This is a genomic window from Oceaniglobus sp. K40-3, assembly GCF_055808395.1.
Genome location: NZ_CM147868.1, coordinates 56,628 through 113,330, shown reverse-complemented (window position 1 = coordinate 113,330; position 56,703 = coordinate 56,628). Strand labels below are relative to the sequence as shown.

Below are 56,703 nucleotides of genomic sequence, written 5' to 3'. Positions count from 1 at the left end.
CCAAGAGAAAGCATACGGTCGTGAAATTCGGAGATCTCGGGCATCGGAAATTCCTTGTGTGATGGCAATGAGCGATGCCTAGAGGGCGTAATGTGTGACACCGGGTCTGGCAAGGCGCGTTAGCGCAAACCGTTAAGATCCGACCGGGATGCCGCAATCACACAACCATAATAGGCAAAGCGCGACCTGTCCTCACATGCCGCATCGGTCTGTGCGGCGGCGACATTGGCCGTGCGCAGAAAGGTTTCCAGCGCGCCGCGTTGCGCCCGGCGGGCCTGTTCGCGGCCAAATCCGCTGTCGATGCCGTCGCCAGCTTTGATCGCCGCGCGGCGTCGGGTCAATGACCGGCGGGCATAGTCCAACGCCGCCTGCACGGCGTCGGTGCGGCTGAGGTGGCGGGCCATATCGCCCAGAATCCCCGTTTCATCCAGATTCCCGGTGGCCCGTGCATGGGCCAAAGCGGCCTCGCCAGCCGCAATCAGGGGCGCGGGGTCGGCGCTGTTGTCCGTCAGCAGGGCCGCGAACAATGCAACCTGTGCTGCATAGAAATCGGCCATCACCACGGTGGCGGTTTCGCCTTCGGCCCTGGCGCGGGCGCGGCTGTCGGCGATGATGTCCAGCGCGCGGTCGGTGTTGCCATCGCGACCGGCCAGCACGGCCTGATACAGCATCCCGGTGATTTGCGCGTCCGGGGTGCGCGCGAACGGCGTTGATTGCTTCAGCGCGGCAGTGGCCAGATCGGTGGCGCCCGCCTCGATCGCCAGGCCGGCAAGCCGGTGAAACGCGGTGGCCAGCAGGGCGGCGCCTGTGGGTTCATCCGCTTCGGGCCACCATTCGGGCGCCACGCCGGGCTGCCAGGGCCCGTGGGCCAGTTGTGAAATCGCGCGAACATAGGCGTTGGCCGCATCGTTCCGCCGCCCCAGGGCGCGCAGACTGTCGGCAATCAGCAGTTCGGCCTCGGCGTTGATCGCCCGCACATGGCCAGGTGACAGGCCCCCGCCTTCGGCCAGAATCGCCGCACCCGCCAGTGAAATCGCCTGTCCGTGGGCGCCCAGTGCCGCCTGTTCGCCGGCCTTGGACAGGGCATCCCGGGCCAGATCAAGGGCCGATGTGTTGAATGCGCTCAATTCCCCCTTGGCCCAAAGATCGACATAGCCCTGCAATTCGTCGGCATCCGCATCCCCGAAACTGGCCCGAAACACCGGCAGCGCCAACCGCGCCCGTGCCACCGCCTCGTCCATGCGGCCCAGATCGGCAAGGGCATAGGCCCCGCTGACCCGCAGGGCGGCCGCGAAATCGGCTTGCGACGGATCACCGGCGATCAGCGCCAGCCCCTCTTCGGTAAGGGCCAGCGCAAAGGCCGGGTTGCCCCGTTGATTGCGTACGAAATCAGCCGCCATGGCAAAAAAGATTGACCAGTCCGGGGTCAGCCGCCCTTCGGCGCGGGCCGTGCGGATGGCACGGTTCAGCACCACAAAGGGCGCGTCAGAATCGCCCGATTGCAGCGCCACGCCGACCGCATCCATCACCGCGTCAAAATCCCGCGGGATGTTATCTGTCTGGGCCGCCGCAGGTGTCAGCGCCAGCATCAGCGCGATGACCAGAAGAAACCGGCGCATCACCATCCCCCTTCACCGACCAGAACAAAGGGCGCCCATGCCGCCGGGTGCGCCAGACTTGGATCGCTTTCATCGTCCAGCATCGCCTGCATGGCCCCTTGCAATGCCTCGGCGCGGCGGTGTGCGCGCCCGTCGGCCAGACGCGCGAAACTGTCGGTGGTCAGGCGGGCGGCGGCATCGTCGCGCACCGGCCAGTGCGACACGATCAGGCTGCGCGCCCCGGCAAACAGAAACGCCCGCGCCAACCCCGAAAGCCCCTCGGCATCGGGGCGGCCATCGCTGCCCGCTGTGTTGCAGGCTGACAGGATCACCCATTCTGCCGGAATATCCAGCGCGGCAATTTCCGAGGCCGTCAACAGCCCGTCATCGCCGGGCTGTGCCGCATCGGGCGGGGTCAGCACCAAAGCCGGTTCCCCAAGGCCGCGCAGATCACCCGACAACAGGCCATGGGTGGCAAAGGCGATCACATCGGTGCTGGCCAGTGGCGCGGCGCGCACGGCGGTTTCCGTGGCCTCGGCCCCCAGCAGCACCCGATCGCGCGGTGCCCCAAGGGTGCGGGCCAGGGCGCGCAATTCAGCGCGGGTGTTGGGCAGGGGGGCAAGGGCGCGAATATCCTCGGCGCCGCCGCCTTCGCGATAGAATGTCACCTCGGTGGGGCTGTCGATGGCACCGCCCAGCTTCGGGTCGCCAAACCCCAGAAAGCTCAGCCGCGCCCCCGGTTCCGCGTGGGGCCGGTTGCGCAACACCTGCAACGCCTCGACACTGGGCAGGGTGGTGAGCGCGTGGCGCTGAAAGAACCACCCGGTGCGGCGCAATTGGGCCGGGTCGTTGTCGGCGCCGGGCAGGCGTTTGTCGGTGATCAGGATTGACAGGGGCAGTGCCGTCAGCGGGCCATCAGTGATGGTGAACAGATGGCGCACGTCTTTCAGGATCGGTTCGAACGGGGCAAGCAGTTCGAAATAAAGCAGTGACGCAGTGGTACGGTCAAACGCGGCCCCACGGGGCGCGGTGGCCGGGCGCAGGCGCGCACCGCTGCGCAGGGTATTGGCCTGAATAAGCGAGGCGCGCAGGCTGGCGACCGCTTGTTCCAGATCACCGCGCGCCGTGCTGATGCGCCGCCAGGCGACCTTTTGCGGGGTGATCGCCCAGGTGAAGGTGTCTTCCTCGCCCACAAAGAACAGCAACAGCCCTTCGTCAGGCTCCAGCAGATCCTGCACCTCGGGGATGGTCAGGGGGCGCTGTTCAGCGGCGGCATCGGGGGTGATCGCGGCAATGGATTTATCAAGTGCGGCCAGTTCCACCCCCAGCGCATCAATCCGGCCCGACAGTTCAATCGCCCCAGCACGCGCAGTGGCCGGCAGCGCGGCAAGATCGCCCTCGGCCCGGGCGCGCCGCTGTGCGGTGATCTGGCGCTGGCGCATCAGCGCGGCAAGGGCGGGGTTGTCTGCCGCCTGCCGTTGGGCCATCTGGTGCATGGCCGCGCCCGCCGACGACAAAAGCGCCCATTGCGCCGCCTCGAAACTTTCAGCGATCAGCGCCGCAGGTTGCGGGGCGGTGTTCCCGGCGCGGATGACGCCGGGACAGCCCAGAAAACAGCACAGGATCAGAACAAATCGCATGGGGAATGGAACCCCCGACCGCCGCACAGGTCAAGTGACAAGCACTGTCAGGCAGGTTCAGACCGCCTCGATCCGCAGGGCCACGGGATCGCCCACCAGAACACCGGTATCGGCCATGGCGGCAATTGCCACATCCAGATCGGCGCGCGTGGTCTTGTGGGTGACGATCAGCACCGGCGCTGTGGTGTCGGCATGGTTGTATTGCCGCATCCGGTGAATCGAAATGCCCGCCCCGCCCAGTGCCGTGGCGATCTTGGCCAAAGCGCCGGGTTTGTCCTGCAAGGTCATGCGCAGGTAATAGGGCGCGGGGGTCGAGGCCACGGCGGGTTGTGCGGTGGTCAGGGTGGCGACAGGCTGGCCAAAGGTTGAAATCCGGCTGCCGCGCGCAATGTCGATCACATCGGACATCACCGCGCTGGCGGTCGGCCCTTCACCGGCCCCCGCGCCGCGCAGCACCGTCTGGCCCACGCTGTCGCCCTCAAGAACCACCATGTTCATGCCGCCCTCAAGCTGCCCAAGGGGCGATTGCGCCGGCACAAGGCAGGGCGTCATCCGCTGTTCCAGCCCCCGGGCCGTCATCTGCGCCACCCCCAAAAGTTTGATCCGATATCCCATGTCAGCCGCCTGACGAATATCGTCGATGGTGATCCGTTCGATCCCCTCAAGAACGACCGAGTTGAAATCAACCTTGACGCCAAAGGCGATGGCGGCCAGCAGCGCCAGCTTGTGCCCCGCGTCGATCCCGCCCACATCAAGGTTGGGGTCGGCTTCGAGATAGCCCAGATCGGCCGCCTCGGCAAAAACGGCGTTATAGCCCAGGCCGTCTTCCTCCATCCGGGTCAGGATGTAATTGCAGGTGCCGTTCATCACCCCCATCACCCGGGTCATTTCATTGCCTGCCAGACCTTCGGTCAGGGCCTTGACCACGGGAATACCCCCGGCAACCGCCGCCTCGAACCGGATCAGGGCGCCCGCCGCCTCGGCAACCTCGGCCAGGGAATGGCCGTGGTGGGCCAGCATCGCCTTGTTTGCCGTGACCACATCCTTGCCCGCCGCAATGGCGGCGCGGGTCGCTGCCAGCGCGGGGCCGCTGTCGCCGCCCATCAGTTCGACAAACACATCCACATCAGGACGGGCGGCCAGTGCAACAGGGTCATCCTCCCATGCGTAATCGCCCAGACGCACGCCGCGATCCTTGTTGCGGTTGCGCGCGCTGATGGCGGTGATCACGATGTCGCGCCCGCTGCGTGCGGCCAAAAGGGCGGCGTGGCGCTGCACAATACGCAGAACACCGACACCGACGGTGCCAAGGCCCGCAATGCCAAGGCGAAGAGGAGTGGTCATGGGCGTGCTCCGTGGCTGAGAATATCCGAGCGGGGCTTAGCCTGTTTGGCCAGCGGCATCAACGTATTGCAGCAGCATTCCCGGGCGATTGCACCCGGTGGCGCACCCGCGCTGGCCCTTTATCCCGAATGGCGCGCCACGGCGGCACGCATCCGGGCGCGATCTTCTGGCGTGACGGCACTGCGGCGCATGGCGGCGGCCCTTGCCCGCAACCGGGTGGCACGGGCCGACAGATCGCGCGACAGGGTCGGGTCGCTCAACTGTCCGGTTTGCGCATTGGCCAACAGCGCGGTGAGCGGAATCAGCCGGGGATAATCGCCCTGCGCCCCCCGCCGCGCGCTGTGGCCCCAGATCGGGATAGCCTGCGCAGCCGGTCAGGACCAACCCCAGCGCGAAAACCGCCGACAATGAAAAACGCACCATGCCTTGCTCCACCTTGCGCGGCCACATTAACGCCATGGCGCACCGGGCGACAAGGCCGGTCAAACCGCCCGCCAGAACACGCGTAATTCCAAAGCACGCCACGCCAGAGATTGATCCCGACGCCATGGCAGTGCATTGACGGGGAAGATTGCCCAGACGAGGAACGCTCAACAATGAAACATCAAGGCCCGATCCAGATCGCCTTTGTGAAATGGGGCACCAAATACGGCCCGGAATATGTGAACGGCCTTGTCGACAATATTCGCAAACACACGAGTGCGGCCGTCGATTTCGTCTGTTTCACCGACGACGCGACCGATCTTTCGCCCCATGTTCAGGTCAAACCCTTTCCCGATTTCGGCGTTCCGGTCACCACGATGACGGGGCGTGGCGGGTCGCTCCTCAAGATGTCGATGTTCCTCAAGGGGCAGCTCAGGACGGGGGTGCCGACGCTTTACATTGATCTCGACAGTTCGGTGGCAGACGACGTGACCCGGCTTGTTGACTGCCTTGAGCAACACCGCGGCGTCTATATGTTGCAGCGCCACGCGATCCCGCACTGGCGGTTTCGCGCGCTGGTGCGGGCCATCGCGCCCGGGCGTTATTATCTGGCCAATACGGCCGTCATGGCCTTTTATGTCGAAGACTGGCACGGGATTGCCGAACGTTTCATGGTCGATTTTCCACAATTTCTGGCAGACCCCGACGCCATGATCCCGGCCACACGGCGCCTTTACGTCGAAGGCAACGAACGGATTATCTCTCACGCCACGCGCGATGTCTCGCGGGTGTTTCCATCGGATGTCGCGATCAAGTTCACGCAGGAATATATGTCGCCCCTGCTGGCCATCGCGTCTCTCAAGGATCGGCTGCCCTGGGTGAAGGCCCGCCGCAAACGCCAGGTGATCGTGTCATATCAGGGCGAATCCCTGAAACCCGCGGAACTTGTCCACGCCAAACCCGGCGATCTGATCCTCTACAAATACTATAAAACCCGCTGGTCCTATCCAGACCTGAGCCAGTACTGGCAACAGGTTCTGGGGGTTTCAAAGAAATGAATTTTTCTGCCATGCCCCCCTTGCGGTCCCCGAGGCTTTGACTTAGACAACCGGAACTTGGCGCGGGATGGAGCAGCCCGGTAGCTCGTCAGGCTCATAACCTGAAGGTCGTAGGTTCAAATCCTACTCCCGCAACCAAAAACCGGCGTAAGATCAACGACTTGCGCCGGTTACCCAAAACACCCAAAAATTAAATCGCATTCCAGTCACGACCCAGTCACGGTCAGAACTCAAAGTGCGAAGGCCCAGCGCGTCGCGCCGCCGGTCAGACGATTTCGAATGATAAATCCTGCACCCGAAGGATGCTTTGATTCGAAAGGTCGTAGAGACCGTCGCCCGCAGCGTTTTGATCGGTCAGGTAGTGGAAAATCTGGCCATCCGTGTCAGACGCCCCGGTTAAATTCAGGCGGAATTTCGCCCACCACCAATCAGGATATGCTGGATTTTCTTGCACCCACGCATCCGACACATGGGATGACGCGCCCGACAGGCGGCTGCCCGGCGGTGTCGAATCAGGCGTCAGATCCAGCGTGAAGTCATAAAGCGGGTCAAAAAACGCCTGACCGGTGGTCAGATACAGCTTCGATGGCCCCAAGGTGTCGACCGTGTACTGGAACCGGACGATCAATTCATTTGCCGCCAGCGGATCATAATGGGCAAGGCGAACCTCCTCCCGGCCCGAACCACTGGACGTGCGCCACAGGCACGCTTTGTCTGACCCATTCCACCCGACGCGCTTTGACCAGAAATCACAGTTGGTGGTCGAGTTTCCAGACGTCGATCCATCAGCCCAGCGCGAAAACGCGAGAGTGCCCGTGGGCGCATCGAACGGATCGGCCCAAGGCCCAGATCCGCCGCCGCCCGCGTTGTCGAGTTTGAATCGCGCCGCGTTGTAATGCGCAGGAAGGATAAGTCTCATGCCACATCCCCAACCGCACCGATCAATAACCAGGCGTCGGTGGCATATTTTCGCACGACCGCGCCTTGCCACTGCGCCGCGATATCCGCGCTGCCCCCAGTTACGCCATTCACATCCACACCCGCCGCACCGGTGATCGACATCACACCCGCGCCCAGCGCGACGACCTCGATCTCGGTCCCGATGGCAAATGCGACCGAGGCGTTCGCAGGCAGGGTAAAGGTGGACGCCGCCGCACCAGTCATGTGAACCGCCGCGCCCTCATCACCGAGGACGGCCGTATAGGATGCCGCCTGGGAATTGATGCTGCGTCGCGCCAAAACCACCGGCCCGGCCCCCAGCGTGCCATAAGCAGACAGATCGGCCTTTTCAGCGACCAGATCCCAACTTGCCGCCCAGGTCGCACCAACACCCGGCTCGGATGCAGCCGCCGCCGTGTGATCAGCGGTGCAGATATAACTCGACCCGGCATGGCCGACAGTGTCGTTCACCAGATAGGACGTTGTCGCGGCCCAGGCACCACGCCAGACAAAGGAGACACCATCCGCCCCGGCATCCCCCTTTGCCCCATCCGCGCCATCCGCCCCCGTATCACCTTTGGCACCGGCTGGGCCTCCAGGCCCAGCCGCGCCCACAAGGGAGGCGAGGAACGCCGTCTCGTCACCGACCCCGCCACCGGTCACCCAGATATCATAGGCGCTGGCCCCGTCGGCACCATCCGCTCCCGCCGGGCCTTCGATTGGCCCTACATTGTTCCAAACCGACCCGTCCCAAACGTGCAGATCACCGGAAATTATGTATCCATCACCTAGGGTATTGCCCGAACTCGGCAGGCTACCGGCGCCCGGCAAAGTGCCCAGGATCGTCACAGACGTGCCATCGGCCCCGTCCGTACCATCAACGCCGTCTAAACCGTCCGCGCCATCCGCACCCACCAGAGAGGCCAGAAACGCCGCCTCATCACCAACCCCGCCGCCGGTCACCCAGATATCGTAGGCGCTGTCACCATCCGCCCCAGACGTGCCGCCGGTGCCACCCAGATCCCCCCAGGCCGCACCATCCCAGCACAGCAGCGCGCCCTCATCCTCAACCCAAGCCCGCCAACCCGTGCGTTTCGGCAGCCGAACCCAGACACCATCCGCCCACAACGTCACATCCTGATCCCATCCCGCCCAGGCGCCGGTGGCAGAATTTCCAACGATGTATCGTTCCCCCTCCGACGGGCCCCTAGGCGGTGCCGTCAGATCCCGGTCGACAACCGACAACTGCACAAGGCCATCCAGAAGGCGCAAAGCCTCGTTGTGGGTGACATGCTTTTGCGCCTGCGCCGCCAACATGAACGGCAACAGGAGATTGGTAGATTGGTCAGACATGAAGCCCTCAAATGGTCAGAATTACAGATTTTGCAGCGCCGCGCCCCACCAGGTCGGATAGCTGAAAGATGCGGATCCAAAGGGTATCACCGGCCACCAGAACAGCGCCGAAATCAGCAATCTGCGCCGCTGCCGGGTAAACCACGTTGGTGGTGAATGACGCCAAGGTACGCACCACCGATGCGCCATCGAGGATATCCACCTCATAGGCTTCGCCAGCCTCGACCAGAGGCACCTCCAACCCGGCCCAATTATCCGCCGCCAACGAGCGTGACCGCCGCACCCACCGGATCGCCAGATCATCACCAGCACGCGGATGGAGATAGGGTTGACGCACATGGCACACCGAAAATGGTCGAAGCCCAGCGCCTTGCGCCGTGAACGCACCGCCGATGAAACTGTCGTCATTGGCCGGTCGGCTCGCAGGCCCGATCCGCCAATTGTACGGGATGCCCAGATCAGCCTCGGCGATGGGCAAGGCAAACACCCGATCATCCAAAACTACGACCCGCGCACCAACCGGCGTCGGATCGCCCATCGCGCCCTCGGTGCCGCGCTGGCCGCGCAACAACCGCGTGACCCGATACCGGCGCGCACCGATCAGCTCGACCGCGCCGCCTTGCAGGATTTCCCAAACGCCCGGCGCAGTTTCAATGGCGAGCATATTTGCACCACCAAACAGCGCAAGATCGGTGACGCTTTGCAGGGCACCCGAATACATATCCACGATCAGCGCATTCGCATGATCAAACCGCGAGGTGACACCCGGCGCGAATTCCGCTGCCACCGCGCCCATTTGCGCACGATTGCCAAACTCGGTGACGGGTTCAAACCCCACATCGGTTGGGCTGCGGAAAACCGCAATCGAACCGGGCCAAGGTGACAAATGCGCGCCAACGAACGGCATGTGGGCAGGCTGCACATCATAAAGCTGCGGCAGATCCATGAGAACCGCGATAGGCGAGCCAAACACCACAGGCCGCGTCGGCACCGCGCCGCGAACCGCCCCTGCAGGCGCATCATAAATCTGTTGGTCCCGCTGAACGGCCTGAACCGACCGCGAATCCGTATCCGCGATTGGCCCAAGATGCAGCGTCATGCCACGGCCATCATGCAGCAACTCGACCACATCCGCCGGATCGAGCGCCAACCGAGATGGTGGCAAGCGGAAAGCAAGCCGTTCACGCCCAACCCACTCTTCGGAAAGGGCGCGCTGACACCGCCGCTCGGCTTCTTCAAGGGACACTGCGAACGGAAAGGATTCCAGATTTACCCGGTGCGACCCGGTGCCAATGCGCCGCGCCTCAACCTGGGCCGGATCATAATCACCATCCGACCGGACCACCTGCCATTTCAGCGCCTGCGAAAGCTCGGTTTCCTGGGCGCGCGTCAGCTCCAACAGATCCCCATCACCCGCTGCAACCAGATCGCCATGATCCAACTGCACCGAAACCGCGCGATTACGCATGACAAACCGGATCACGCCCTCGCTCTCGATGGCATCAAAGCCGAAATGCCGCGCCAAACCAGTGATCGAGCCGCGCGGAGATTCCAATGCGCCAATCACCATCCCCTCAACCGAGCCGGTCAGCCCGCTGACATCAACCAGGCTCTCATCAAGCCCGGCGCGCGTGCAAAGCTCGGCGATCAGCGCAGGAAGCGCGCAAGACCCCAGCCGCCCGGTGATCCAATGCCCGGTCTGCCAATTGGCACTATCGGGCCATTCACCAGGCAGATCAGGGAAATGGGGATAGGGCCGCGCATCCCAGGCCCAGACCGAACTATTCGCAAGGTCGACCATGCCCGCCGGGTTTTTGGCGTCATCACCCCAAAACTGCAAGGATGCCTCAAGATAGGTGCGCTGCATCGTATCATCCCGCCAGCCGCGCGAGAAATGAGGTGTGGCACTATCTGAGGATTTAGGATCGACTACCGCGCCCGGCTGGTTGGTGCCCCGGTCAATGGCGGGACAGCCCAGCGCCGTGAACCGAATAGTTTTGGACCCCGCGATCCAGCCGGTCGGCGTGCCGCTTTCAGTACCGCCGGACCGGTTGAAATGCGAATTACCCCACCAAGACTGAATATCCTTATCCCGGTACACCCACGGTTTGCCCCCAGGATCAGTGATGGCCGTGCGGATCTGCGCCGTCCGATCCGAAGGCGAGGCATAGCGCCAATCAAAACCCTCGCCACCGGCCAGATTCGATTTCAGATAGGCCCGATCATAAATGCTGGACCAACCCGCCTGCGCGTCCAGGTGATCGACGCCATCGCGCCAATCCGACACCGGCATGAAATTCTCAACACCAACAAAATCGACAGCCGCGTCCGACCATAGCGGATCGAGATGGAAGAACACATCACCGCTCAGATCATCCGGCCGATGCCCAGCGTATTCCGACCAATCCGCCGAATAGCTGATATCAACTTCGGCGCCCAGAATGCCGCGCACCTCCGCGACCAAATCCACAAGCTCACTCACCGCCGGATAAGACGACAGCCAACCCCGAACCGTGGTCAGGCCCGCCAACTGCGACCCGATCAAGAAGGTATCGACACCCCCCGCCGCCGCGCAAAGATGCGCATAGTGGAGGATCATCCGGCGATACCCCCATTCACCCGCCGCGCCAGTCCAACTCACCTCTTCGCCGGTCACCGAAAAATCAGACGGATCAGCCATGCCGAAAAAGTTAGAAACCTGGGCCGCTGCTGTGCCGGTTTTATCCGCTGACCCGGCAAAGCCTGCCGCTGGTGAACACGTGATCCGCGACCGGCAAGGGAACGCACCCTGACCAGATCCGCCCGCTGAATCGGAATAGGGATTGGGCAGGCTGTTGTCGGCCGGAATATCCATGACAAGCGACGGATAGAATCCGACCCGCAACCCGCGCGCCTTCAGCTCTTTGATCGCCTCAATCACCGCAAAATCTGCAGGCGTGCCGCCAAAGACCGGCATCCCGTCGTCATCCTGACTGACAACCGGCGCATCGGCCCGTTCAACCCCATTCACCGACCAGGCCACAGGCATGGCAAGCCGCGCTGCCGTTTCGACCGCAGGGCGAATCTGGCACTCACCGGCCCGAAGATCATCACCAAACCACGACACAACCAGATTGACCGCCTCGACGTTGGGCAGTGACGCCGCAAGGTTGTCCAGCGCGATCATGAAATCCGGCCGCTCGATACTGACGTGCAGGTTTTCCGTGACTTCGGAATCCGGCTGGATCGGTGAACGCTCGCCAATAGCAGGAACACCCGGCCGACCAAAAACCGCACCGGCAGCCGGAATTCCGCTGCGAGATCGCTGTGGTGGAATAGGCGAACTCACCAACACCCGGCGCGAGCGATACGCTGCGCACCAAGGTTTCAGCACCGCTTGCAACCGCCAGCGTGCGGAATACCTCAAACGAAAACTGCGGAATCCGGTTGCCGTGATCCTTCAGCGCCATCTCCTCAAAGACCACATAAGCGATGCCGCGATAGGCAGGCGTGGCGTCGGCGCCCATTTTCGATGCGATGAAAGGATCGGCGGTCTGGGTTTCAGATCCGGAATACCAGCGCAGCGTAATGCCAGAGGTGTCGAGCAATTTGCCATCTGCCCAAATGCGACCAAGACCGGTGATTTCACCCTCGCACAGCGCGACCGCAAAACTGGCGTAATACAGATATTCAGTGGAGTTGACCTTGCCACCGCCGCCCTTGCCGCCTTGGGTGGTGGTCTCGGTCTCTTCCCGAAAATCCGTGCCCCAGATCAGCATGCCGCCAAACCGCATCCGGCCGAACAGGCGCGGCACAACCGCCCCCTCGGTTGACGAGGTGATGCGCAGGGTCTCAAGGCGCGGCCCCTCGATCCGCTGATTGGGCTGCAGGGATGCGACAACCCAGGCGTCGATCCCGGACCCGATGGCCGAGCCAACGAACCCGCCAATGGTGACCGCACTGATCCCCAGAATACCACCACCGATACTGGCGCCCAAAGCAGAGCCGACAGCACCAAGAACAAGCGTTGCCATTGTTCAGCCCTTCGGATTTGGAAAGAGGAAGGCAAAGGCGATACGCCGCCGCCAGGATGGATTAAGAGGCTCCTCGATCACGCCGATCCGCTCGTAAGCGTGGATGAAGCGACCCGCGCCCGACAGGATGCCGATGTGCTTGGAAATGGCGCGTGGCATCATGCGAAACACCAACATCGCGCCCGGCCCGGCGTCCGACGGCTTGATCTCTGGCATCACGCCCCGCGCGCTTTCAGCGATGATTTCGCGCTGGCCCATTTCACCCCAATCGCGGCTGTAGGGCGGGATGGGAAACGGCTCATCCCCCACAACCTCACGCCAGACACCGCGCGCCAGACCAAGGCAATCCGTCCCGATGCCCCGCAAACTGGCCTGGTCATGATAGGGCGTTCCCAGCCATCCCCGCGTCGCAGCGATGACCAGATCAGGATCGGCAGCCCTCACAACACGCCCCCATCATGCCCGCCGCTTTTGGTGGCATAGCGGATCAGGCTGTCCTGACCTGGGATGTGCGGGAACCCCTGAAATTCGCCACATTCGAAAATTTGCCAGAACAGGTTGCCATGCGTTTGTTGCAACCGGCGCGGATCACGAACGCATCGCCATCCGCGACAGGGCGAACCGGTGCCGCGCGCAGGCCGATGAAAACACCACCACCCGACAAGCTATGGCTGACCACCTCGGCCAACCGCCCGGCATTGGCCCCGGCGGTCCATTGGATGGTGCCGAGCGAAAACCAGCCATCCTCAAACGCCCCCAGACCCGACGCTACAAAACCTCGATCCCCCGACAGAGATATCACACCACCGAATCCCCTATAGATCGGAAGGTCGGCATTGATACCGCAGCGCGCATCGCCAAAGTCGGCATCGCAACCCGATTGAAATGTGCGCCCGACGACTTGCCCCAAGGCGTGCGCCATTGAGCGAACCTCGGCCACGAATGCCATCCGCCCGCGCCGGATCTCCCCGATGGACCCGCGCCGCAACAGAACACGCTGAGAGGTATCGGCCCAGTTTACCCGCCAAACCTCGACATCTGCATTGTCCCAAAGCCCGTCCAGGATATCGGTCTCGGAAATGCGTTCTGAGCGCAGAACCCCCTCGGCATCCTGCAGATCCACTGACAGATCCGTGCCAGACCGGACCTCGGAGGCGGTCAAACCCGTCTCGGGATCAAAGAGCGTGCCATCAAAGGAAAGCCCCCGATCATGGTCGGTAAACCCAAAAACCACACCATCGGCGCGCGTCAGCCGCCAACACCAGGACAAGGTCGTGGTCCCGGCCAGAAGATGCGCCTCAAATTCAAGCGACAGCGCCTTCATCGGCAGGTACCAGTCATGCGATCATCCATCGACGCAACCCACTGCGCCCAAGGCGCCGGAACCGACGCGACCGTTTGTGCAGGCGGTATAGACAGACGCGCTTCCGAATAGCCGTGGCACCCCGCATCACCACCGCCCATCGTTGTCGCGCAGCCGGTCAGCAGGATCGCGGCCGCGACCATCCCGAACCGCATCACGCCCCGATTCCAACGCATCCAAAACCTGCCCATCAGCCTCGCCTTTCGATTTCAGGCGACCCGCAATCCGGCCGCGCCAATACGCCACAAAAAAGTGGCAGCCGCCAACGCGGCTGCCACCACAAATGCCTTCAGGCGGCCGATCATCACCGGTCCCCCTCCGCCCATTTTTTCAACCGCTCGCGCACGATCCAAAGCAGCGCCACGCCGCCCAAAATCACCGAACCAACCAGCATCAACTGCGCAAGCGGCGTGAGCGATCCGATCACCGAAACAAGACCGCCCGCACCCGCGAGCCGCTGCACCGCCCGCCGCCTGGAGTGTGGTGGATTGCGACCGGCGAACCCGGCCCATACGGCGCACTCCCAAAAGGGTATCGGCCGCATAGGACGTCTCGCTGACCTGATCACGTTGGTTGCCACCAACCACGAAAATCCGAGATCCCTCGCGCCGCACAAAAAACGCGACATGCCCTTGCCAGCCGTTCCTGCTCACACGCCAGAACACCACGACATCGCCCTGCTTGGCATTTTCCAAATCGACGGCCTTGCCCCAATCAAGGTAGGAGCGCGCGGTCAATTTTCCGGTGTGCGGCAGACCAGCCCGCTGCAGGATGGCGCCGACAAAGGCCGCGCACCAGGCCGTGTCATCGTCCAAGGTCGGGAACCCGATCTCGTCAAAATACTTGTCGATTTTCGGGTTGCTACCCTCTGCCCACTCAAACGTGCCGATATCGGCGCGCGCCAACTGATATGCCTTAAGCATTTGTTTCAACTCCCGGTGTTTAAGAAATGGCCCCTCAAATGAGGCCCAAGATCACTCGATCAGCGAAAACGGCTGACTGAGATGGGTGGTCTGGTCCGCGCCCCAATGCCAAGAGGCCAAAAGCCGGAATTCGCGGTCGCCATAATGCGCGCGCAGATATTCAAACGAGCAGGCCTCACTGCCGACCCAGATCGCCAACGGCACATCGAACGCGGCCCGGCCAACCATATATTGCCAGGCACCTTGCCCAGCGCAGCCGGGAACCGGGCGCCGTGATTTCTCAAACACGACCGCCGCATCCCACGCCGCATAGAAGAATTCATTCGACCCTTTGACAGTTCGGTCCTGAACCACGCAGCCTCGATAACTGCGCCCCTCCCAATAGCAGAGCTTATCCACGACAGAGAGTGAGTGGACCACGATGGGCGGTGGCGTGATTACCCGCTGGATATCGGGCAAATTGAACCCGACCATGGCGCTGAAGAACCCCGCGAGCAAAATGGATGGCGACACGACCTGCATTATAACCCCCAAGCAACAGGCGCATGGCGTACCCACTCGCCCCCATTGCAGCCCCAACACCGGAAGCCATGATCCACCAAATCAGTTTCTCTAACTTGTTTTCCGTCCGCTCCAGTCGCCGGAGTGCATCCTCTAGACCTGCCTGCAGCCGCCCGAATTCGATGGCCCGGTCAGGCCAGCGAACATCGTCATCATTGGTCATATGGCACTCCTAGCGTTCGCCGCCTGACACAAGATTCCCGATAGACACAGGGAATCGAACACTGGCCAAACATCCCTAAGTGAAATTATAAGATGACGGCTGGGAGCCCATACTGTCAGAGAACAAGATTTCTATGCAGCTGAACTCGACAGCTTCATCAGCACAATGCCCGCAACGATCAGACAAGCCGCGATCAAACGCATCGGCGTCACAGCTTCTCCAAGCAAGATGACACCCACGACGAACGCGCCAACGGCACCTATACCGGTCCAGACAGTGTATGCGGTGCCGAGTGGGAGCGACCGCATCGCGATAGAGAGCAAGAAGAAACTCGCGATCATGGTTACAATGGTGATCATGCTGGGCACCAGCAGTGTGAAGCCCACAGATTTCTTCATGAAAAACGCCCAAACGATTTCCAGGAATCCAGCAACGACGAGATAGATCCACGGCACGACACACCCCTCCAATTCAAGGTCGGGTCGTCCCGAAATAGATGTAAAAAGCGCGGGTCGTCCCACGCCACCTCACGGTTATCGGCGGATCAGCCGCCAGTCAATGTACGCGTGCTGATGCTGAATCCTCGAACGACAACAAAGTCCGCTTAATTGCCGTCAAAACCCTCGACCGAGCAACCGAGAGTGCACCAAATGCGAACGGGGAATCCTTTATCAGGCAGCGAACACTAGACTTGCGATTGAACCCGAACCCACGACACGGAAACATCGTCCGTCACGCGTCCTCCAAGGTGACAACCAGCGTACCGACCGAAACCTGGGCGCCAGCCCCCTGATCATGGATCACAGTGAGCGAACCCGAACCGCCGCTTTCCTGGCGCACCAGATATGGCGTACCGGCCGTCAACCCGGTGATCTTGGCCGACCCCGAAACATTGGTCACACCGCGCAATTCCAGGCCGCGCTCACCGCCGTCCTGCACGATATCGAGCGTCAGGTTGGTGACATCTTCGAACCAGAACCCGAATTGGTTATCGAGGGTTTCGGTATTCAAAAGCTGCACGTTCTCGACAACCACATCCTCGCAATCCAGAACCCGGATGTTGCGCTGCGATCCGTTCACGACCGACCCGACCCCCGAACTGCCAATGGTCCAGTTTTGCAACGTCAGCCCCCTGCAAACCAGCTTGGACCCCGAATGAGAAACCTCGACCGAGCGATCCGTGATCACGTCAGCAACCACATTGCGCACAATCAGATCCTCGATGAACAGATCAGGATGGCGCGAGTTTGCGCCAAGGTTCAAAATCCGATCCACATCGCTCACCACCAACCCATCGACAGTCACCCGGCGCGATCCGGGCACGATGCTGATCGCATTGCCCCGATAACCGGTGACCGTGTTGTCCAGCACCTGAATGTCCTCATCGAGGAAGAATTTGTTATTGCCGATCCGAATGGCATCGGTCCCACCTCCCACATCAGGCGATGAACCCGCGCCCGCGGTGCGAGACACCACATTGGTGCGGATGATCACGTCAACATTCCAGGAACCGTGGGTATCGATGGAGCTGGACGTATCCTCGGTGCAGACATTATCCTCGACGATGCAGCCACCAGAGGTGGACCACAGCTCGATGGAATGGCGGCATTCGGTGATTTCCGAGGTGCGGATAACGGTGTTGCGCTCACCACGGCGAAGCGAGATGCCATAGGCCTCGCCAGCCGCGATCCCCGCGCCCTTGCCAATATCCGCGTTTGAGATCAGATTCCCATCCCCGGTGTCCAGACGGATCGCCTGACCCATGCGCCGCTGGCTCAGCGAACGGCCAGCGTCGGTATCGGCCCGCAACCCGTCAATCGCGCAGCCCACCATATAGCGGCCCCAGATATACTGGTGTTCCCAAGGCTTCGCATCGGCATGGGCATCACCGCCCACCCAAACACCACCCCGCACGGTCGCACCCTCGATGGGTTCGACTTTGACCGCGCCCGCATTCCAGGCGGTCAGCTTGTTTTTGCCCAGCGTCCCTTTCAAGGTCAAGGTATTGCCAGACACGGCGATGATTTCATGGATTTCCTCGTTGCAGAGAATATCGCCAAAATCCTCCCCCGCATCGAGAGCCAACTCCTCAAGCCCGACCCCATCGGTAAACTGCATCCCTCCAGGCGTCGGCAGCTCGGACGTTGACAGATAGCACCAGTCGCCAGCCGCAAATCCGGCCGCACTAGCCAGCGTGATCGTATTGGCCCCCTTCGCGGCATCGACCGACAGCATGGACCCGGTCAACAGAGTGATCGTGGATGGATCGGACACCTCGCCAGGGTAATCGCCGGTCGGGTTGAATTCAGGAACCGCGATTTCAAGAGGCCGCGAAAAGGTGATGGTTCGCGTGGCAGGATTGACAGCCGAGATGAAAACCGTGGTCCGACTTTCCCATGGGTGATAATTAAGCGCGGTCGCGTTGGTGCGGATTTGGGCAATGGAACCCGCAATCGCCGAGGCAAAAAACGCCACAGTGTCGGCATCATCGCGCAGGGTTAAAGTAAACTCGCCAGCCGAGGCTGAAACCGCGACCGTGGGCGGTGACGCCACCTCATCGATGACCAACTCTCCCCACAACAAAAACGCGCCATGATAGGTGCCATCACGGCCCCGCTCGATAATTGTGTCTTTCAGATCCAGCGTCCAGTATTTCGCCACGGTGCGATCCGGAGGCTGCATCCGCCCCCGAAGATGCATGGTGCCAGTTGGACTGTCCAATTCGATAAGCGCGCCATCGGCCTGAAGGTCAGGCAGCACCGAGCGCATGAAGAATTCCAAAGGCACCTCGGCAGGCTGTTCTTCAGAGGTGCCCCAGCCGGTCCAATCCGCGCCGCCCTCGATCAGAGAATGATCGGCAAAAACATCAGCCCAGACGAACTTGGCCTCCGGCTCGACCGGCGGAATGATGGGCGGGATCACGATCAGGGCCGAGCGTTTGCGCAATTCAACAAGCGGGATCGAGGTGATCGAGCCCAGCCGCTCGATGGACAGGGTCACATCCAGCTCATCGGAATCAAAACGCACCGGCACATCGAACTCGAAACCGGCACTCACCGCGACACCAATGCCCGGCGCCGTTTCAAAGGTCAGCAGGCCGGTCACAGGATTGACCGCCCACTCCGACAAAACATCAAAGCTATCAAGTGCGACCAGGACCGAACCCGCCACCGGCTTTTCAATAACCCGGCCCCAGGATTGGTCACCCGATGAATACAGCTTAAGCAACTGAAACTCGGTCTCGACGCCATCACCGATACCCAGAAGCTGATCCGAAGCCCCGAGCGTTTGCGACGGCAGGCAGGATTTGTAATCGGCCCAATCCTTGAACCGGAACCCATAAAGCCGCCCGTTGCGCGCCTCAAAAAATGCCACGACCGCCGACAGATCATCGGCCCGCCGAATGCCATAGGCCACATCATACCGCCGCCGGGAATCTGCCCAACTGGCGTTGCGCTCCTCGGCACCGGAGGAAAGCTCGACAATCTGCGTGCGGCGCCGAGGCCCGCCCCGCGCGCCACGGCTGATATCGTCCGGAAACCGGATTTCGTGAAACGCCACTTACATATTTCTCCGGCCCAAAGACACAGCCCGCAAGATATCGGACGCGACCTGCGTGCGGCTTTGCCGGAAACTTTCGGCATCGCGGGTGTTGATATTTACGGTAACGCCCTGGCCATAGCCCCCGACCTCATCCCGCGACAAAACCCGCTCACCGCGCTGCAGGATCGCAGGAACCTCGTCGGATTTAAGACCGGCCCAACCGCCGCTGTGCATCCGTGGCGCATGTGCAAATGCAGCGGCAGGCACCATCCGACCAGGCGCGCGGCCGCCAACCATACCGCCCCTGTGGAAAATATCGGCGAACATGCCATCCAACCCGCCCAAAGCCCCCGAAAGCGCACCCGCCAAAGGCCCAAGGATGAACTTCTGCGCGCCGATCTTCGCCAGATCCGCGATGATCGAGGTGGCCAGGCTGGAAAAATCCAACTTGCCGGTTTTGACGAACTCACCGATTGCGTTTTCAGCACTGGTAAATGCGCCGACCAATGCACCGCCAATATTTTTCGCGGTATTTTTCGCAGCCGTCGCATACTCAGCGAGCGAATGAGAAACCGCGTCCCAACCCGTCTTTGCGACTTCTGCCGCCTGCTTGATTTTCTGCCCGGCGCCGCCCGCCGTTTTGCCAGCCTCATCCAACCCCTCGATCACCGCGTCGGTGGTGGTGACCACCTTGTCCAGATCGACATCCTCATCGGCGCTTGAAATCACCTCTTTCAACCGTTCCCAAGCCGCCATGGGCCGAGAGGCCGCGCGCTCCAATATCCGCGATGCCTCGGTATAACCGTCCGAGCGGCCGCGCGCCGCATCCGCCATGCCACCGAACATATCCGGCTTGCCGATGTATTCGGCATCCATAGCCTTCTTGATGGACTCCCCGATGATCGCGCCCGCCTCGGCAGCGGCCCCGGCGTAGGGGTTTGCAATCCCGCCCAAATCGACTGGATCAAGGGCGCCGATCTTCAGGCCATCCTCGCCCTTGGCCCAATCCGGCAGCAGATCCAACGCCGAATTCAAGGCCGTGATCAGCGAATTGACCCGGCGCACCACACCGTTGATCATGGATTCAACACCCTCGATCAAAGCGTTTGCAGCTTGATAGGCGAAATCGCCAATCGCGGTGGGCAAATTCCCCCAAACCGCCTTTACCGCATCATAGGCACCGACAAACGCACCGATTGTGGTGTTGGACCAGCGCACAACCGCCTCTGCCGAGCCCTGCAAGCCATCATAGATGGACGCCTGCATCGACGCCCACGACGCCTCGATGCGCGCCATGGCTGCCCCGGCTTTCAGAGAAATCCGGTCCCAAGCCTCGGCTCCGGCGTCTTTCAACAGCTTCATGGCAGCACCAAAACCACCGGCCGATTTCACCAATTTGCCAAATCGGTAAATCAGCTCGCCCGCGCCAACCACCAGAACGCCGAGGCCGGTGCGCAACAATGCACCGCGCAAAACCACCAACGCTCCCGAAAGGCGCGCGGTGCTCAGAACCGCCAATGCCATGCCCGCCACCCATTTGCCCGCCAAGAACGCGACAAAGGCAGCAGCCGTGGAAGCGACCCGTCCGAGGTTTTCAAAAAGGGTGGTGATCGCACGGCCAACCGGCCCGGTGGTGCGCGCCATTACGGCCATCGCGTCGGCCACTGCCTGAAGTGCCGGTGCAGCCGCGACTGCAAGCTGGTTGGACAGACCACGCCAGATCAGACCAAGGCGCGACAGCGCATCGTTCGTCACCTCAATCTGTTCGGCATCCGCCTCGGAAACCGCAACGCCAAAATCGCGCACATCGGCGGTCGCGGCTTTCAGCGTTGCGCTGTCCAGCCGCTGCATCGCGATGAAAGCCCGATCCCCGAACAACTGGCTGAACAGTGCAGCCTGCTCGGACGCCGAGGCGTTGTTGCGGATCGCCTGGGAAACCACATCGATCCGCTTATCAAGCGGCATATCCAACAGCTCTTTTGCGTTGAGATTGAGCCGCGCAATCGCCTTGGCAGCTGGCCCGCCGCCATTTTCAGCGAACAAAGACAGGCGCCGCGTCAGACGCGCCGCGCCGCCCTCGATAGCAGCAAAGCTCGATCCGCTCAGATCGGCAGCCCGGTCCAGAACCTGAATGCTCTCGACCGTGGTGTTCAAAGACTGGGCCAGCTTGGCCTGGGCATCAATGACCTGCAGACCATTGCGGATCATGGCGCCACCCGCCGCGACCGCCGCCAAAGCCGTCGCTTTTGCCACGGTTGCCGCGCGCCGCCCAAAAGCAGCAAGCCGCGCGTTTGCCAAATCCGCCGATTTCGAAACCCGCTTGAAACCCTTTTCGCCGCTGGCGCCGATCCCCTTCAGATCCGCCTCAACAGCTTTACCCCCTCGCGAGGCCAGCCGAACGAATACCCGCTTTTCAGTCATTCCGATTCCCAATCTGCTCGTTCACCTTGCGAACCATCACGGTCTCGATTTCCGGCAGCATTTCCATAACCACCAATGCATCGACGCCAAGCGCTGCGGCCATGGCCAGCGCCGCGCCCATATCCCAACCCAGAATGGTGGTTTGCGTGGCGCGCAACTGGCCCCCAATCCGCCCGACCAGATCCCAGACCTGAATGCCCTGGATGGTGAGCGGCGCATTCACCCTGGCCGGGCAATCAGGGCACGGCCCCACGCAGGCCGCGCAATAATTATCGCCCCCGCTGAAATGCCAGTCAGCAAGGGCGATCAGTCGTTTTTTCCTGTTCCAGGATCAGCGCATCGGAAACGTACCTTTCCTGAAACGCCTCAAAAACTGGCCACAGATCCATCAAGGCATCGATGGAGTCCGGCGACACCGGCAGGGTTTCACCGGCCTCGTCGCCAACCCCCTCCCATTCGACAATCGCGGCCCGGCCCAGCGCCTGGGCAAAGGCGATCCCGCGATCCTCGTTGGAAACATCCTCCGGCAGATCAGCAACCGCCGGATCGGCGCGCGCCTGAACCATCAGCGCGGTGGTCAGCGACCGCACCTTGATGCGAACGCCCGTGACAAGTTCAAGCCAGCGCGGCTCTTTCGACAGATTGAGTTTAAGCATCAGTAAATCTCCACATCATTTGAAAGGTCGACGGTACACATGACGCCCTCGCTGGCATCTTTCGCCGCCTGCCAATCAAAGGTCGCCTGAACGCCCTGCGGCCCGTTCACCTCGATCCGAGGACGAGGCACATAGACGGCATGAACCGTGAAGGTGAGGGTTTCGCCTGCGCCCATGGTGTAGACAAATTGCAACTCGCAAGGCTCTCCACCGACAGCCTGATCCAGGAGGGTGTTGTCAGCGAAGCGAACCTCCATGCTGCCAGACAGCGCCGCGAGCCGACGGATCGGCGCCGTCGATCATGCCATCGCCGCGAATGACCTCGATCCGGTCAAGGTTGTTATTGTAGGTGATGGAGGACGAAATCACGTTGCCCAGCTCAACCCCGTCCCGCTTGATCGACCCATTGAAATGACCGAACCGCGACAGCGCGACCTGATCCAACGTGCCAGCCTGCGAGGTGATCTCGATATTTTCGCCCTGCGCCACCAAACCGGCCGTCATGGTCAGCAGACCAGAGCGCTGCATTTGCCAGGACAGCTGATCAACCACGACCCCGGTATACATGGCGAAACGCGGGATTTCAGGCATGCCGACCTCAATCGACAGAGACGGCAAAACCCACCCCCCGATGTGAACGTGTGGACATAGGGCGCCGCCACACCCGCCACGGTTGCCTGACCGAACGCGCCTTTCAACCAAAAGCCCAACGCGCGAAGGTCGATAGGAATGACCACATCGCCATCCGCGTTGAAGGCATCCTTGACGGGCGCCAGCGGATCGCGGCCATAGCCCAAAAGCTCGGATGAGAGCAAAGGCTGCTCTGCACTGAGGGTTGAGCTGGCAAAGGGAATTTGCGTGAATCCGGTGATCGGCGCGGTGCCATAGACAGATTCAAAGGCGAGCGCCATTTGCGCCCGCGCACCTTGAGCGCGTGCCATATTCTAAGTTCCTTCAGGTTTCAGAGAAGTGGATCGGTGGTTTCGTAGTGAAGAACGACCGTGATGGTTGCCGCCTTGAGCCCCTCGGCCCCATCGATGGCCAGACTGATCGGCGCAGGCGATTCCGCCTCGCAGAAATCACACAGCCCACCGAACGTCGGATCCGCAGCGAGTGCCGCCGAAACCGACATTTTCAGATCATCAAATACGGCATCCCGCGCGGCCCCGACGCCCTCGACCACAAGGTCGATTTCAGCCCGGTGTTCATAGATATAGACGACCGGCGACATCAGAACCTCTGGCACGCCGGGATTGCCATCCCGCAGGATCAGTACACCTGCCGTGGGCACACGCTCGGGCAATACGGCATTGCGTTCCAACCGGGCACCGGCCGGTTTGGCAACCGCCAACGCCGCCTCAAGCGCAACCAGAACAAGGCTCGCTCTTGCTGGGCATTATGATCCCTCGTTCCAATTGGACACGATCAGCGCCGGGATTGACTCGGCGCGCGCATTTGCATCGCGCGCCAGATCCAACCGTTTGCGCAGATTGACCTGTGGCACCAAAATAAAGATCGGCACGGTTTGCAGGCCGCGCCCGGTTTTGGAGCGTGACGCAACCGCCCGCCCCGATTTTGCGACCCTGCTCTCGGCAACCAAAAGGCTGGGCTGGCCCCGGCGATAGATGAACCGCAGCTTCAGCCCGGTGCGCTTTTCCCAACCCGATGGCGTCACCCGCTGGTTGCCAGCGCCCCGAACACCCGCCGCCGGTGTCGGCACTGCCAGGAACATGCCCGCCTTGGCACGAATGAGCGCGCCTTGGCTGAACGCCTCCAAGATTTCAGGTGCGCGTGTCCAGACCATCGTCGCCGCATTTAGCGAATTGCGCCCCTTGGGATAAACTTCAAACCGAACCGTCCGCGCCAACCGGGTACCCAGACCAGAGGCAACGATTTGACCGCGCCAATCGTCTTTGAGGCCACCGCCTGCCGTTTTCATGGCGCGGGTGACCGCACGCTCCCCATCGCGCCCGACTTCGGCCATCTGCTCGGCCAACGAACCAACCACGGTCGCGTCGATTTTCACGACACCCGACCATCGACCGACCACACCAACCGCTCACGATCCCGCACAGGCTCCGACCGGACCTCATACGACACCCCGTCAATTTCCAGAGTATCGCCCAAGGCCAGGCCGGGCACCTCGGATATGCGCAGATCCAGGATCGTGGTATCGGTGACCAGGCGCCCCGCACCAAAAGAAACGATGTCGTCGGGCGCCTTTCGGATCACGCGCACCGTCGAACCAGCGCCCAAACCGCCGGCGCGATAGAGCGCATCAACCGCAATGTTCTGATCCGAAAACAAGACGTCGATCAGGGCGGCAAAAGCACTCATCCCGACGCCTTAAGCTGCGGTGCCGTTAAGGCGCACGCGCCCCAAAGTTTCGCCAGAGCCCGAGCCGACAGCCGCAGTGGCACATCCGATCAGAATGTTGTCGGTCGTGGTCGTGGTGCATTTGGCCTCGGATTCGTCCCAATAGATCGCAGCACCGACTGCCCAGGCCTCGCTGCCAGTTTTGGGCAGCTCAAAAACGCCAACCAACTGGATGTTGCCCTCGGCGCCGGAGGCGATATCGCCCGCTGCGACACCAAAGATCGACCCGGTCAGAACGCCCTGACCAGAGGTGAGCGTGGAAACAGCGGTGATGGCCAGCATATGGCCCGCAGAGATATAGTTTTTCATGGGAATCCTCGCACATGAAAGATTGAAAGAAAAAACCGGCACCAATGGGCGCCGGTTCGGGTTTCAGATCAGGAAGGCGCCAGGCCTGCGTTTTTCCACAAACCCCGGTGATCGATGGCTTTTGACGCGAAATCATGGCGTGCCTTGATTTCCATACCATCCTGTTCAAAGCCCATGCGCGTCTCGGTATAAACGCCCTCCTGGCCATCGAGATAAGCAAACTCAACGGTATCAATGCGCGCCGGATTGGCCGCGAGGAACCATGGGTCTTGCCCCGAAGAAGGAATCAACCGTGGCTCTTCAATGACCTGCATCCGGTTTGCATAGACATTGACCTCGGCGGTCGAGCCCGGTGTGGTTGCAGTCAATTGCTTGCGCGCCTCAACCGCCCGTGTGCCGGGTGGCACCAGGATTGAACTGGGCAGGATGGACAGCTTGCGCCCCTCAAGGCCGGTCTGCTCGGCAAACCCACGATAGGCCTCGGACAAAGCCGCCTCATCGATGATCGACGCAGTGCCAAGGTTGCCATGATCGCCGTGGAACAAAGCGGTGCCATCGCCCATCACCGGGTTATTCATCAGTATCGAATAGACGATATCCGATTCCAGATCCGCAGCCGAGGCACCGAAGGCAGACGGAACGCGGGTGAACGCGTCCATATCGTCATTGATCAAAGCCTGACGGGTGATCGCCATGATGCGCCCATAGGTGGCCAGCGCATAAACCTCTTTCGCCTCGCCGATGGTGCCATATTGGAATTCACCGGATTCCAGAACCTTCTCAAGATCAGGCGCACCACCAAGCTGTGTGCGTTGCACCGGCTTGAAATCGACAATGGTGGTGCGCCGGGCCCAGGCACCAAAAGTGCGCGGCGTCCGATCATAAGCGGCCCGCAAGGTGTTGTTGGCGACATTGGCAAGGATGGCCGGAAAATCAGAGGTGGAATGATACCCCGCCGCTGCCCGCGCCTGAAAGGCCAGGCCCGCGACCTCCATCCGCGACATGCCGCGCGTATTGCGACCGTTGCGATCCAGAACATGCCGCGCCATTTCCAAAAGGGACATGCCCCGAAAATCACGCGCCGCGTCTGGCAAAGCGTTGTTGCCAGGATCGTGACGATGCATCAGTGCCGATGAAACCGCATCGCGATAGGCGGAATCGTCGGCCCCCCGCACGGTGGCGTGTGACGGCTCTGGCGTGCGCCCGGCCGGATCACTCGCAACCAGCTCATCCAAGACACGCATGCGCGCTTCATTCAGCGACAACCCATCGCGGATCAGACCATCGCGGAAATTAGCCGTCAGCGAATGGCGCGAACACAACACGCCGATCTCAGAAACACGCATGCGCTCTTCTGCAATGGCCGAGCGGATTGCCGCGCCGGAATCGGCAGGCGCCAAGGTTGGTGCGCCGGTGGCAGTCGGCTCATCCCGCGTGGCCGTTTCGCCCGCGCCGATGCCAGCAACAGGCGCCACTTGCGGATTTGCCGGATCAGACCCAACCGCGCGGTCTTGAACGGCAGTGTTGCCATCTACGCCAGCGTTTTGATTTCTATTTGGCATACCTGCCTCCGTTTGAGTGGCCGCATTTGTGACCGGTTGAATGCGCCGCGTCACAGCACATGGAAAAACAATCTGACCATCGGGCTGACCCGACCGAATGACAGCGTCAGCATCAGCCGGGATCATCACGGCCGAAATTTCAAAAGGCTCCCAATCGACAGCCCGCCAGATTTCAGGCTCGTCGCGCCTTTCCGGTTTCGTGATTTCGTATTCATGAACCCGGTAACCGACCGAAACCTTGGTGATGGTGCCATCAAGAATGCGCTGAATTTTCGGCGAGGCATCCTCGGCCGTGGTGAGTTTCACCCGCGCGTAACCCTTGCCACCCTCAACACGAACCGAACCCGGCACCACGGCGCCCAAGGCATTCTGCACGCCGCCCCACGTTGAGTGGCTGTCCAGAAACACGCCGGAATCGTTCAGCCGGTTCAACCGGATCGCGCCCGGCTCCATGTCCAGGGATTCGTCGTACTCGATCCGTGTATCCCAGCCCTCCCAACGCGCCCGGCGAACAACAGCGCCCGCTGCCCAAACGACCTCGATGGTGCGATCCGCGTCGTTGTAAGAACTGGGAACAAGATCGGCATTCCGGCCAATGACCGGGATATTGATATTTTCAGGCATCGCTCGACTCCGTATTTTTCACATCAGCAGTGGCAGCATTCGGATCGAGCTGCTGGGCCAGCCCAGACTTTGCCACCTTGCGCGGATCAGCGTCCGAAACGAGGCCAAGCGCATCCATCTTGTCGGCAAACCCTGCGGTCTCACGCAGCACTTCCTCGGGATCAAAGCCGCGCCGCGCGATCTGCTGTGGCAGGGTGGAAAACCCGGCGCGCACCTCAAGAAGATCAGCCTGCGCATCCTGCAGCGGATTAACCGACTCAAACCGCGCCGGGCCCCATTCAACGAGGATGTCAGCATCGCGCGGCAAAAGGCCCGCGTCCTTGGACGCCTCGATAAACCAGTCCCAGATCCGCTCGCAGAGCATAGGAATGATGGTCAGCCATTGGACCTGCTCGACCATCCGGCGAAACTCATTCAAACCGGCCCGCGTGCTTGAAAAATTCGCCTGCGACATATCCCCGGTGATCAGCGCATAGGGCACGCGAAACCCCGAGGCGATCAGGTGCTGCTGACCGCGCAGCCATTCGGAAACCCCGCCGGTCGATGCGGGCTGGTTGAATTTGATGTCCTTGCCATTTCGCGCATAGGCGATCAGGCCCGGTTCAAACTGTTCGATGGTGTGGCCCTGGGAATCCTCGACCGACGGCGCGATGCCTTGATCTGCCTCTTCGGCCCCGAACACGATCCCGACCAGACAGGCCTCGGTCTTTTTGCGCACCAACTCGGCCCGCTGCCAATCGTCCAGATCACGGATATGGCGCATGGCAGGCGCCCCCCACGGAACACCGCGCGATTGGACCCGCTGCCGCTCAAACAAATGCGCGACCTGCGTCGCCGGAATGCGAACAGAGTCGAACCTGCGCCCAAAGGTGGTCGCGGTGCCCCCAGGATGATCAGGAAACAACCAGAAAGCCGACCGGCGTCCAGCGCGGTCATATTCGATACCCTGATCAATCCGAACACCATCTGCGCGATGATCCATCCGGCCCGCGTCCAGATGATCGGCCTCGCGCAACTCGATCTGCAACCCCGGCAGACCAGGCCGCATAGGGCGCGTCGGCCGGGCCAAGGCAAACACCTCGCCGCCCTCGATCATTTCACGAACCGCCAAAACCAGCAGACCATGAAAATCAGTATGACCGTGGCGGTCGCAGTGTTTCGCCCAACGCTTGAAAAGCGCGTCGGTTTTCTTGTTCAATTCCGGATCGCCAGACACAGCGCGTGGCCGAATGCCGGTGCCCACGAAATTGTTCACCAGAACCTGCACGCCCTGTGCCGCCATCGGGTTGTTGCGCACCAGATCACGCATCCGATCACGCACCGCAGGCCCAGCGCCAGCGATCTCGGTGTCGGCGGAATTGCCAGACGACCGCCACCCATCGGTGCCGCGCCCCTTCGATGCAGCGTCATATTCGCGAATGCGATCCATGGCCCCGCGCGCATAGACGCGCCGCAACGCCGCCTCGGGTGAAAATGCCGCAACAACCCGGTCGACGACCCCCATCCGAGGTGGCAGAGCTTTTGATTTGGCCATCACGATCTCCGAAATGTTGCAAAGCCCGCAACTGGGCGTTTCCGCCCTGCTTGGGCGGCCAGATCGGCCTCGATGGTGGCAATGATTTCTCGCATGGCATTGAGCGAGCGATAGGTGGTCGTCTTGCCATCATAGGACACGCTGGTAACACCGGTGGCATAGGCCGCACGGATCGCATCCAACTGCGATTGGGTATAAGCCATTTTTCTAGAACCACTTTCCGCCCCGCGCGCCCATCCATCTGGAGGCCCGTCGCGGCTGTTTCGTTGATGCCGGGCGGTTGGGCACACCGGCAACCGGCGGATCAACCTCACGAACGTTTAAAACCTGACTTTCCAGACGCTCCCACCGGGCCTCGTCCCATCGGTCGATGCCCATCAGCCAGGCAGCACCCCGCGCGTAAACACGGCAATCGAGCGCCTCGTTGCGGTCCCGCGTTTTCTTCCACTCCAGTTTCAAAAACCCGTTGCGCATCGGGATCGTCATGAGCTGTTCGCCGGTAAGCTGTTTGACCCATTCGGCAGGCGTGCCTTTTGGCACATGGACAAAACCAGATGGCCAAACCGCGCCTGCGTCGAACTCTTCATCGGTTGGCGGATTGAGGCGCAGAAACCGATAGGTCTCGGATTTGAACACCGCGCCCGCGATTTTCCAAAGCTGCACGCCGCGCCGCAACTTGCGCCCCGCCTCGGTGGTTTCAACATAGGTGGGACCATCAACCGGCGTGGTCCGGTCAAACCCACCAACCCCCTTGATCGCCAAGACCTGACCGCGCCCAACCTGACGTACCCAGCGATAGACCATAGCCGTCGTGACCCCATCGCCGGAATCGATGGCCATGCGCGCAAGGCTCATTTCAGCGCTGCTGGCATGTGGCCAGGTGGTGCCGAGGAACTCGGTCAACTCGGCCCAGACTTCCGGCCGCCCGGTATCGCCCTCAATGACCACATGATCGACCAGCCAGGATCGCAGATCACGGCCCCAACCCCACACGTCAATCTCGATTCGATCCCGCTGCACATCGGCCCCGGCGGTCAAAAGCAACACGCCATCCGGTGCATTGCCAAGCTGCCAGTCCTCGCGCCGATCATAAAGCCGCTGCCAATCGGGCGCCTCGCCCCGTTCCTGCCAGGTTTCGCCCAAAACCGTGTTTTTCAGGGTTTTCAGCGCCGCGTCGTTCCCCGCCGCTTGCTCCCATGAGCGCGCGATGTCCTCCCACGACAACCAGCCCAACGGCGAATAAAGGCCCGAAATGTGAAACCCCACAACCGCAGCCGATGCCGCTCGTTCGCTGACTTCAGGGTCAGCCGTGGCCAACCAGCACGCGCCATTTTCCTCGGCCATGAACGCGGTCTTGTACCGCTCCTCGATCAACGCTTCACAATGGATGCACAGATATTGCGCCGTTTCGGGTTTGCCTTTTTCCCATTTCAGTCGCTCAAACTGCAGCCATTGCAACCCGCCGCAATGTGGGCAGGGAATGTGATAGCGTCGCTGGTCGCTCATCGCGAACTCCCGCTCGATCCGCGAAACGCCCTGAACCGTGGGCGTCGAGGCCAGAAAAATCTTGGAGCGATGCCCGAAACTGTTGGTCCGCGCCTCGGCCAGGGCGACAGGATCGCCCTCGCCATCCAGATCGCCGGGATAGGCGTCGACCTCGTCCAGAAACACCCATCGCGCAGGCATTGAGCGAAGCCCAACGGCACTGTTCGCGCCGGTCAGGATCAACTGGCCCCCGGAAACCGCTTGCCCAAAATCGTATTGCCGGAATCGCGCGACCGCGACGGCATCACCAAGGCGCGCAATTCTGGCGATTCATCGATCAGCGGATCAATCCGTTGCTGCGAAAGCCGCTTCGCCAGATCCACGGTCGGCTGCACCGCAAGGAATGGACCCGGCGCGCGATGCATGCAGAACCCGATCCAGTTATTGCCCGCCTCGGTCGCCCCGACTTGGGCAGCCTTCATAAAAATGACCCGCTGGGCCGGATCAGAAGGCGACAGGACGTCCATGATCTCCCGCATAAACGGCGTCCGCGCGGTGCGATACGGACCCGCCTCGGATGCGCCCCGCGATGACAGGATGCGATGCCGGTCGGACCACTGCGAAACAGTAACCGATGGATCAGGAGCCAAACCGGCCAGCCAGGCGTTCCGCAACTCATCCGAGCCATCAAAAACCACGAAAACACCTCACCGAAGGTCAATTTTCACCTCCGCCAACTCGGCAAGGTGTTGCCGGAGAAACTTGTCCAGAACCTGCTCGGCCAGATGCGGTTCACACCCTAGATCAGCCGCCATATTTGCCGCGACGCGCGCGGGCCAGTTTTGCCAGGCGTCACGTTCACGCCGCGCCAGATCGAAAACCATCGCCGTGGCGCGGCTGCGGTCGATCAGCTCCTCCTTCATTTTCGCCAATTTCACCCGTGCGGTTTGGGCCTTGATCACCTCATTCGCCATGCGCGCCCGCAGAAATGACATCTCGCCGGTGGCCGCACCCGCCTCTGGGTCTTCGCCTGCATCGCGCAGGGTTTCGTTGACCGACTCCAGCGCCGCGCGAGGCACCGGTTTACGACCTGCCTCGGCCTGGGCAGCGACGGTCGAGGCAGCCGTGGCAATGCCCAGCGCCGTGGCGTTTGGCCCGCGCCGTTTGGACGGATCAGTCTGCGCCTCCCACTCCGCGTCGGCCTTGACTGGATCGATTGAGCCATCCGCCTCCACCGAGATCCGTCCGGTCTGCACAGCTTTGCCCACCGCCGTGTGACTGACACCCCGCTGCACTGCATATTGACGTCTGGAAATACCCATAAATTCTGTTAAGCCATTGTTTTACTTATATATTTATTGCATTTACGTTGCCTGCGCACCGCAAATTTGCGATACAGGTGTCAGCGAGAAACACCGGCAAGGAGCCAGGATCATGACACACCAGACCACAGCCACCGCCGCCTTCGCCGCGAAAAAGGCCGAAATCGATGCGCTCCTGACCCGCCTTCAAAACGCCAGCGACAATCACTTTGATACTGGCCCCGAGGCGGTAAACTGGGGCGACGTGGGCACGCTGGACCACATCGCCGCCCAGCTGACCGAGATTGCCACTTTCGCCAACGCGTGAGCCCCGGCGCCACCATCGGAACGGAACACATCGGCCAAAAGGCGCTCACCTCAGCCAGGGTCATGGGAACACTCGGAACATCCTGCCGCTTGCGTGGTTGATGCCCCATAGCAAAGAGGAGAGAATTCAATGTCCATTCTCAATATCAAACCATTGGCAGTCGCGGCGATGACCGCCTCTCTTGTGGCGCTTCCGGCCTTTGCAGAAACGCTGGAATACACCGCCGATCTGACTGCTGACGCAGAAGTTCCGGCAAACGACAGTGGCGCGACGGGAACCGCCGAGGTTACGGTCGATACCGATGCCAAAACTGTTTCATGGGTCGTCACCGTGTCCGATCTGACGGGTGATCCAACCGCAGCGCATATCCACGGGCCTGCCAGCGCGGACGAAAACGCACCGCCTGTCATCGACATGTCTGACGCAATCATGGAAGGCAGCGGAGACATCACCGACGCACAGCTCGATGAGCTCAAGTCAGGGATGTATTACGTCAATGTTCACACTGAACAGCATCCCGATGGTGAAATTCGCGGCCAACTCACCCCTGCGGAATAACCCACACTCATAAACGCACGCGCAATGTCACGACGCTGTGCGGTCGGGCGGCCCGAGATTTATCCGGCCGCCCGTTTGCTTTTCTTTGTAGCTTCAGGGATCACCATTTCAGTGGCGAAGGTGCCGCAAAACGATGTCTGCAATCAAAAACACCTAATCCAGCAACCCCGACAGATCAGCAGGACCGAAGGTCACCTCGCTCAACTTAGGTGAGCGCGTCGATTTGCGCCGCCCTGTTTTGGCTTCAGGTTCGGCCTCGCCCCCGCGCCGGTAGCGATCATAGACATTGCGTATAATCGTGCGGTTGTCCTGGGATCGGCCCGATTCATCCCACAGCGCATCGAACCAGCCCTCGTAAAACGCCGCGATCTCAAGATCGACATCGATGTCGAACTGCTCGGTGCGCAGGTTCTTGTTCAGGTTCATGGACGACCGGAAAACCGCAGATCCGCGATCACCGGAAACCACAATCACCTTTGCATGCACCGACAGACACCGAAACGCGCCGGGCCCGAGCGCCTTGATCAACGGCCCGGCGAACTGTGGTGACTTTTCAAAGGTGCCGCGATCCAGCAGCATCCGAATATCGGTGATACGCCCCGACACCTTGATTTGCGCCGCCCGTTGCGCGTCGTAAAGCCCGGTTGTCCAGGTCGAAACCCGCACCACCGCAGGGCCAAGCTGGTCGACCATATGCTCAAGAGCATCGACCGCCGAGAACTGCCCGGCGGTGACTCCGGTCACCCGCACGCCCGGCGTAAGCGCCCCGATGGTTTGCGCCGCTGTCGCGGTGCGATGCGCGACCTTGCGCGTGTTTCCGTTTGAGTATCGAAGCGCGCGGGCCTTCTTTCCTTCAGCCATGGATCACGCCGCCGCCGATAGGTTGCGCAGCTCTTCGAAGGTGCGCCCGTCACCGGCCAAAACCGCCTGCCGCCCGGTCAGCTTTTCCCAACGCGCCACAATCACGTCCGCGAATTTTTCCTCCAACTCCATCAGATACGCCCGGCGCCCGGTCTTTTCGCAGGCGATGAGGGTGGAGCCTGACCCGCCAAAGGGATCAACCACGCTATCGCCCCGCGACGTGCTATTGCCCAGCATTTGCGAAATCAGCGCGACCGGCTTCATCGTGGGGTGTTCGCCGTTTCGGCCCGGTTTGGCGAATCGCAACACCGAACCCTCAACGGATTCGATAGCCAGATTTTCACCCGATACCGACACGACCTGACCGCCGATATCCAACTGAATCGAGCCATCGGGCATAACGCGAACCGCCTCGCCAGCATCATCGAAAACCGTGGTTTTCGCCCGACCGCCATACCAGCGATGGGCAGCCCCGGCTTTCCAACCATAAAGGATCGGTTCATGGCGCCATTGATAGTCGGAACGGCCCAAAACGAGGCTGGGCTTCACCCAAACCAGGCACCCTGACAACTTGAACCCGGCATCGCGAAATGCGCCGCGAAAATTGAAACCCTCGGTGTCGGCATGGGCCACATAGATCGGCCCGCCCTTTTTCATGACCGACGCCGTGGTCAGGAAGGCAGAGGTCAGAAATTTGCGGAAATCGCCATCGCCCATGGAATCGTTCTGGATTTTTCCGGCCGATCCTTCGTAATCGACGTTATAGGGCGGATCGGTCCAGCAGGCGCACATGCAGGCGCCATCGACCAGCGCCTCCATATCGACCCGCTCGGTGCTATCGCCACACATGACCCGGTGCGCACCCAACTCCCAGATCCAGCCGCGCTGCGAGACAGGGCGCACCGGCAGATCAGGAATGAAATCAGGATCGCCCGGTGCGGCCGGTGAATCGCCCGGCTCTTCGCCATCCAGGCCCGAAAGAACCTGGGCTAATTCGTCCTCACCGAAGCCGGTCAGCGACAGGTCGAAATCCATATCCTGAAGCGAGGCCAGCTCGCGCCGCAGCAAATCCTCATCCCAGCCCGCATTTTCGGCGATCTTGTTATCGGCAATGACGAGTGCCCGACGCTGGGCTTGCGACAAATGCGCCAGCTCGATTGCAGGCACCTCATCCAAGCCGAGGCTTTGGGCCGCCAACAACCGGCCATGGCCTGCGATGATGACATCGTCAGAGCCGACCAAGATCGGATTGGTGAAACCAAATTCGGAGATCGAAGCTGCAATCTGAGCGATTTGCCATTCGGGATGGGTCCGCGCATTTCGAACGTAAGGGACCAGGCGCGCGGTCGGGATCATCACGATTTGCAAAGGGAAGCTCCGAAAAAAATGCCCAACTGCCGAAGCAGCCGAGCATCTGTGAGGTGGTTTGAGACAGTGAGCGAAGGAACGGGCAGTAGAAAAATCAGGTGGCAACCCGGCAACCCAAAGGTGGCAACCCAACTGGAAACCCAAGGTGGAAACCCAACTGGAAACCCAAGGTGGAAACCCAGAAAAAACATTTGACACTAGCGGTTTAGCGCGCAATGCCACCCGTATACGTTTGCACCCCAGGGGGGAACCAAGGCCAGGGGGAGTGGAGTTTGCCACCCTCACCATGCGCCGATGATATCGTCTTTATGGGCTGAACCGGCCCTTTATGTCGCGCCAAAAGTTCAACGGCTTCTGACAGATGAACCACGGATCGACGCGCGCCTTACATTTCAATGCAGAGATCGATGTCAACCCCAACACTACAGGATCGCGTCTGAGCCATGGTAGTTTTCAGTTTCATACCAACGGCTTAGGATGGACTGCAAACTGAATAGGCGCACAGCTCTCCCTCGTCGCGCACCTCACGAACAAACCGACAAAAAAATTCGCGCCGCTGTTCGCGGCTGGCCCGGCACCGCTATTGTTCCGTGCGCCGCGCCGACAGACCGGTGCCCAATCAGGGCGCATCGACGTCACCTTCAAGCGGCAACTGCCCGGCGCGCATCGCACCCTCGACTGAGTGACCCGCATTCTTGGCCGACCTGACTGCCTTGGCACGCGCACCAGGCTTGGAGCGATTGAGATGGTTGGAAATCGTGTGCAGCGACGCGACCCAGCGGCGCCATGCGGTCTGGCGCACCACGCCCACAGCGATGCCAACCTGACGCCACCGGCGTCCCTCGGCCCGCAACCAGACGATCTTTGCATCATCAGGGCTGAGAAAACGTAACCATTCAAGTGCTTCCTCCATGCGCTGGATCTCGGCCGCGTTGGGCACCACCCGCATCCGAGCCTCGCCATAGCCATAGGCGTGCTTTGCCTCATACACATACTCTGGCCAGGATGACCCATAGCCCTTTGGCCCCGATCCAGGTGGATTGGGCATGCGCCGCAAGGTCAGCGCCGCCTCCTCAAGCCGATCTTCGATGGTTTCAACAGATAGCTTCATTTCAGGACTCCTCAGTAAACGCCGATCCTGCGCAGCTGTTCAGCCGTCACAAGGTTTCGACCGATCAGCTCATCCCGCTGGGTGTTCGTCACCGCGCTGGATGGCAGGTACAAATTCCGGTTGATCCGATCCGCCAAGATTTCGAGGGCTGAGCCCCCGGCACGCGCAGCTTTCTCAGCAGACGGTCCAGCGCCGGATCCGAGCCGCAGCCGTCGATGATGTGCCTCGCGGATCGCAGCGGTAAAATAATCCCAGGTTCGCAAACGTGTCGTTCGCACCCGCGCCGTTTTTTTCCGGATCACCGGTAGCACATCAAGGTCAAGGTCATACCCCGCCTCAAGCCAGCCTTTCACCACGTCCCGAGATTTGCGGATCTCCATCCGCGACGCTTCCGCCAGACCTGGCCCCGCAACAGCGAGACACGCCGCTTCCGAATGGCGATCTTCGCGCGCAGCAGTAATTACAGGTTGGCTTACAGGGTTAGTGTGCCAATCTGACACAAGGTCTGTGCCACCCTTGTCACAAGCCCTTGTGCCAGCCGTGTCACTAGCCCCTTGTGCCAAATTGGCACAGGGCATTTGCGCAAAGCCATTCTCGAACCCCAGGAAATAGCGTGTCGAAAGATTGCTTTTGGTGTGCGGGCAATACCGCCGCTGACGCCGGATCAGGCCCAACCTTTCCAATTCGTCCAAGTGCCGGTTTACCGACCGCCGCGACAATTCCGCGTCCAAGGCCAGCTGACCTTGCGAAGGGAAACAGCCGTAATCCGGATTGTGGCGATCCGCCAGAATGACCAGCACACGCCACACCGGAGGCGACAGGCCGCGCTGCTCAAACGCCCAGTTTGTCGCCTTATGGCTCATGCGAAACCGCCTCTCTCGACCACATCACAAACCCCTGACATTGCGGCATGGTATGCCGTGCAACTTCAGCGCCGCATGGGCATCGTCAATCGAGCGCACCAGCGCCCAACCAAAGCCCTGAGCGATCACCAAATCCGCGAACGTTTGTTGTGACGCAGACAGCCGCCCGGTTCGCGATTTCACCTCGATGAACAGCACCCGCCCACCGGAAATCACCACCAGATCGGCAAAGCCAGGATGCACGCCCATGCCGACCAGGATCGCCTGACGCTGCTTTGCCTTCGCGCTATCCCCGGTCACTTCATTTGCAGAGTGATGCACGATTGAACCGGCTGGCAGGACCAACCGCAAAAACCGAACCACCTCGCGCTGGATGTCCGCTTCTGGAACACCGCGCTTGTGCCGCGATGCGCTGGGCTTGACCTGAACCGCCATCAGACCGTTTCCTTCCTGAGGATCTGCAGTGGATACAGAGACTCCAGCCTCGGACAATCTGACCGGCCCAGAAATGGACACCAAGACCGATGCCCAGCGCCGTCAGCCGCGATAGGCTGGTGGCAATCCGCACACCTCGACGAAATATGAGGCGCTGGGCACACCAACAGATACCGGCGACGCTCCAACTTGTGCGCTGATTTCAGCAGCATCACATCTCGCACAACTCCCATTACAGCCGCGCAGTGCGCGTCAGGCGGGACACGATGGCCTCCATCATGTCGATGCGCCGATCCGCTTCCTGCTGTGTCATGCGCCCTGACCGCACCCATTTAGGATAGGTCCGCCGTCGCAAAAACGACTCGCGCTGTGCCTCCTTAATCAGTTCCTGAATTGCGAACCGTGGCGCCCCAATTTGACGATCAGACATCCGACACCTCCCCGAATGATTTCGACAGGGCCGTGAGCAAAGACTTTCGACTTTCTTTGGAGAACCCCCGTGGGCCCCACTCATGGGTCAGTGACCGACCACCCGGCATGTCCAACCTGAGGCGATGTGACGGCAAGAACCTATGCGACAGGTCATCGCTGGGCATGCTGATCGGCAGCCAAGGCCGCCCCCGGTAGAAATCGGCCTCTGCCGACAGTTCAGCGCATGGCCCAGCCTGCTCAAAAAACCGGACCATGATCGTCTCGTCCGGATCATCACCGGCCCAAACCTGTACGAACCACCACCGGTCACGGCCGGAAATATCCGCTCGAAGGAAACCAAACGGGCTCGCCAGTCTCCTCAGGGTGAAATGGCAAGAGATAGGTGTTCGACAAATCCATCATGCGCCCACCCGCCCGACCTTGCGCCGTGGGCGTTCAGGATTGCGCGTTCTGGATGCATGTTGTTCACGATCCCGAAGCCAATCGGCGACCGTGCCGCGCCGATACATGACCTTGCGCCCCAGGCGGACGCAGGCCGGGCCGGTTCGGTTGCTTTCCCACCGTGCCAAAGTGTCCACCGATACGCCCAACTGCGCCGCTAAATCAGCACGCGAAACCCAGTCAGCCAGAACGCCTGCTGCGCCATCCCCCGAGCCCGAATCTTGTCCACCCATTGCGAAACACCTCCATCAACGTGAAATCGTTGATCGAGACTTGCATGCTCAGGAGCCAGGCGCCGAGGCGCAAAGAGGCGCAACCTGCCGGTAGGTTTTGCCTCCAAAAATATGCTGATCCGAATCGTATTTCAGCGCGTCAAGCCGGTTCTTTATTTTTTTAACGCGGTATGTATAGGCCATATCAGATCGCAGAACGGCCAAACTCATTTTATTTTAATGGGTTAACTTTGGGCGCTGCGAAATTCTGAAGTTTCAAGACTCAACCGGGCTCAACGTGACCAATATCGCCCGAACCAAAAGAAAGACACGCCAGAGCAGAGTAGTGGAAAAAATGCCTCCTCCAAATCAAAAGGCATGAACCGCACGGAACAGGAATGACACATGATACAGACCGCGACCTCGTTTTTCACCATCACCGAGCTGAGCGCCAGGTGGCGGCTTAACATTTCTGAACTTGCAGGACTCGCCATTGATGACAAAATTTCAATCATCACCGGGATCGGACGGATCGAGACCGACAAGGGCTACCTGCAAGGGATGGTGGAACTTTACATCCCCGAGCTGTTGCCGATGTTCAGGAATGACAAAAGCGGGCCAACCAGGATGCCAGTGACCACGATCAGGCTTCCGCAATCCAGCGAATGGTGCCTCATCAACGATGAAAAGCAAAGTCTCGCGGTCGATTTTCAAGACCTCGTGGTAGAAGGCCACCAGGTGCGATCCGTGGAGGCAAAGCAAAGCATGCACCCGCCAGCACCGCTCCGAAATCTCGGAGGAAGGCCGACAGGCTATGACTGGGACTCATTCTGGCGCGCGATCACGATTCACGTCCATAAGGACGGCGCCCCTGCCACGCTGCGAGAATTCACCGACGTCGGTGCGAACTGGTTCGAAGGCCAGGGCAGCGCCGTCCCGAGCGACAGCGTCATCCGCAAAAGGCTCTCGCCGCTCTGGCATCAGTTGCGTGAGTGATCCGCAAGAGGGCGAAGTCGATGATCGAACACCGGGCCCGCATCAGGAAGAACCTGTCAGATGATGGGCCTAAACGCCCGACTTCTGACGCCTGAAGGTTGGAATCTCTTCGGTTTTACAAAAGCTCCCTGCGCGATAGCGGTCCATCGGCTTCGTTCTTGAGCAACATGTAAACCGGCTGCTCGTGACCCAAACCGCGCATATTTAGCGCAACTTGCTCTCAGAGTGTGACCATTCACGTAGGGCGGGGAGCGGACTTTCGCCGCGGGCGCGAACGGTAATCAATCTATTGGTCGAAAGCTGACATTCATGATAGCCAGACGCCTACAAATTTCAGATACAAGGGCTTATGCGTCATTCTAAGCATTTTACTCGTTGTAAACTGATAGCAGTAGATGAGTGCCTACCGAAAAATCCTTAGAATTTGTTCGCCAAAGCTGCAATCTCGGGCCCTGTAGCTTTTTTTGTAGACGATCCGACCCGATAGAACGCGTGATCGCCCACAAAGCTCATAGTTTTCTGAGCGGGAATTCGAATGCGCATAATCTCGAGCTCCTTGTAGGTCACCGTGTCGATGCAAGTGGAAACATCGTTTTTCAACGGCTCTGAAAGGTCAGAGTTAGATATGAAGTCTTCAAATTTTTTCTGGTAGGCGTCCATCTCGATGCCAAGCAATTTCGCTTCACGCTCGACACCGACGACGTTCACGTGGCGCACCCTCAACGGCTCCACGGCATCGAGAGCCGTGATCCGCTTTGCATGCTCGTCTCTATCCGCAATACCAACGTAGAGATAGCCATCGGCAGCCGGACCCAAATTTGCGATGCCACAAATCGTCTCAAGCATTACCTTGAAAATATTTGGGTCTTCACCTCGCTCATCGTCCAAGCGCAAGATACCTTGCTTGAACTCATAACGAGACGTTTCAGTTTTCGATCTTGCGATTGAATTTTCGAACTCAAGAATGAGCCCTGGGCCATGTGAAAAAGACGCCACATCGGATGCGACGAACCGATCGCGTATAAGCCCTTTGACGTGGTTTACATTGGTTTTGCGGTCTTTTGCCTTGGTCTGCTTCTGACCTACAGAGATTTTCTGAGCAATATTTGCAAGGTCATCCATTAACTCCACGTATAAATCAGGGTATTTTCCCTCTTTGACGATGAGATCGAAAAACGCCATGAATACCGCATAGAATGGTGATTTTTGCGAGTTTGATGTTGGAGTGGCATAAACCGTCGTTCGGAAGTGGTTTGCGGCTTCGCTACTGCCCTCGACGACAGCACGGAGCGCTGAAAATACGAGCTTCACCTCGGTTTGGAGCTTTTCTGTTCCGTAGGCATATAGTTTCTTGTTAATTTCTTTCGCGCTATCGCTCCCTGCAGCATACAATCCGTCCCGATATGCTCGTGAACCGTCGACCGGACTCCCATTAAGTATTGATGCACAGACGTCGATCATCATTTCCTCATCGTCGCTATCGCGCAATTCATTTGTGCGCATAATTCCTTGCCGACACCAGAAAATATCTTCAGCTTTCAATTTGTAGCCATGCGGATTTTTTTGAGTTTCGATGCTAATTTCGGGCATCTCGTACAGGGTCAGTTGCTCCTTAGAGACATCCCCCCTCAGCTCCGCCGATACTTCGCGAACCATATTTGCAAAAGGCGTGAGAACACCCGCTTGACGCCGCTCTTGGTCGCTCAGCTGCTTCCCTCCGGAATTGATCCGACCGAAAATATCTGTGATCCGAGCTTCATCTTCCCCGGAGAAAGCAGTGACGGCTAATTGATAGTCCAAAAAATCAGCGCATGCTTCGGGTGATATTCTTTCGATATCTTCGCCAAACGACAGAAAAAGACCTTGTTCGCAAGCTTGGCGAGTCATGTGGTAGTTCGTCCAAGTCGAAACATTTCCCATCGACTTCAAAGCCGTGCTCAATGAAGCTAAAAATGGCGTTTAGTCGCTGCATTCCGTCAATGATCTCAAGCGTAGGCGCTGTCGCACCATCAACGGTTGTTTTCTCCGCAAGTAGTATCAGTGGGATGGGGTAGTTGAGCATAATGCTGTCGATCAGCTTCACTTTCTCAGAGACAGTCCACACCAGTTTTCTTTGATATTGCCTGTTCACAATCAAGCGACCGTCACGATAGTCACGGTACATCGTCTGAATACTTAGACCTTTAGGTGATACTCCCAAGTTCGCCTCCATCACACCTGCTTGGCCGGACGATGAGGTGAACTACTCGGAAGTTCAACGCATTAATTGTAGGTGAAGTCGGATTCCCGAAATTGGAGCACAAATCATACAACACCCTATCGGTGCGGATGCCTGCTGTGCGGGCTGCGACCGCAGCATCTTGGTCAACTGACCCAAGGTCGGCTCTGGGCCGAAAGCCGCAATTACGACCTAGCTCATCGCTGCGTTGCAGCCAACTCAGACTTGAAAACTGAGAGCGGCGCAGAAAACTTGATCGCCAAACCGCCGTGCTGAGGAACTCGCGTGGTCGCTTGGACCATCTTCAAGCCGCGACCGACGCATTCAGGGTTCGTACAATCTGAATTATTTCGCGCGCCTGATTTCGGTCAAACACACCAGCAATCCCCAAGTCATCCATGTCTGTGAAAGGACTCTCGTAAAACGTTTCTGGCGCAATAAACCCACTTTCTGCAAGGCTGTCGATCACAAGGTCTAAGAATTCCGTTTGATCGCCGGTCAATTGATGCTGGACCACAAAATCGCTAAACGCGTCTTTCGCCGTTGATTTGTCCAACCCAGTCAGTGATCTTAAAAATAACCCAAGACCACCATCTTGCTTTAGTTGATTGAGCTGCCCTTCATCAGCTACCCTCTGGTCGCGCAAAATCGCCTCAAGTTCGCCGAGATCCTGTTTGGTGAGAGGCTCTCCACGTCGGACCTTAATCAGGGTGATATGATCGCGGTATTCTTCGACAAAGCGGCGCATCTTCATTTTAAAGCGCGCTTTATCTACGCCGCTACCAACGTCTGGCATTTTCACTTCGTCGCCAGCACCAATTTCGTCCTCAAAATCGGTAATAACAATGTTCCGCTCCTTGGGCTTGATCAGACCAACCAGGTCGCGCAGTCGTCGTCGTACGTTTTCCAGAATTTCAGGCGTAATTTCCGCCCAGAATTCATCTGTTTGAATGTCGAGGATCAGCTCCATTTCCTTCCCCACTAACGGGACGTTGGGCAACAGTTCAAGAGCTGAGGCGAACTGAATAATCCGCAGCTGAAGCCTGCCAAAGCCGCCTTCTTGCTTCAAGAGTTGCAACTGAGCATTCAGGATCAGCAGGTCAAATTGTTTGGCGGGCAACGCGCCGTCATCAAAGGCAGATGGAAGGCCAGCCACGTCCTCAATCAATGCCAGGCGTGCTTCGAGATCTAGGTCGTTCCAGTTGTCCCCTTTCTGAAATCTCTCGACGCTTCTGCGCTTTGCGCGAACAATGAAATTCTCAATGGGCATACCCAGAACCTCATCATGTAAACGCTTCTTTGTTTCTAGAATCAGGTCTGCATGTGTGTCGTCACTGTCTTGAAGAGCGTCGATCAGGTCGACGCGGGTAATGAACAATCGCTCACCGATTGGCTTGGCAGCTTGTCCGTCGGTGACGTTGGGGTTCTCCTTGAAGAATTCCAAGTTCTGACAGAAGTCAAAAATGATAAACTCCTGCTTGTCCTCGTTTGGACCGAACAGATCAGGGCGCAATCGCGTTCCCCGCCCGACCATCTGCCAAAATTTAGTTTTCGACCTGACAATCTTGAAAAAGACGAGGTTCACGACTTCGGGGATATCGATTCCGGTGTCCAACATGTCCACAGAAACCGCAATTTGCGGCATCTTTTCAGATTCCGAAAAGTCATCGATCAGCGACTGAGCATAGGAAACGGAATAGTCAATCAGGCGGCAAAAATCCAGCAAATAGGGATAGTTGACGTTGAAGCGATCAACGATGAATTGCGCATGTTTGCTATTCTTCGCAAATACAATCGTTTTCCCCAGGCGGTCGCCACCCGCAACTTTTATGCCGTTCCGCATCAGGTGCTCGAGCACCTTGTCGACGGTGTTCTTGTTGAACAGCCATTTGTTCAGCTCAGCGCTCTCAACGCGGTCGGGCACGTTGCCGTCCTCGTCCCACTCAAGTGCGTCCCATTCTTCCTTCTCTTCTTCCGTCAACTGATCATAATCAATCCCGTCTCTTTGAAACTTCAAAGGAACTGAGATCGTGGTCGGCGGAACAAGAAACCCGTCCGACACAGCATCGTCCAGATCGTAGGAATCGGTGGGAACACCCTTTTCCAACCCAAACAATGAATAGGTGTCCTTGTCGATTTCGTCCCGAGGCGTGGCTGTCAGACCAACAAGCAGGCAATCAAAGTATTCGAAGATCGCGCGGTATTTTCTGTAAACCGAACGGTGAGCTTCATCGATGACGATCAAATCGAAATGCCCAGGGCCAAAGCGTTTTACGCCGCCCTTCATCTCTTCGATCAGGCCCATCATGGTCGGGTAGGTCGACAAATAGACACGCGCGCCAGCGTGGTCGTTCTTCTTGGGATCATGCCGCTCGAGCAGGTTCGCACTCGGCGTAGCGCCCATTTGCGCCTTGAACACGCCGTGCGCTTGTTTGACCAACGCAATCCGATCCGCAAGGAACAGAACGCGCTTCACACGGTTGGCCCGCATCAGCTGGTCGATCAGTGCAATAACGGTCCGGGTCTTGCCGCTGCCAGTCGCCATGACCAGCAAGGCTTTGCGTTGCCGGTATTTTTCGAATGCCTCGCCCACCCGACGGATGGCGCGCTGTTGGTAATATCGGCCTGCTATTTCCGGATCCAGATCAACCTTGGCCAACGGCCGGACGTTGAGACGCCGCTGATGCAACAACTGCAACTCGTCTTTTTTCAAGAAGCCCGATATTTTGCGCGGCGGATAGGCGACGTCGTCCCAGATCCAATGCTCATAGCCGTTGGTTGTGAATATGACAGGCCGTCGTCCATAGACCTTCTCAAGGCAATCGGCATAAAGCTTGGCCTGCTGTTGGCCGGTGCGGCTGTCTTTTCTCGTGCGTTTGGCCTCGACCAGCGCCAGGGGTTTGCCGTCATCGCCCCAGAGCACGTAATCGACAAAGCCCTCACCGCTCTGGTTCGGCATTCCCTTCACCGGAAACTCGCGGTCGCGGGGGTGGTCCAGCGGCCAGCCTGCCTCGGTCAGCAGCAGGTCGATGAAACTGTCGCGGGTCTCGGCCTCGGAATAATCGTGATCGTCGGGGATCTTCTGGTTGGCCTTGCGGATCGCTGCGATTTCGGCGCGGGCGGCGGCAAGCTCGGTCTCGACGGCCTTCAACCCGTCCTCGGTGGTGCGGCGTGCGGCTTCGGCCTCATCGGCGCGTTTGTTGGCGGCTTTGACCTCGCCCTCGATCTTTTGGATTTGTGCGACCGTGCTGGCGCTGATGGTCAGGGATTTTTCCAGCTTGCCGATGTCAAAGGACAGCGCCGGGTCCGGCTTGGTATCGGTCGCATAGGTGCGGGCGATCCAATAACAGACGTGGAACAGCTCGCGCACCGTGGCGGCGGCATCTTGCGGTGTCAGGGGCTTGCCGCTGTCGTGGGCGGCGCGGTTGCCCTGATCCTTGATATAGCGCGCCTTGGTGGTGATGGCGGGGCCGGTCAGCGCCTCAAGGCTGGGTTCGGCAATCAGCGCGGCCAGCGTACGCTCATAGGGGTGGCGCAGGGCTGGGTCGCGGCGATAGAGCCATTTGAGTGCTGTTTCAAGCGTGAGGCGCGACCAGAAGCACGCCCCGCGCGGATCGGACAGGGCCAGCTTTTCCGCCTTTTCGGCGTGTTGTTTCAGATCGGCGAAATCAGCGGCGAGAAAGGCGAATTGGGTCATTGCGAAATTCCTGAGCTTGCAGGAGGTTAGGCCGGGGTATTCGTTTTCTCAACCTCTGAGTGAAGCGAGGTCAAAGTTCCCCGCGAAAGGCGCGGTGTTGGAGGGAGGCGAAGAGAGTTTCACAAGCTTGAAGGTGTGTTTTGGAAGCAAGTCGTGATTTCTGATGTGCCGCTATTCTGGCACCATATTCAAATTGCTGATGCTTAGACGGAATTACAACGGGCAGCTCACCAACTTGCTTTGCTGTTAATTGTTTAACTGCGGAACCTGATTGACCCTTATTCAACTCATGTTGGGTGCTATCCAGAGAAAGGAAATCCAACAAATATTGGGATGATATACCGTCTTTCGGTCGTATAATCATCATCTGAGCATTGATGAATCCAGTCTCGAATTCACAGTCAAAGATCGCAGCTTGACCCAGAGTTCCCCGAAGGGTGATGACAAGATCGCCGCGCTGCAATTTACCGCGAGAAAGCGAGGCGAACTTTTCCTCTGTGATGTGCAAAACTTTGTCCAACACAAGCCGCCAGTCGCGAATATTCTTAGTGCTTAGGAACAAAACACCACTGTCCTTCAAGTCATCCCCGCTTGGGTAATTTGAGGAGCGGTCTCCGTTGATTAGTTCAGCTACATCTGCCAGCTTTTTAACGCTTTCGTCAGGCACATCCCCAAACATCTCATGAAAGATCGCCTGTCCGAGGGTGTTGAGTTTGGCGAGGGCGCGGGTGCGGAGGCGGCGGAGCGCGTCCGCCTGATCCAATATCCCCGCAATCCGCTTCTGCTCCTCCAGCGGCGGGAGGGGGATTGTGTATGTGAGCAGCGGTGCTCGTGTGATCTGTGGCTGCGCCGCGCCGTTTATGACAGAGGTGAAGCCTTTATGTTCCAAGGCATATCTAAGGAAACGGAGATCGACTTTATCCTCATTCAGATCGTCCAGCGCCATCGCGTTTCCGGTTATATAGGACCGGGGTGGAACGACATTTATGGTTCCACACGTCGCACCGCGACACGTCACTGCAATCGTCGTTCTATCGTGTGTAAAATCCGAATAAAAGCCGATGGGGCCATTCGCACCATATACCACAAATCCCTCCTCAAGCAGTTCGCTTGAAGGGATAGTTTTGTGCTGTTTTGGCTTGCAGATGTCACCAAGCGCAACGGTTGGCCAAATCATCCCAACATCCCCTCCAACCGATTCAGCCCCTCGGCAATCTCGCCCTCCAGCGCGCGCAGTTCTGCGATGATCTCGGCGGGGGATTGGTGCTCTACCTCTTCATGCTCGATCTCTTTGTAGCGGTTCAGCGACAGATCCCATGATCCGGTGGCGATAATCTCAGACGCTGGCACCATAAAGCTTTGCGCGGTGCGGGGGCGGTCGGTTTCCCCCTCCAGTGCCTGCCAGCGGGTCAGGATATCGGGCAGGTTGTTCCTGGCGTGCTCGTCCCCGGTCAGCGGCATCTCGGGCACTGGGCCGAGCTTGGCCTCGTCCAACAGCGGCGTGCGCTTGTCATCAAGGCTCATGCCGTCGGCGGTCATGTCATAGAACCACACATCGCCGGTGCCGCCCACGCCGGTCTTGGTGAACACCACGATGGCGCAGGACACACCGGCATAGGGGCGGAACACGCCCGAGGGCATTTTGATGATCGCATCCAGCTTGTGATCCTCGACCAGCATCTTGCGGATGTCTTTATGCGCCTTGGAGGAGCCAAACAGCACCCCATCGGGCACAACCACCGCCGCCCGCCCACCGGTGCGCATGAGGCGCAGGAACAGCGCCATAAACAGCAGTTCGGTCTTTTTGGTTTTGACGATCTTCAGCAGGTCTTTGGACGTGGTGTCATAATCCAGCGATCCGGCAAAGGGCGGGTTGGCAAGGATCAGGGAATAGCGGCCTTCATCCGCGCCGTGTTCCTCGGCGAGGCTGTCGCGGTAGGAGACATCAGGGTTTTCCACGCCGTGCAGCGTCATGTTCATCGCGCCGATCCGCAGCATGGTGCTGTCGAAGTCAAAGCCGTGGAACATGTCGTTGTGGAAATGGTCGCGCTGTTCCTTGTCGCGCAGCATCTTCGGGTGATGATCACGCAGGTATTCGCCCGCAGCCACAAGGAAGCCGCAGGTGCCCACGGCCGGATCGCAGATGGTATCTTGCGGGGTCGGCGCCATGAGGTTGACCATCAGCTTGATGATATGGCGCGGCGTGCGGAACTGGCCATTCTGGCCCGCGCTGGCGATCTTGCCCAACATGTATTCAAACACATCGCCCTTGGTGTCGCGGCCCTCCATTGGGATGTCGTCGAGCATCTGCACAACCTTGGCGAGCAGGTTCGGGTTTGAAAACCCCAGCCGCGCGTCCTTCATATGGGTGCCATAAGACGATCCTTCTTCGCCCATCTGGCGCAGAAAGGGGAAGACATGCTCATCCACGATGCGCATCATCTCGCGCGCCTCGAAGTTCTTGAAGCGGGACCAGCGCAGGTTGTCGTAGGGCTCGCCCTTGTCGTCCGCGCCATCAGGCAAAATGCGGCGCTGCATCGGAATGCCAAGGTCTTCGGATTTGCGTTCCTCAACCGTATGCAGGTCATCCAGGCGCTTGATGAACAGCAAAAAGGTGAGCTGTTCGATAACCGAAAGCGGGTTTGAGACGCCGCCAGACCAAAATGCATTCCAGATTTGGTCGATTTGCGAACGGATGGAGCCTGTTATCATGGGTAAACGCCTGTTTTTTCATTCGCAAATGATAGTCTGGGTTCCCGAGGAAAGGCAATGCGCGGGGGGTGTTTTGAATTGGGCTTATCTGGCTATCATGCTGCGCCCTATTGCCAATGTCTCTCTCGGTGGCCCGCACTGCTGCATCCCGATGATAAGGTCAAGGTCTGCAATGAGCTGATCGTGTCGTTCAATTTGTAATCGGCCACATTGTACCCGTGGTACCAGGTCAGTTATCGCTGCCACCAACAACGCGCGGCCGAACCCGCATCGCAGCAGCCACCGCATCCACACCGGCCCGCAAGGGATTGTCTGCTAAATGGGCATACCGCTGTGTCGTTCGCATTTGCGTGTGTCCAAGCAGCTTGCCAATCATTTCGAGAGACGCGCCGCCGCTAACCAACAGGGAAGCGAAGGTGTGCCGCAGATCGTGGACGCGAACGTTGCGCAGCCCGGCCTCGTTCTGGATGGTTGACCAGAACCGGCGAATGTCTTGGACCGGCTGATCCTTTAGTGTGCCGTCCGGATTTTCGGCATCGCCAGGAAACAGCCAGACCGAGCCGCGCGGCACCGCCGCCCGTCGCTGCCGCACAAGCACCGCGACGTCGCCGGAAATTGGCACGCGGTGGATCCGGCGCTGTTTGGTGTTGGCCGCAGGCTTTGACCACACAAGCCTTTCGAGATCGAACTGATCGAACTGGGCGGTCCGAACCTCACCAAGCCGCGCGCCGGTCAACATGCACAGACGGATCACACCTGCGGAACGTTGATCTTCAGCGGCAAGCAAGGCATCACCCAGCCGCGATATTTCGCTGGCTGAAAGAAAACGTTCACGTTCAGTTTCCATGCGGCGCCGAAACCCCTCGGCGGGGTTGTCAGTGCGCATTTTCCAGACAACCGACAGATTGAACATCTTGCGCAACACCTCACCAACCCGGTTGGCACGGATCGGCGTCGGCTTGGCTGGCTTCAGGGCGCCACGCCGGGTTTTGGGCCGTTCTTTGGCGGGGCGAGCGCGACCTTCGGCAATCAGCGTCAACAGCCGATCAACGTCAAAAGGCTCAATCTCGGTGACAAGCCGCTTTGACCAATGAGGCAAAATCAGCTTGCGCATCATCGATTCTTGGTCTGCGGTATTGCGCGGTGCAAGATGCGCCGCATGTTCCTCCAGATATCGAGCGGCAAGATCGGCGATCCGTGGTGCCGTTCGCGCCTCATCCCGCTCCAGCGCAGGATCGACACCGACCTCAACCAGGCGCCGGAACTCGCGCGCCCGTTCCCGCGCCTGCTTTACCGACCATTCAGGCCAGCGACCTATGGTCAGCCGCCGCCGCCGTCCAGACACGAAGTAATCCATGGCAAAAGACTTGGCGCCGGATGCCTGCACCTTCAAACACAGGCCGACCACCTGCTCGTCAAACACATGAAAGACCCGGCCAATCGAATCGGCCCCCCGCACCACTTTTTCAGTTAACAGAACACGCTGTGCCAAACCGCTCTCCTTTTCAACACCACCATGCTTCATTGGTTTGAAGCCGGTTCAAGTCGGTAATCCGACGTTGCGGTGAGGATGCAGCCAGGCATGATGCGGCGCCAAGTCAGGGAACGCCCGAACACGGCGCAATCGTTTCGATGGGTTACGCCGCACGATATGGCCACAGACGAGTGAAGATGGGGAGATGCGCGGCCAGAATCCCAGTCACGACCCAGTCACGGTCAGCGCGCCATTTCAACGCATATTCACCCGGCGCGGTGCAATCCTGTGCGGTTGAGTGCAGACAAGTCAGCTTTTACAATCAAGAGGTTGGGAGGAAAGCCATATGTTTTCAATATCTTAGGGAATCCCATTTCTTAGGCTCATAACCTGAAGGTCGTAGGTTCAAATCCTACTCCCGCAACCAAAAAACTACGCCAAATCAAATGCTTAAAGCCCGACCTAATCAGTCGGGCTTTTGCTTGCGCAAAACGTGTCAACGCCATGTCAACGTTTGGCGAGTCGCACGCGCAGAGGATGCGAAAACGACCCTTCCGCCAGCGTTGAAGCCATCGCCTGTAACTGGTATATGACTCAGTCATACCATGGAGGCGTAGATGACCGTCAAAACCACTCTCAGCTTTACCGACCGACATCACCACTTCCTCGCGGAAAAGGTGGGTCAGGGCGTGTTCGCCACACAGAGTGCTGCAGTCGCGGCCGCGCTTGAACAGATGATGCAGGATGAGCAGGAACGTGACGTGGCCCTCGCTGCCCTCACGCAGGAAATCCGCGCCCGGATGGAAACGCCGCGTTCGGCGTTCATCGACCAGGACGATGCGTTTGCAGCTGCCCGTGCCACCATCGGGACAGCGCAGGGCGCGTGAATTACCGCATCCGGTTCCATCCACTTGTCGCGCGTGACCTTGATGCCATCGCGCACTGGATCCTCGACTATGTGGGGCCCGATGCGGCCGCCCGAAAGCTGGGCGAGATTGAGGCGGCCATCGCCACGTTGAAGGCCACGCCGCACAAGGGGAGCCTGCGTGATGAGATCGCCCCTGGTCTGCGGGCCATTCCGGCAGGCCGTGATTGCCTTTGTAGTTGATGATGACCAAAGGCAGGTTCTGATTTACGCTGTCACCTATGGCGGTGCCGATTGGGCCATGCATAGCAGCGCGCGCGTCCGTTGACAGTCTTGGCCTAGACCGGACTCTCGTGGACGGCGCAGCTAACGGCAGCAGCGAGCGCAGAGTGACGGATGCTGCGCTGTCGACGAATGCCTGGTCTCCTGGTCTGGCAAAAAGTGCCGGAGGTTCGTCAACTTTGGCCCGATGTTTTGGGCAAGGGTCAGGAAGGCGCTTGCAGTCATGCTGCGGCTGGCCGACCTTTTGGCTTTCCTCGACTTATTGGCCCGGAGGTGAAGGCATTGCCGCACGCAGCGCGTCTTCGTCGACGCCAAGGATTTCTGCGACTTCGGCCAAGTCGGCGGTGCGCCCGCCCGCATCATTCAACGTCTGTATCAACGTTTCCACGCTGATGCCCAACGTCTCGGCGGTGGCGTCGAAGTTCGGTTGCATCCCGCCACCACCCTGCCGGTCAGCTCCTATGCCCGTCGCAGCGGTGGTGGCAAAGTTGTCCTGCGCCACCACGCCAACAAGGCACTTGGGCAGATTCGGGAAACCTTCGGAGGCGTGGTAGTGATAGGTTTCGACCCCGTCGATCATGCCGATATGACCGCCACAAGCGTCAAGTCCTTCGGGGGCGGTGCCGTCCGCCTCAAGACTGCCGAACATGGCAAAGCCGTCGAAGGCATAACCGAACTGCGCGCTTGCGTCTTGCGTCAGGGCGCAATCGGCGGCGACACCGGCGGCTTCAAGCGGCGTGTCGATGTCGGTGGCTGTGGCGTGCCAGTGATACCAACCGCCCGGGTCGATATGACCGCCGCAGACGTCCAGCGCGGGCATTTGCCCGGTCACCAGAACCGAAGGCGCATCTGCGAAGATCGGGACGCCGTCCAGCGCGACACCGACCGTTGCCACGGTGCCAAGATCGGTCGGCCTCTCCGCCATCACCGGATCAACAGGCAGGCGCATCGTGATGACGACGCTGTCGTCCTGCGAGGCCATCAGGCAGGTGTGGTCCGCATCGGGGCGCTGGCCCGAACCGGGATCGCTGATGGCGATATCGCCATTCTCGTCGTAGAACTGGTAGCCCTGCGCGGCCAGCATCTCGAAGAACGCACGATCAAGCTGGTAAACCCCGGCATTCTCGCCGTCCCAGTCCCAGATGCCACCAGTCTCGTCGAGGTTGGTCGGGCAGAACGGACCAATCTCCAGCGTCTCGGGCTTGTAGGCAACGGCAAACTCATAGCATTGCGCTTCGGTGCCGTCCTGGAGTGTGCATTCGACCGTTGCGGGCTCTTGCAGAAATGCTGTCTGCTCAAATTGCGTAACGTCCGGGTGAGCCAGAGCCAGACTCGGAACGAGTAGCATTGGGGTTGCGAGGATCATTCGGGAAAGTTTCATGTGCCGGTTTCCAGTTCTGAAGGTGTCTTGGGTGCAGCCGTGCCGGGCACATGCCCGCCGAGGCGGTCGCGCAAGGCGCGGGTAAGATCGGCAAGGTGAGCCGCGTTTTCAGCGCCGATGCGCTCTTCAATGAATTGGTCGATGTCGCGCCATGCGGCGTGAATGTCTGCCAACAGCCCACGTCCGCGATCTGTGAGCCGCAAAACATGGGCGCGGGCTTCCTTGGGGTCGGTTTCGCGCGTGATGAACCCGGCCTCGATCAGGCGGGCGGTCATTGTGCTCATGCTGGACGGAGCGACACCAAACTCTTGGGCGAGGCGGACCTGAGAGGCCGGTTCCATCCGCGCAAGAGCATCAAGCGTTCGTGCCTGACGCGGCAGAACGTCTATCCTGGCCAAACGCTGACGCAATTCATCTTCCACAAGGGCAGCGGAATGAAGAAGGAGATGAAGTTTGAATTTGTGAGTTGTCATGCGAACAGTTCGTATGCTAACTAATGACTGAACGCAAGGACCTTTTGCGGGTCGATGAAACGCGGGAGGGTACGCCATGACACATTCCAGCCAGGCGATCGAGAAACGGGTCGGATTGCCCAGGTCACGATATACCGAAGTCGCCGTGATCTCGGCGACCGTCGCAATCCTGTGGATCGCATCGAGCTGGTGCTACTACGCGCTGGTGGACGCCTTGTCGCTGAATAGCGGCTACAACGATGCCCCGATCCTCTTTGCAGTCTTTTACCTCGTTTGGAGCGGTATCGCCCTGGGCCTCTTTCGCTCGGTGCTGGATCTCCACGCAACCCCGAGGCGGATCGTGGGTCATGTAGTCGCGCTTGCGCCGATCATGCTGATCTACGCCTTTTACGTCACCGTTCTCTTGCCGCTTCTCCCCGACGTCTCAATCGTTCGTGCGCCCGCGAACCCACCGGAGTTCATGTTCGCGTCCGTGTGGTATTACGTGCCTAAATCCATAGACATTCTGTTCCAGCAGATACTTATTGCGGCCATGATCCTCGGTGCCCACCGTGCCGGTATGCCCCTGCGCGTGATGTCTGTCGGGTTGGCGGTCCTTTTCGGCAGCTTGCATCTGTTGCTGATCTTCGATGGCATGACTGCGCTTTACGTCACCCGGTTCACCATCGCGGCCACGACGTTCGGTCTGTTGCTGCCCTATCTCTACCTGCGCACTCGCAACGGCTTCCGCTGGGCCTACGGGTTACATTGGTCATTCTATGCCGTAGATGCGACAGTGACGCATCTATTGCTGGCCGTGCCGCCATGGATGATGTGAATCACACTGCAATCTGGCTGCCTTCCCAATTGACTGGGTTCACGAAAAAGCGCTTAGAGCGGTCCTTGGCGCAGATATAGCGAACGCCCGCAAAGTCCGCTCTTTTTCAGTTAGACCAAGACGCAGCGAAGTGCAGCTATTCGAGCCGTAGAAATCTGATGCACGTATATTCCGACCGGGCAGAGTTTGGCCCAATCCTCATACGCACGCTCGAGCCTGATCGCGCATCACGGCATAATCGCCGAGCATCCGGATAACGACCGCATCTTGTGGCAGCGCCTCGATCTCGGTTGCTGTGCGGGCCTGATCTCTGTTGCTGTATTGCACAATGGCCGGACAAAGAGCCCGTGCGTCAGAACTGCCCATCGCGCAGCCGCTCAGCCAGAGCATCGCGATCAGCAGGACGACGGCTGGCAGCGTCCAGCATCCGGCGTTGGATTTCATGGTTTTTCTCCGATGACGAAAGGCGCTCGGCCAGCCGCCCCGCGCGTTCACTTGCACGGCGAAGGTTGAGCAAGAACAGGAAGATAGTAACCGCCGCCAGCAAGATGCCCAGCGCATTGCGGGCCACACCGCGGGCAAGGATTGTAGCGATCCAGCCGATCATCGCTGGCCCCGTTTCCAATCATCGATCTTGGCATGGATGGCGACGGCGATGCCTATCAGCGCCACGGCGATGAACACCCAGCGCGGGGTGTCGAGATAGGGCACCAGCGGCAGGATTGCGGATTGGGTTTCGGCCAGGACCTCTTGCGCCAATTCGACACCGGCCGCTCCGATGGTCGCCACGCCCGCAGCGCCACTGCCCTTCATGGTGCGGCTTTCGGCCAGCACTTCGCGCGCGGGCGGCGTTTCGGCCGCGAAGGGTAACGCGCGCGCCGGGAAACGTGCGCCCCACTGCCGGGGCGGTCCAAGATCGACATGGATAAATTCAGAGTGCGGGTAGAAGCCAAACCCGAGGAAGCCGACAGCGCGAGCAGCCGCTTTGAAAGCTACAGGGTCGTGGTTTGACATGGCGATATCAAAGGCTGCCCCCTCCATGTGCTTTGATCTGACCGCGCCGCCCACAGCGCGATTGTGTTCCGGGCTGCGATAGGCCGAGCGCAGGATCAGTGGCTTTCCAAGCCGGTCGCGCAGGGCCTGCAGTTTGTCGAGGGCGGAGGCATTGATCAACAGCTTGCCGGTGCCGCGGCAGGCGATCTCGGCCGGGGAAAAGTTGCGCCAGCGCCAGGCATCCTTGGGCACATCGCGCCAATGGCGGTAAAGTTTCGTGGTCATCTTGTTCTCCAAAAATGAAAAACCCGCCACTTGGGCGGGTTCCAAGGTCAGGACCCATTGATTTCGACGTGGCGGCATGATTCACAGTTTCGAAAAACGAGCGGTGAACATGTCTGATCTTTTCTGGCTAACTGATGCGCAGATGGCGCGTCTTGAGCCCTTCTTCCCCAAGTCCCACGGCAAGCCACGCGTTGATGATAGGCGTGTCCTGAGTGGTATTATCTTCATTAATCGTAACGGCTTACGATGGCGTGATGCACCCAGAGAATACGGGCCTCATAAGACCCTCTACAACCGTTGGAAGCGGTGGAGCGACAAGGGCATTTTCGCTCGGATGATGGTCGGCCTAGCCGCCAAACATCGTGAAGAGAAGACCGTGATGATCGACGCGACCTACCTGAAGGCACACCGCACGGCGACCAGTTTGGGCGTCAAAAAAGGGGCGCGGACGCCTGATTGGCCGGACCAAAGGCGGTATGAACACGAAGCTGCACGCCATCTGCGACAGCCAAGGCCGACCGCTCAACCTGTTCGTCACCGCCGGTCAGGTCAGCGATTACATCGGCGCACGGGCGCTCGTGAGCAGCCTGCCTAGGGTCGACTGGCTGCTCGGCGACCGTGGTTATGACGCGGATTGGTTCAGAGAAGCGTTGAAAGACAAAGGGATACGCGCATGCATCCCTGGTCGGAAACAGCGGAAGAAAACGGTGACGGACAGGTGCGACGCTACAAACGCCGAAACCGGATCGAGATCATGTTCGGCAGGCTGAAAGATTGGCGACGCGTTGCGACCAGATACGACAGATGCCCAAAGGTATTCTTGTCTGCAATCGCCCTCGCGGCACTCGTCATTTACTGGCTATGAGGCCTGACCCTAAGGGAAAATAGTCGCGCTTTCTATGACTGCACCAATGCCAATATGCGTACCGCAGCGAATGTTCACATTGCCCTCTTGCCACATGTGCCCAAGGTGCCGCAAAGCCGTGACAGGTTGGCTTGATTGCGGGCTATTCCAGAACACGGGCAATCATCAGCCCTGCCCAGGCCGAAACCCCGGTCAATGCGCCCCCCCACAGCACATCCGTGGCAAGTTGGCTTATCGACCAGTCGCGCAAGGTTGCATAGTTGGTGAATTCATAGGTGCCATAAGCCATCAGCCCCAGCAGCACGCCGCCGATCAGGGCCGCCATCGGATCATTCTTTTGCAACGCCGGAACCGAGACAAACCACAACACCCCGGCGACATATCCGAGATAGAACAGCCCTGCGGGGATCACGCGGAACGGTTCGGCATAGAGGTGGGCGATATGGCGGTCGAACACCGGTTTGATCAGCAGGCGCAATCCGATGGCATCCAGGACAAAGAAAATCACCGTGGTTGCAGCATATAGGACCAGTATTTTCACAACGCGGTTCCTTTCAGGGCAAAGCGGGCGGCACGCAGCGAAAGCACCACGGCGCCAACGGCCGCCAGAACGATCACCGGCCAGTTCGCGCCAGACAGATTGCCAACGATCACACCGATCAGCGCCCAGACGATAGCGGCAGGATACCCCCATTCCCGGGGGCGGGCTGTTTGCACCCACAGCGCCACCACCAGCACGCCAAGAAGGCAGAAAATCGCGGCGGATTGTTCCGACAGGATTGCATAGCCGCCCAGCACGACACCAATCGCCACCCCCGTCGCCGCCGTGAGCCACCCTGCATAGACCGCCACCGGCCTCACCTGTAGCCAGGGATGTTTTTGGCCGGCCCGCAGCATGGCGACAATCGCGGTGGCAGTCATTATCACGATCATGATCGTGGCCCAGATCTGTGCCACGTTTGCGACGGCAATCCAGAACGTGCCGATACTCAGGCTGATCAAAAGCGGCAGGCGCATCGCGTGCGAGTCAGAATCGCTCGCCGCCCGCCACAGCCCGAAAACCGCACCGGCAATCATCCAAAGGTAAATCAGCCCCCAGATTGCAAAGGCATAGCCCGCAGGCTGTACCGGTGGGTCGACCTGCGGGACGGGAAACTGATCTGGTGTGAAACCGTTGAAACCGGGTGTGGCCAGCGGCGACAGGGCGAATGTCAGTGTGGCAATCAGCACTGCTATGGCAAGGGATCTGGAATGCATGACGGTCCTTTCAGCGCACAAAACGGCGAATGAGTGGCAGCGCCGCCCAATAGGGCAGCGCGCTCAGCAGCTTGAGCAAGCAGGTCAGGCGGCGCGGAAAATGCACCTCGAAACGGCGCGAATTCAGCCCCTTGATGATCGCGCGGGCCGCCGATTGCGGTGTCACCATCGCCGGCATGTTGAAATCGTTGGCCCGGGTCAGTTGGGTATCGACAAAACCGGGGCAGATCAGCCGCACATCGACACGCCCTGTCAGTTCGGCGCGCAGGGTTTCGGCAAGATTGATGACCCCCGCCTTGGTGGCCGAATAGATCTGCCCTTGCGGCAGTCCGATATAGCCCGCAACAGACCCGCAAAACGCCAGTTGACCACCCGGGCGCAACAGCGGCGGTGCGATCTGTGCCATGTGAAAACTGCCTGTGAGGTTGACCGTGACGATCTGCGCGGCGCGATCCGGGTCGGCATCGGCAATGCGCCCGGGATCATAAAGCGCGGCCAGATGCACGATCCGGTCCAGCAGGCCGAGGGTGGCAATCTTTTCGGCCGCCGCCCCGATGCTTTTTCGATCCGCAACATCAAGGGGCAGCGCG

At 59.7% G+C, this 56,703-nt stretch carries 54 protein-coding genes, 1 tRNA gene and 5 pseudogenes (2 of these 60 running past the window's edge); 10 read left to right on the top strand and 50 right to left on the bottom strand.

Annotated features, from left to right (window positions below):
* The 4 genes from glpX to AC0L7P_RS00605 all read right to left on the bottom strand — a co-directional run.
* Positions 1–44, bottom strand: partial view of a class II fructose-bisphosphatase gene (gene glpX / locus AC0L7P_RS00620; RefSeq protein ID WP_473434044.1) — the start only. Its footprint begins 922 nt before the window's first position; 44 of the gene's 966 nt are visible here — the first part of the coding sequence; it begins with the start codon at positions 42–44; the stop codon falls past the left edge of the window.
* A 75-nt stretch (positions 45–119) separates the two neighbouring features.
* Entirely contained in the window at positions 120–1,619 is a 1,500-nt protein-coding gene (locus AC0L7P_RS00615; protein ID WP_473434043.1) for a hypothetical protein, read from the bottom strand.
* Complete coding sequence (locus tag AC0L7P_RS00610) at positions 1,619–3,238, bottom strand: CHAT domain-containing protein (RefSeq protein ID WP_473434042.1); 1,620 nt, start codon at positions 3,236–3,238, stop codon at positions 1,619–1,621. The genes AC0L7P_RS00615 and AC0L7P_RS00610 overlap by 1 nt, the downstream gene beginning before the upstream one ends.
* Positions 3,239–3,295: 57 nt before the next feature.
* Complete coding sequence (locus AC0L7P_RS00605; protein ID WP_473434041.1) at positions 3,296–4,582, bottom strand: homoserine dehydrogenase; 1,287 nt, start codon at positions 4,580–4,582, stop codon at positions 3,296–3,298.
* Between the two features lie 45 nt (positions 4,583–4,627).
* Here AC0L7P_RS00605 and AC0L7P_RS00600 point away from each other — a divergent pair, with 45 nt between their 5' ends.
* The 3 genes from AC0L7P_RS00600 to AC0L7P_RS00590 all read left to right on the top strand — a co-directional run bounded on the left by AC0L7P_RS00600 (position 4,628) and on the right by AC0L7P_RS00590 (position 6,201).
* Positions 4,628–4,897 carry a hypothetical protein gene (locus AC0L7P_RS00600; RefSeq protein WP_473434040.1) on the top strand — a complete coding sequence of 90 codons (270 nt, stop codon included), beginning with the start codon at positions 4,628–4,630 and terminating at the stop codon, positions 4,895–4,897.
* Positions 4,898–5,178: 281 nt separating this feature from the next.
* Entirely contained in the window at positions 5,179–6,063 is an 885-nt protein-coding gene (locus AC0L7P_RS00595; protein WP_473434039.1) for a hypothetical protein, read from the top strand.
* Between the two features lie 61 nt (positions 6,064–6,124).
* A tRNA-Met gene (locus AC0L7P_RS00590) sits at positions 6,125–6,201 on the top strand.
* 127 nt (positions 6,202–6,328) lie between these two features.
* On the opposite strand, the gene AC0L7P_RS00585 is transcribed toward AC0L7P_RS00590, so the two are convergent.
* From AC0L7P_RS00585 to AC0L7P_RS00465, 25 genes and pseudogenes are all read right to left on the bottom strand, one after another.
* Positions 6,329–6,982 (bottom strand): hypothetical protein, encoded by a 654-nt coding sequence (locus AC0L7P_RS00585; RefSeq protein WP_473434038.1) that lies wholly within the window; start codon positions 6,980–6,982, stop codon positions 6,329–6,331.
* The gene (locus AC0L7P_RS00580) at positions 6,979–8,355 is read right to left on the bottom strand and encodes a DUF2793 domain-containing protein (protein WP_473434037.1); all 1,377 of its coding nucleotides are present in this window, start codon (positions 8,353–8,355) and stop codon (positions 6,979–6,981) included. Before AC0L7P_RS00580 ends, AC0L7P_RS00585 begins: the two co-directional genes overlap by 4 nt.
* 7 nt (positions 8,356–8,362) lie before the next feature.
* Positions 8,363–11,521 carry a baseplate multidomain protein megatron gene (locus AC0L7P_RS00575; protein ID WP_473434036.1) on the bottom strand — a complete coding sequence of 1,053 codons (3,159 nt, stop codon included), beginning with the start codon at positions 11,519–11,521 and terminating at the stop codon, positions 8,363–8,365.
* Positions 11,445–12,368, bottom strand: coding sequence for a hypothetical protein (locus AC0L7P_RS00570; RefSeq protein WP_473434035.1), 924 nt, complete (start codon positions 12,366–12,368; stop codon positions 11,445–11,447). The genes AC0L7P_RS00575 and AC0L7P_RS00570 overlap by 77 nt, the downstream gene beginning before the upstream one ends.
* Positions 12,369–12,371: 3 nt before the next feature.
* Positions 12,372–12,812: an NlpC/P60 family protein gene (locus AC0L7P_RS00565; protein WP_473434034.1), complete on the bottom strand. Its 441-nt coding sequence runs from the start codon at positions 12,810–12,812 to the stop codon at positions 12,372–12,374.
* A 43-nt stretch (positions 12,813–12,855) separates the two neighbouring features.
* Positions 12,856–13,692, bottom strand: coding sequence for a DUF2163 domain-containing protein (locus tag AC0L7P_RS00560; protein WP_473434033.1), 837 nt, complete (start codon positions 13,690–13,692; stop codon positions 12,856–12,858).
* Between the two features lie 248 nt (positions 13,693–13,940).
* Positions 13,941–14,636, bottom strand: a complete 696-nt coding sequence (locus AC0L7P_RS00555; RefSeq protein WP_473434032.1) for a TIGR02594 family protein — start codon at positions 14,634–14,636, stop codon at positions 13,941–13,943.
* A 69-nt stretch (positions 14,637–14,705) separates the two neighbouring features.
* Positions 14,706–15,176 carry a hypothetical protein gene (locus AC0L7P_RS00550; protein WP_473434031.1) on the bottom strand — a complete coding sequence of 157 codons (471 nt, stop codon included), beginning with the start codon at positions 15,174–15,176 and terminating at the stop codon, positions 14,706–14,708.
* 333 nt (positions 15,177–15,509) lie between these two features.
* Positions 15,510–15,833: a DMT family transporter gene (locus AC0L7P_RS00545; protein WP_473434030.1), complete on the bottom strand. Its 324-nt coding sequence runs from the start codon at positions 15,831–15,833 to the stop codon at positions 15,510–15,512.
* Positions 15,834–16,110: 277 nt separating this feature from the next.
* A complete protein-coding gene (locus tag AC0L7P_RS00540; RefSeq protein WP_473435510.1) occupies positions 16,111–17,142 on the bottom strand; it encodes a right-handed parallel beta-helix repeat-containing protein in 1,032 nt (343 codons plus the stop codon).
* Positions 17,143–18,315: 1,173 nt separating this feature from the next.
* Positions 18,316–18,939: pseudogene (locus AC0L7P_RS00535) on the bottom strand (phage distal tail protein, Rcc01695 family); the annotation flags it as partial.
* On the bottom strand, positions 18,940–21,342 hold the full coding sequence (locus AC0L7P_RS00530) for a phage tail tape measure C-terminal domain-containing protein (RefSeq protein ID WP_473434029.1): 2,403 nt from the start codon (positions 21,340–21,342) through the stop codon (positions 18,940–18,942).
* Positions 21,335–21,565, bottom strand: coding sequence for a DUF7697 family protein (locus AC0L7P_RS00525; RefSeq protein WP_473434028.1), 231 nt, complete (start codon positions 21,563–21,565; stop codon positions 21,335–21,337). The genes AC0L7P_RS00530 and AC0L7P_RS00525 overlap by 8 nt, the downstream gene beginning before the upstream one ends.
* 70 nt (positions 21,566–21,635) lie before the next feature.
* A complete protein-coding gene (locus AC0L7P_RS00520) occupies positions 21,636–21,998 on the bottom strand; it encodes a hypothetical protein (RefSeq protein ID WP_473434027.1) in 363 nt (120 codons plus the stop codon).
* Positions 21,998–22,939 (bottom strand): annotated as a pseudogene (locus AC0L7P_RS00515) (phage tail tube protein). The gene AC0L7P_RS00520 and the pseudogene AC0L7P_RS00515 overlap by 1 nt, the downstream one beginning before the upstream one ends.
* Before the next feature lie 20 nt (positions 22,940–22,959).
* Positions 22,960–23,349, bottom strand: coding sequence for an acyl-CoA transferase (locus tag AC0L7P_RS00510; protein ID WP_473434026.1), 390 nt, complete (start codon positions 23,347–23,349; stop codon positions 22,960–22,962).
* 45 nt (positions 23,350–23,394) lie between these two features.
* Positions 23,395–24,024, bottom strand: coding sequence for a DUF6441 family protein (locus AC0L7P_RS00505; protein WP_473434025.1), 630 nt, complete (start codon positions 24,022–24,024; stop codon positions 23,395–23,397).
* Positions 24,021–24,335 carry a head-tail joining protein gene (locus AC0L7P_RS00500; RefSeq protein ID WP_473434024.1) on the bottom strand — a complete coding sequence of 105 codons (315 nt, stop codon included), beginning with the start codon at positions 24,333–24,335 and terminating at the stop codon, positions 24,021–24,023. Before AC0L7P_RS00500 ends, AC0L7P_RS00505 begins: the two co-directional genes overlap by 4 nt.
* Positions 24,336–24,344: 9 nt before the next feature.
* A complete protein-coding gene (locus AC0L7P_RS00495) occupies positions 24,345–24,683 on the bottom strand; it encodes a DUF2190 family protein (protein WP_473434023.1) in 339 nt (112 codons plus the stop codon).
* Positions 24,684–24,751: 68 nt separating this feature from the next.
* On the bottom strand, positions 24,752–26,869 hold the full coding sequence (locus AC0L7P_RS00490; protein WP_473434022.1) for a prohead protease/major capsid protein fusion protein: 2,118 nt from the start codon (positions 26,867–26,869) through the stop codon (positions 24,752–24,754).
* Positions 26,862–28,403: a phage portal protein gene (locus AC0L7P_RS00485; RefSeq protein ID WP_473434021.1), complete on the bottom strand. Its 1,542-nt coding sequence runs from the start codon at positions 28,401–28,403 to the stop codon at positions 26,862–26,864. Before AC0L7P_RS00485 ends, AC0L7P_RS00490 begins: the two co-directional genes overlap by 8 nt.
* On the bottom strand, positions 28,403–28,606 hold the full coding sequence (locus AC0L7P_RS00480; protein ID WP_473434020.1) for a phage head-tail joining protein: 204 nt from the start codon (positions 28,604–28,606) through the stop codon (positions 28,403–28,405). Before AC0L7P_RS00480 ends, AC0L7P_RS00485 begins: the two co-directional genes overlap by 1 nt.
* 4 nt (positions 28,607–28,610) lie before the next feature.
* A complete protein-coding gene (locus AC0L7P_RS00475; protein ID WP_473435509.1) occupies positions 28,611–29,747 on the bottom strand; it encodes a terminase gpA endonuclease subunit in 1,137 nt (378 codons plus the stop codon).
* A 57-nt stretch (positions 29,748–29,804) separates the two neighbouring features.
* A pseudogene (locus AC0L7P_RS00470) lies at positions 29,805–30,415 on the bottom strand (phage terminase large subunit family protein); the annotation flags it as partial.
* 180 nt (positions 30,416–30,595) lie between these two features.
* Complete coding sequence (locus AC0L7P_RS00465) at positions 30,596–31,210, bottom strand: elements of external origin (RefSeq protein ID WP_473434019.1); 615 nt, start codon at positions 31,208–31,210, stop codon at positions 30,596–30,598.
* A 112-nt stretch (positions 31,211–31,322) separates the two neighbouring features.
* On the opposite strand from AC0L7P_RS00465, the gene AC0L7P_RS00460 reads away from it, so the two are divergent.
* Together AC0L7P_RS00460 and AC0L7P_RS00455 are read left to right on the top strand one after the other, a co-directional pair.
* Positions 31,323–31,517, top strand: a complete 195-nt coding sequence (locus tag AC0L7P_RS00460; protein WP_473434018.1) for a hypothetical protein — start codon at positions 31,323–31,325, stop codon at positions 31,515–31,517.
* Between the two features lie 129 nt (positions 31,518–31,646).
* Complete coding sequence (locus AC0L7P_RS00455) at positions 31,647–32,075, top strand: CHRD domain-containing protein (protein ID WP_473434017.1); 429 nt, start codon at positions 31,647–31,649, stop codon at positions 32,073–32,075.
* Positions 32,076–32,228: 153 nt separating this feature from the next.
* Here the strand turns inward: AC0L7P_RS00455 and AC0L7P_RS00450 are convergent, their stop codons facing one another.
* The 7 genes from AC0L7P_RS00450 to AC0L7P_RS00420 form a co-directional block, all read right to left on the bottom strand.
* Positions 32,229–32,936, bottom strand: a complete 708-nt coding sequence (locus tag AC0L7P_RS00450) for a phospholipase D-like domain-containing protein (protein WP_473434016.1) — start codon at positions 32,934–32,936, stop codon at positions 32,229–32,231.
* 3 nt (positions 32,937–32,939) lie between these two features.
* Entirely contained in the window at positions 32,940–34,292 is a 1,353-nt protein-coding gene (locus AC0L7P_RS00445; protein ID WP_473435508.1) for a site-specific DNA-methyltransferase, read from the bottom strand.
* A gap of 631 nt (positions 34,293–34,923) precedes the next feature.
* Entirely contained in the window at positions 34,924–35,415 is a 492-nt protein-coding gene (locus AC0L7P_RS00440) for a DUF6362 family protein (RefSeq protein WP_473434015.1), read from the bottom strand.
* 11 nt (positions 35,416–35,426) lie between these two features.
* Positions 35,427–36,278, bottom strand: coding sequence for a helix-turn-helix domain-containing protein (locus AC0L7P_RS00435; protein WP_473434014.1), 852 nt, complete (start codon positions 36,276–36,278; stop codon positions 35,427–35,429).
* Between the two features lie 24 nt (positions 36,279–36,302).
* Positions 36,303–36,713, bottom strand: a complete 411-nt coding sequence (locus AC0L7P_RS00430) for a VRR-NUC domain-containing protein (RefSeq protein WP_473434013.1) — start codon at positions 36,711–36,713, stop codon at positions 36,303–36,305.
* Positions 36,714–36,945: 232 nt separating this feature from the next.
* On the bottom strand, positions 36,946–37,143 hold the full coding sequence (locus AC0L7P_RS00425; protein ID WP_473434012.1) for a hypothetical protein: 198 nt from the start codon (positions 37,141–37,143) through the stop codon (positions 36,946–36,948).
* A 400-nt stretch (positions 37,144–37,543) separates the two neighbouring features.
* Complete coding sequence (locus tag AC0L7P_RS00420; RefSeq protein WP_473434011.1) at positions 37,544–37,819, bottom strand: helix-turn-helix transcriptional regulator; 276 nt, start codon at positions 37,817–37,819, stop codon at positions 37,544–37,546.
* Positions 37,820–38,203: 384 nt separating this feature from the next.
* Here AC0L7P_RS00420 and AC0L7P_RS00415 point away from each other — a divergent pair, with 384 nt between their 5' ends.
* Entirely contained in the window at positions 38,204–38,794 is a 591-nt protein-coding gene (locus AC0L7P_RS00415; RefSeq protein WP_473434010.1) for a hypothetical protein, read from the top strand.
* A gap of 417 nt (positions 38,795–39,211) precedes the next feature.
* Here AC0L7P_RS00415 and AC0L7P_RS00410 read toward each other — a convergent pair whose 3' ends face one another.
* The 7 genes and pseudogenes from AC0L7P_RS00410 to AC0L7P_RS00380 all read right to left on the bottom strand — a co-directional run.
* Positions 39,212–40,681 carry an AlbA family DNA-binding domain-containing protein gene (locus tag AC0L7P_RS00410; protein ID WP_473434009.1) on the bottom strand — a complete coding sequence of 490 codons (1,470 nt, stop codon included), beginning with the start codon at positions 40,679–40,681 and terminating at the stop codon, positions 39,212–39,214.
* Positions 40,599–40,958, bottom strand: a complete 360-nt coding sequence (locus AC0L7P_RS00405) for a DUF262 domain-containing protein (protein ID WP_473435507.1) — start codon at positions 40,956–40,958, stop codon at positions 40,599–40,601. Before AC0L7P_RS00405 ends, AC0L7P_RS00410 begins: the two co-directional genes overlap by 83 nt.
* A gap of 358 nt (positions 40,959–41,316) precedes the next feature.
* Positions 41,317–44,709 carry a DEAD/DEAH box helicase family protein gene (locus AC0L7P_RS00400; RefSeq protein WP_473434008.1) on the bottom strand — a complete coding sequence of 1,131 codons (3,393 nt, stop codon included), beginning with the start codon at positions 44,707–44,709 and terminating at the stop codon, positions 41,317–41,319.
* Between the two features lie 70 nt (positions 44,710–44,779).
* The gene (locus tag AC0L7P_RS00395) at positions 44,780–45,886 is read right to left on the bottom strand and encodes a restriction endonuclease subunit S (RefSeq protein ID WP_473434007.1); all 1,107 of its coding nucleotides are present in this window, start codon (positions 45,884–45,886) and stop codon (positions 44,780–44,782) included.
* The gene (locus AC0L7P_RS00390) at positions 45,883–47,421 is read right to left on the bottom strand and encodes a type I restriction-modification system subunit M (protein WP_473434006.1); all 1,539 of its coding nucleotides are present in this window, start codon (positions 47,419–47,421) and stop codon (positions 45,883–45,885) included. Before AC0L7P_RS00390 ends, AC0L7P_RS00395 begins: the two co-directional genes overlap by 4 nt.
* Positions 47,422–47,650: 229 nt before the next feature.
* Positions 47,651–48,460, bottom strand: a complete 810-nt coding sequence (locus tag AC0L7P_RS00385) for a tyrosine-type recombinase/integrase (protein ID WP_473435506.1) — start codon at positions 48,458–48,460, stop codon at positions 47,651–47,653.
* 234 nt (positions 48,461–48,694) lie between these two features.
* Positions 48,695–48,946, bottom strand: a pseudogene (locus AC0L7P_RS00380) (Arm DNA-binding domain-containing protein); the annotation flags it as partial.
* A gap of 566 nt (positions 48,947–49,512) precedes the next feature.
* On the opposite strand from AC0L7P_RS00380, the gene AC0L7P_RS00375 reads away from it, so the two are divergent.
* Positions 49,513–49,782 (top strand): hypothetical protein, encoded by a 270-nt coding sequence (locus tag AC0L7P_RS00375; RefSeq protein ID WP_473434005.1) that lies wholly within the window; start codon positions 49,513–49,515, stop codon positions 49,780–49,782.
* On the top strand, positions 49,779–50,003 hold the full coding sequence (locus tag AC0L7P_RS00370; protein ID WP_473434004.1) for a type II toxin-antitoxin system RelE/ParE family toxin: 225 nt from the start codon (positions 49,779–49,781) through the stop codon (positions 50,001–50,003). The genes AC0L7P_RS00375 and AC0L7P_RS00370 overlap by 4 nt, the downstream gene beginning before the upstream one ends.
* A 298-nt stretch (positions 50,004–50,301) precedes the next feature.
* Here AC0L7P_RS00370 and AC0L7P_RS00365 read toward each other — a convergent pair whose 3' ends face one another.
* Both AC0L7P_RS00365 and AC0L7P_RS00360 read right to left on the bottom strand, forming a co-directional pair.
* The gene (locus AC0L7P_RS00365; RefSeq protein WP_473434003.1) at positions 50,302–51,423 is read right to left on the bottom strand and encodes a YHYH protein; all 1,122 of its coding nucleotides are present in this window, start codon (positions 51,421–51,423) and stop codon (positions 50,302–50,304) included.
* The gene (locus AC0L7P_RS00360) at positions 51,420–51,764 is read right to left on the bottom strand and encodes a MarR family winged helix-turn-helix transcriptional regulator (protein WP_473435505.1); all 345 of its coding nucleotides are present in this window, start codon (positions 51,762–51,764) and stop codon (positions 51,420–51,422) included. The genes AC0L7P_RS00365 and AC0L7P_RS00360 overlap by 4 nt, the downstream gene beginning before the upstream one ends.
* A 208-nt stretch (positions 51,765–51,972) precedes the next feature.
* Between AC0L7P_RS00360 and AC0L7P_RS00355 the strand changes: the two genes are divergently transcribed.
* Positions 51,973–52,713, top strand: coding sequence for a hypothetical protein (locus tag AC0L7P_RS00355; protein WP_473434002.1), 741 nt, complete (start codon positions 51,973–51,975; stop codon positions 52,711–52,713).
* 352 nt (positions 52,714–53,065) lie between these two features.
* Here AC0L7P_RS00355 and AC0L7P_RS00350 read toward each other — a convergent pair whose 3' ends face one another.
* Entirely contained in the window at positions 53,066–53,320 is a 255-nt protein-coding gene (locus tag AC0L7P_RS00350) for a hypothetical protein (protein ID WP_473434001.1), read from the bottom strand.
* Positions 53,317–53,991, bottom strand: coding sequence for a YcbK family protein (locus tag AC0L7P_RS00345; RefSeq protein WP_473434000.1), 675 nt, complete (start codon positions 53,989–53,991; stop codon positions 53,317–53,319). The genes AC0L7P_RS00350 and AC0L7P_RS00345 overlap by 4 nt, the downstream gene beginning before the upstream one ends.
* Positions 53,992–54,100: 109 nt before the next feature.
* Here AC0L7P_RS00345 and AC0L7P_RS00340 point away from each other — a divergent pair.
* Positions 54,101–54,856 (top strand): annotated as a pseudogene (locus AC0L7P_RS00340) (IS5 family transposase).
* Between the two features lie 142 nt (positions 54,857–54,998).
* On the opposite strand, the gene AC0L7P_RS00335 reads toward AC0L7P_RS00340, so the two are convergent.
* The 3 genes in view from AC0L7P_RS00335 to AC0L7P_RS00325 are tightly spaced (at most 10 nt apart) and all read right to left on the bottom strand, a layout consistent with a single transcriptional unit that may run on beyond the window.
* A complete protein-coding gene (locus AC0L7P_RS00335; RefSeq protein WP_473433999.1) occupies positions 54,999–55,397 on the bottom strand; it encodes a DUF2177 family protein in 399 nt (132 codons plus the stop codon).
* Positions 55,394–56,113 carry a hypothetical protein gene (locus AC0L7P_RS00330; RefSeq protein WP_473433998.1) on the bottom strand — a complete coding sequence of 240 codons (720 nt, stop codon included), beginning with the start codon at positions 56,111–56,113 and terminating at the stop codon, positions 55,394–55,396. The genes AC0L7P_RS00335 and AC0L7P_RS00330 overlap by 4 nt, the downstream gene beginning before the upstream one ends.
* Before the next feature lie 10 nt (positions 56,114–56,123).
* On the bottom strand, positions 56,124–56,703 hold the 3' portion of the coding sequence (locus AC0L7P_RS00325; protein ID WP_473433997.1) for an SDR family NAD(P)-dependent oxidoreductase. The gene runs 158 nt beyond the window's last position; the window shows 580 of its 738 coding nt (coding positions 159–738); the start codon falls outside the window, past its right edge — the gene reads right to left on this strand; it ends in the stop codon at positions 56,124–56,126.

Excerpts from the sequence above, each read along its gene's own strand:
- AC0L7P_RS00540 (WP_473435510.1), bottom strand. The coding sequence starts at position 17,142 with ATGGGTCAGGCGATCCGTCTGGACACCGGGGATGGGAATCTGATCTCA.
- AC0L7P_RS00485 (WP_473434021.1), bottom strand. The coding sequence starts at position 28,403 with ATGGCCAAATCAAAAGCTCTGCCACCTCGGATGGGGGTCGTCGACCGG.
- AC0L7P_RS00355 (WP_473434002.1), top strand. The coding sequence starts at position 51,973 with ATGACACATTCCAGCCAGGCGATCGAGAAACGGGTCGGATTGCCCAGG.
- AC0L7P_RS00430 (WP_473434013.1), bottom strand. The coding sequence starts at position 36,713 with ATGGCGGTTCAGGTCAAGCCCAGCGCATCGCGGCACAAGCGCGGTGTT.
- AC0L7P_RS00400 (WP_473434008.1), bottom strand. The coding sequence starts at position 44,709 with ATGACCCAATTCGCCTTTCTCGCCGCTGATTTCGCCGATCTGAAACAA.
- AC0L7P_RS00550 (WP_473434031.1), bottom strand. The coding sequence starts at position 15,176 with ATGCAGGTCGTGTCGCCATCCATTTTGCTCGCGGGGTTCTTCAGCGCC.
- AC0L7P_RS00405 (WP_473435507.1), bottom strand. The coding sequence starts at position 40,958 with ATGTACCGTGACTATCGTGACGGTCGCTTGATTGTGAACAGGCAATAT.
- AC0L7P_RS00375 (WP_473434005.1), top strand. The coding sequence starts at position 49,513 with ATGACCGTCAAAACCACTCTCAGCTTTACCGACCGACATCACCACTTC.
- AC0L7P_RS00365 (WP_473434003.1), bottom strand. The coding sequence starts at position 51,423 with ATGAAACTTTCCCGAATGATCCTCGCAACCCCAATGCTACTCGTTCCG.
- AC0L7P_RS00455 (WP_473434017.1), top strand. The coding sequence starts at position 31,647 with ATGTCCATTCTCAATATCAAACCATTGGCAGTCGCGGCGATGACCGCC.
- AC0L7P_RS00610 (WP_473434042.1), bottom strand. The coding sequence starts at position 3,238 with ATGCGATTTGTTCTGATCCTGTGCTGTTTTCTGGGCTGTCCCGGCGTC.
- AC0L7P_RS00465 (WP_473434019.1), bottom strand. The coding sequence starts at position 31,210 with ATGGGTATTTCCAGACGTCAATATGCAGTGCAGCGGGGTGTCAGTCAC.
- AC0L7P_RS00585 (WP_473434038.1), bottom strand. The coding sequence starts at position 6,982 with ATGAGACTTATCCTTCCTGCGCATTACAACGCGGCGCGATTCAAACTC.
- AC0L7P_RS00360 (WP_473435505.1), bottom strand. The coding sequence starts at position 51,764 with ATGGAACCGGCCTCTCAGGTCCGCCTCGCCCAAGAGTTTGGTGTCGCT.
- AC0L7P_RS00495 (WP_473434023.1), bottom strand. The coding sequence starts at position 24,683 with ATGAAAAACTATATCTCTGCGGGCCATATGCTGGCCATCACCGCTGTT.
- AC0L7P_RS00580 (WP_473434037.1), bottom strand. The coding sequence starts at position 8,355 with ATGTCTGACCAATCTACCAATCTCCTGTTGCCGTTCATGTTGGCGGCG.
- AC0L7P_RS00450 (WP_473434016.1), bottom strand. The coding sequence starts at position 32,936 with ATGGCTGAAGGAAAGAAGGCCCGCGCGCTTCGATACTCAAACGGAAAC.
- AC0L7P_RS00460 (WP_473434018.1), top strand. The coding sequence starts at position 31,323 with ATGACACACCAGACCACAGCCACCGCCGCCTTCGCCGCGAAAAAGGCC.
- AC0L7P_RS00395 (WP_473434007.1), bottom strand. The coding sequence starts at position 45,886 with ATGATTTGGCCAACCGTTGCGCTTGGTGACATCTGCAAGCCAAAACAG.
- AC0L7P_RS00420 (WP_473434011.1), bottom strand. The coding sequence starts at position 37,819 with ATGGGTGGACAAGATTCGGGCTCGGGGGATGGCGCAGCAGGCGTTCTG.
- AC0L7P_RS00530 (WP_473434029.1), bottom strand. The coding sequence starts at position 21,342 with ATGACTGAAAAGCGGGTATTCGTTCGGCTGGCCTCGCGAGGGGGTAAA.
- AC0L7P_RS00615 (WP_473434043.1), bottom strand. The coding sequence starts at position 1,619 with ATGCGCCGGTTTCTTCTGGTCATCGCGCTGATGCTGGCGCTGACACCT.
- AC0L7P_RS00480 (WP_473434020.1), bottom strand. The coding sequence starts at position 28,606 with ATGGCTTATACCCAATCGCAGTTGGATGCGATCCGTGCGGCCTATGCC.
- AC0L7P_RS00440 (WP_473434015.1), bottom strand. The coding sequence starts at position 35,415 with ATGAAGCTATCTGTTGAAACCATCGAAGATCGGCTTGAGGAGGCGGCG.
- AC0L7P_RS00410 (WP_473434009.1), bottom strand. The coding sequence starts at position 40,681 with ATGACTCGCCAAGCTTGCGAACAAGGTCTTTTTCTGTCGTTTGGCGAA.
- AC0L7P_RS00595 (WP_473434039.1), top strand. The coding sequence starts at position 5,179 with ATGAAACATCAAGGCCCGATCCAGATCGCCTTTGTGAAATGGGGCACC.
- AC0L7P_RS00330 (WP_473433998.1), bottom strand. The coding sequence starts at position 56,113 with ATGCATTCCAGATCCCTTGCCATAGCAGTGCTGATTGCCACACTGACA.
- AC0L7P_RS00390 (WP_473434006.1), bottom strand. The coding sequence starts at position 47,421 with ATGATAACAGGCTCCATCCGTTCGCAAATCGACCAAATCTGGAATGCA.
- AC0L7P_RS00520 (WP_473434027.1), bottom strand. The coding sequence starts at position 21,998 with ATGCTTAAACTCAATCTGTCGAAAGAGCCGCGCTGGCTTGAACTTGTC.
- AC0L7P_RS00435 (WP_473434014.1), bottom strand. The coding sequence starts at position 36,278 with ATGAGCCATAAGGCGACAAACTGGGCGTTTGAGCAGCGCGGCCTGTCG.
- AC0L7P_RS00350 (WP_473434001.1), bottom strand. The coding sequence starts at position 53,320 with ATGATCGGCTGGATCGCTACAATCCTTGCCCGCGGTGTGGCCCGCAAT.
- AC0L7P_RS00570 (WP_473434035.1), bottom strand. The coding sequence starts at position 12,368 with ATGGCAACGCTTGTTCTTGGTGCTGTCGGCTCTGCTTTGGGCGCCAGT.
- AC0L7P_RS00475 (WP_473435509.1), bottom strand. The coding sequence starts at position 29,747 with ATGGCCGAGGAAAATGGCGCGTGCTGGTTGGCCACGGCTGACCCTGAA.
- AC0L7P_RS00560 (WP_473434033.1), bottom strand. The coding sequence starts at position 13,692 with ATGAAGGCGCTGTCGCTTGAATTTGAGGCGCATCTTCTGGCCGGGACC.
- AC0L7P_RS00490 (WP_473434022.1), bottom strand. The coding sequence starts at position 26,869 with ATGCCTGAAAATATCAATATCCCGGTCATTGGCCGGAATGCCGATCTT.
- AC0L7P_RS00415 (WP_473434010.1), top strand. The coding sequence starts at position 38,204 with ATGATACAGACCGCGACCTCGTTTTTCACCATCACCGAGCTGAGCGCC.
- AC0L7P_RS00605 (WP_473434041.1), bottom strand. The coding sequence starts at position 4,582 with ATGACCACTCCTCTTCGCCTTGGCATTGCGGGCCTTGGCACCGTCGGT.
- AC0L7P_RS00445 (WP_473435508.1), bottom strand. The coding sequence starts at position 34,292 with ATGATCCCGACCGCGCGCCTGGTCCCTTACGTTCGAAATGCGCGGACC.
- AC0L7P_RS00425 (WP_473434012.1), bottom strand. The coding sequence starts at position 37,143 with ATGTCTGATCGTCAAATTGGGGCGCCACGGTTCGCAATTCAGGAACTG.
- AC0L7P_RS00500 (WP_473434024.1), bottom strand. The coding sequence starts at position 24,335 with ATGAGTGCTTTTGCCGCCCTGATCGACGTCTTGTTTTCGGATCAGAAC.
- AC0L7P_RS00575 (WP_473434036.1), bottom strand. The coding sequence starts at position 11,521 with ATGATCGCGCTGGACAACCTTGCGGCGTCACTGCCCAACGTCGAGGCG.
- AC0L7P_RS00345 (WP_473434000.1), bottom strand. The coding sequence starts at position 53,991 with ATGACCACGAAACTTTACCGCCATTGGCGCGATGTGCCCAAGGATGCC.